The sequence below is a fragment of the Domibacillus sp. DTU_2020_1001157_1_SI_ALB_TIR_016 genome (assembly GCF_032341995.1).
Taxonomy (GTDB): domain Bacteria; phylum Bacillota; class Bacilli; order Bacillales; family Domibacillaceae; genus Domibacillus; species Domibacillus indicus_A.
The window spans coordinates 403,700-461,370 of the sequence record NZ_CP135439.1 but is presented as its reverse complement, the minus strand read 5'-3'; the positions used below and the strand labels follow the sequence as shown (position 1 = coordinate 461,370).

Annotated in this window: 42 protein-coding genes and 1 riboswitch (2 of these 43 running past the window's edge); of the genes, 9 read left to right on the top strand and 33 right to left on the bottom strand. The window is 42.8% G+C overall.

The genetic code is table 11. The annotated features are described in order from the left end of the window. From RRU94_RS10255 to RRU94_RS10185, 15 genes are all read right to left on the bottom strand, one after another. Positions 1–687: the 5' portion of a glycosyltransferase family 1 protein gene (locus RRU94_RS10255; protein ID WP_315694117.1), read on the bottom strand. It extends 408 nt beyond the left edge of the window; 687 of the gene's 1,095 nt are visible here — the first part of the coding sequence; it begins with the start codon at positions 685–687; its stop codon lies off the left edge, out of view. Between the two features lie 135 nt (positions 688–822). Beyond that, positions 823–1,920 (bottom strand): glycosyltransferase family 4 protein, encoded by a 1,098-nt coding sequence (locus tag RRU94_RS10250; RefSeq protein WP_315694115.1) that lies wholly within the window; start codon positions 1,918–1,920, stop codon positions 823–825. Then, complete coding sequence (locus tag RRU94_RS10245) at positions 1,921–3,066, bottom strand: glycosyltransferase family 4 protein (RefSeq protein ID WP_315694114.1); 1,146 nt, start codon at positions 3,064–3,066, stop codon at positions 1,921–1,923. It lies immediately after the preceding gene. Then, positions 3,059–4,198 (bottom strand): glycosyltransferase family 1 protein, encoded by a 1,140-nt coding sequence (locus RRU94_RS10240; protein WP_315694113.1) that lies wholly within the window; start codon positions 4,196–4,198, stop codon positions 3,059–3,061. Before RRU94_RS10240 ends, RRU94_RS10245 begins: the two co-directional genes overlap by 8 nt. Further along, entirely contained in the window at positions 4,198–5,172 is a 975-nt protein-coding gene (locus RRU94_RS10235; protein ID WP_315694112.1) for an SDR family oxidoreductase, read from the bottom strand. The genes RRU94_RS10240 and RRU94_RS10235 overlap by 1 nt, the downstream gene beginning before the upstream one ends. Positions 5,173–5,175: 3 nt before the next feature. Next, positions 5,176–6,558 (bottom strand): nucleotide sugar dehydrogenase, encoded by a 1,383-nt coding sequence (locus tag RRU94_RS10230; protein ID WP_315694111.1) that lies wholly within the window; start codon positions 6,556–6,558, stop codon positions 5,176–5,178. Between the two features lie 16 nt (positions 6,559–6,574). Continuing rightward, positions 6,575–7,684 (bottom strand): glycosyltransferase family 4 protein, encoded by a 1,110-nt coding sequence (locus RRU94_RS10225; protein WP_315694109.1) that lies wholly within the window; start codon positions 7,682–7,684, stop codon positions 6,575–6,577. Between the two features lie 23 nt (positions 7,685–7,707). Continuing rightward, complete coding sequence (locus RRU94_RS10220) at positions 7,708–8,607, bottom strand: SDR family oxidoreductase (protein ID WP_315694107.1); 900 nt, start codon at positions 8,605–8,607, stop codon at positions 7,708–7,710. Between the two features lie 28 nt (positions 8,608–8,635). Further along, positions 8,636–9,265 carry a sugar transferase gene (locus RRU94_RS10215; protein ID WP_315694105.1) on the bottom strand — a complete coding sequence of 210 codons (630 nt, stop codon included), beginning with the start codon at positions 9,263–9,265 and terminating at the stop codon, positions 8,636–8,638. A gap of 453 nt (positions 9,266–9,718) precedes the next feature. Beyond that, positions 9,719–10,600 (bottom strand): UTP--glucose-1-phosphate uridylyltransferase GalU, encoded by an 882-nt coding sequence (galU, locus tag RRU94_RS10210; protein WP_315695905.1) that lies wholly within the window; start codon positions 10,598–10,600, stop codon positions 9,719–9,721. 36 nt (positions 10,601–10,636) lie between these two features. Beyond that, a complete protein-coding gene (locus RRU94_RS10205) occupies positions 10,637–12,472 on the bottom strand; it encodes a polysaccharide biosynthesis protein (RefSeq protein WP_315694104.1) in 1,836 nt (611 codons plus the stop codon). Between the two features lie 280 nt (positions 12,473–12,752). Further along, the gene (locus RRU94_RS10200; RefSeq protein WP_315694103.1) at positions 12,753–13,508 is read right to left on the bottom strand and encodes a tyrosine-protein phosphatase; all 756 of its coding nucleotides are present in this window, start codon (positions 13,506–13,508) and stop codon (positions 12,753–12,755) included. 97 nt (positions 13,509–13,605) lie between these two features. Continuing rightward, positions 13,606–14,313, bottom strand: a complete 708-nt coding sequence (locus RRU94_RS10195) for a CpsD/CapB family tyrosine-protein kinase (protein ID WP_315694102.1) — start codon at positions 14,311–14,313, stop codon at positions 13,606–13,608. Then, a complete protein-coding gene (locus RRU94_RS10190; RefSeq protein ID WP_315694101.1) occupies positions 14,303–15,046 on the bottom strand; it encodes a YveK family protein in 744 nt (247 codons plus the stop codon). Before RRU94_RS10190 ends, RRU94_RS10195 begins: the two co-directional genes overlap by 11 nt. A gap of 336 nt (positions 15,047–15,382) precedes the next feature. After that, a complete protein-coding gene (locus tag RRU94_RS10185) occupies positions 15,383–15,865 on the bottom strand; it encodes a sigma-70 family RNA polymerase sigma factor (protein WP_315694100.1) in 483 nt (160 codons plus the stop codon). 461 nt (positions 15,866–16,326) lie between these two features. Here RRU94_RS10185 and RRU94_RS10180 point away from each other — a divergent pair, with 461 nt between their 5' ends. Next, positions 16,327–16,941 (top strand): TetR/AcrR family transcriptional regulator, encoded by a 615-nt coding sequence (locus RRU94_RS10180; protein WP_315694099.1) that lies wholly within the window; start codon positions 16,327–16,329, stop codon positions 16,939–16,941. A 39-nt stretch (positions 16,942–16,980) separates the two neighbouring features. Here the strand turns inward: RRU94_RS10180 and RRU94_RS10175 are convergent, their stop codons facing one another. Further along, complete coding sequence (locus RRU94_RS10175) at positions 16,981–19,110, bottom strand: S-layer homology domain-containing protein (RefSeq protein WP_315694098.1); 2,130 nt, start codon at positions 19,108–19,110, stop codon at positions 16,981–16,983. A gap of 233 nt (positions 19,111–19,343) precedes the next feature. Here RRU94_RS10175 and RRU94_RS10170 point away from each other — a divergent pair, with 233 nt between their 5' ends. The 3 genes from RRU94_RS10170 to RRU94_RS10160 all read left to right on the top strand — a co-directional run bounded on the left by RRU94_RS10170 (position 19,344) and on the right by RRU94_RS10160 (position 22,330). Next, positions 19,344–20,255: a hypothetical protein gene (locus RRU94_RS10170; protein WP_315694097.1), complete on the top strand. Its 912-nt coding sequence runs from the start codon at positions 19,344–19,346 to the stop codon at positions 20,253–20,255. Positions 20,256–20,521: 266 nt separating this feature from the next. Further along, positions 20,522–21,478, top strand: a complete 957-nt coding sequence (locus RRU94_RS10165) for an S-layer homology domain-containing protein (RefSeq protein WP_315694095.1) — start codon at positions 20,522–20,524, stop codon at positions 21,476–21,478. A gap of 132 nt (positions 21,479–21,610) precedes the next feature. Next, positions 21,611–22,330, top strand: a complete 720-nt coding sequence (locus RRU94_RS10160) for an SH3 domain-containing protein (protein ID WP_315694094.1) — start codon at positions 21,611–21,613, stop codon at positions 22,328–22,330. A gap of 43 nt (positions 22,331–22,373) precedes the next feature. On the opposite strand, the gene RRU94_RS10155 is transcribed toward RRU94_RS10160, so the two are convergent. Continuing rightward, positions 22,374–23,915 carry an S-layer homology domain-containing protein gene (locus RRU94_RS10155; protein ID WP_315694093.1) on the bottom strand — a complete coding sequence of 514 codons (1,542 nt, stop codon included), beginning with the start codon at positions 23,913–23,915 and terminating at the stop codon, positions 22,374–22,376. Between the two features lie 27 nt (positions 23,916–23,942). Beyond that, positions 23,943–24,026, bottom strand: a riboswitch (cyclic di-GMP riboswitch). 143 nt (positions 24,027–24,169) lie between these two features. On the opposite strand from RRU94_RS10155, the gene RRU94_RS10150 reads away from it, so the two are divergent. Beyond that, positions 24,170–25,177 carry an S-layer homology domain-containing protein gene (locus RRU94_RS10150; protein WP_315694092.1) on the top strand — a complete coding sequence of 336 codons (1,008 nt, stop codon included), beginning with the start codon at positions 24,170–24,172 and terminating at the stop codon, positions 25,175–25,177. A gap of 161 nt (positions 25,178–25,338) precedes the next feature. On the opposite strand, the gene RRU94_RS10145 is transcribed toward RRU94_RS10150, so the two are convergent. The 3 genes from RRU94_RS10145 to RRU94_RS10135 all read right to left on the bottom strand — a co-directional run bounded on the left by RRU94_RS10145 (position 25,339) and on the right by RRU94_RS10135 (position 31,206). Further along, positions 25,339–26,079 carry a hypothetical protein gene (locus RRU94_RS10145; RefSeq protein WP_315694090.1) on the bottom strand — a complete coding sequence of 247 codons (741 nt, stop codon included), beginning with the start codon at positions 26,077–26,079 and terminating at the stop codon, positions 25,339–25,341. Positions 26,080–26,084: 5 nt separating this feature from the next. Continuing rightward, positions 26,085–29,861, bottom strand: coding sequence for a DEAD/DEAH box helicase (locus RRU94_RS10140; protein WP_315694089.1), 3,777 nt, complete (start codon positions 29,859–29,861; stop codon positions 26,085–26,087). 283 nt (positions 29,862–30,144) lie between these two features. Next, a complete protein-coding gene (locus RRU94_RS10135) occupies positions 30,145–31,206 on the bottom strand; it encodes an S-layer homology domain-containing protein (RefSeq protein ID WP_315694088.1) in 1,062 nt (353 codons plus the stop codon). 293 nt (positions 31,207–31,499) lie between these two features. Here RRU94_RS10135 and RRU94_RS10130 point away from each other — a divergent pair, with 293 nt between their 5' ends. Further along, positions 31,500–33,908 carry an S-layer homology domain-containing protein gene (locus RRU94_RS10130; RefSeq protein WP_315694087.1) on the top strand — a complete coding sequence of 803 codons (2,409 nt, stop codon included), beginning with the start codon at positions 31,500–31,502 and terminating at the stop codon, positions 33,906–33,908. Between the two features lie 78 nt (positions 33,909–33,986). Here RRU94_RS10130 and RRU94_RS10125 read toward each other — a convergent pair whose 3' ends face one another. From RRU94_RS10125 to RRU94_RS10095, 7 genes are all read right to left on the bottom strand, one after another. Then, a complete protein-coding gene (locus tag RRU94_RS10125) occupies positions 33,987–35,759 on the bottom strand; it encodes a hypothetical protein (protein WP_315694085.1) in 1,773 nt (590 codons plus the stop codon). A gap of 511 nt (positions 35,760–36,270) precedes the next feature. Continuing rightward, entirely contained in the window at positions 36,271–39,033 is a 2,763-nt protein-coding gene (locus RRU94_RS10120; protein ID WP_315694083.1) for an S-layer homology domain-containing protein, read from the bottom strand. A gap of 1,106 nt (positions 39,034–40,139) precedes the next feature. Next, positions 40,140–42,947 (bottom strand): S-layer homology domain-containing protein, encoded by a 2,808-nt coding sequence (locus tag RRU94_RS10115; RefSeq protein WP_315694082.1) that lies wholly within the window; start codon positions 42,945–42,947, stop codon positions 40,140–40,142. A 1,419-nt stretch (positions 42,948–44,366) separates the two neighbouring features. Next, a complete protein-coding gene (locus RRU94_RS10110) occupies positions 44,367–45,461 on the bottom strand; it encodes a glycosyltransferase (RefSeq protein ID WP_315694081.1) in 1,095 nt (364 codons plus the stop codon). Then, positions 45,458–46,333 (bottom strand): UTP--glucose-1-phosphate uridylyltransferase GalU, encoded by an 876-nt coding sequence (galU, locus tag RRU94_RS10105; RefSeq protein ID WP_315694080.1) that lies wholly within the window; start codon positions 46,331–46,333, stop codon positions 45,458–45,460. Before galU (RRU94_RS10105) ends, RRU94_RS10110 begins: the two co-directional genes overlap by 4 nt. A 14-nt stretch (positions 46,334–46,347) precedes the next feature. Continuing rightward, complete coding sequence (locus tag RRU94_RS10100; RefSeq protein WP_315694079.1) at positions 46,348–47,619, bottom strand: nucleotide sugar dehydrogenase; 1,272 nt, start codon at positions 47,617–47,619, stop codon at positions 46,348–46,350. Between the two features lie 3 nt (positions 47,620–47,622). Further along, positions 47,623–48,342: a WecB/TagA/CpsF family glycosyltransferase gene (locus RRU94_RS10095; RefSeq protein WP_315694078.1), complete on the bottom strand. Its 720-nt coding sequence runs from the start codon at positions 48,340–48,342 to the stop codon at positions 47,623–47,625. A 244-nt stretch (positions 48,343–48,586) separates the two neighbouring features. Here RRU94_RS10095 and csaB point away from each other — a divergent pair, with 244 nt between their 5' ends. Further along, entirely contained in the window at positions 48,587–49,708 is a 1,122-nt protein-coding gene (gene csaB, locus RRU94_RS10090) for a polysaccharide pyruvyl transferase CsaB (protein ID WP_315694077.1), read from the top strand. 2 nt (positions 49,709–49,710) lie between these two features. Then, positions 49,711–50,877 (top strand): glycosyltransferase family 4 protein, encoded by a 1,167-nt coding sequence (locus RRU94_RS10085; RefSeq protein ID WP_315694076.1) that lies wholly within the window; start codon positions 49,711–49,713, stop codon positions 50,875–50,877. A 143-nt stretch (positions 50,878–51,020) separates the two neighbouring features. On the opposite strand, the gene RRU94_RS10080 is transcribed toward RRU94_RS10085, so the two are convergent. The 5 genes from RRU94_RS10080 to murJ form a co-directional block, all read right to left on the bottom strand. Continuing rightward, on the bottom strand, positions 51,021–51,341 hold the full coding sequence (locus RRU94_RS10080; protein WP_315694075.1) for a hypothetical protein: 321 nt from the start codon (positions 51,339–51,341) through the stop codon (positions 51,021–51,023). A gap of 68 nt (positions 51,342–51,409) precedes the next feature. Beyond that, a complete protein-coding gene (locus RRU94_RS10075; protein WP_315694074.1) occupies positions 51,410–51,829 on the bottom strand; it encodes a nuclease-related domain-containing protein in 420 nt (139 codons plus the stop codon). Beyond that, complete coding sequence (gene gndA, locus RRU94_RS10070; RefSeq protein ID WP_315694073.1) at positions 51,817–53,232, bottom strand: NADP-dependent phosphogluconate dehydrogenase; 1,416 nt, start codon at positions 53,230–53,232, stop codon at positions 51,817–51,819. Before gndA ends, RRU94_RS10075 begins: the two co-directional genes overlap by 13 nt. 51 nt (positions 53,233–53,283) lie before the next feature. Further along, complete coding sequence (locus tag RRU94_RS10065) at positions 53,284–54,786, bottom strand: hypothetical protein (protein WP_315694072.1); 1,503 nt, start codon at positions 54,784–54,786, stop codon at positions 53,284–53,286. Beyond that, positions 54,783–56,300 (bottom strand): murein biosynthesis integral membrane protein MurJ, encoded by a 1,518-nt coding sequence (murJ, locus tag RRU94_RS10060; RefSeq protein ID WP_315694071.1) that lies wholly within the window; start codon positions 56,298–56,300, stop codon positions 54,783–54,785. The genes RRU94_RS10065 and murJ overlap by 4 nt, the downstream gene beginning before the upstream one ends. Positions 56,301–56,498: 198 nt before the next feature. On the opposite strand from murJ, the gene RRU94_RS10055 reads away from it, so the two are divergent. Then, complete coding sequence (locus RRU94_RS10055) at positions 56,499–56,621, top strand: hypothetical protein (RefSeq protein ID WP_255821829.1); 123 nt, start codon at positions 56,499–56,501, stop codon at positions 56,619–56,621. Between the two features lie 51 nt (positions 56,622–56,672). Here the strand turns inward: RRU94_RS10055 and RRU94_RS10050 are convergent, their stop codons facing one another. Continuing rightward, positions 56,673–57,671 carry the 3' portion of an S-layer homology domain-containing protein gene (locus RRU94_RS10050; RefSeq protein ID WP_315694068.1) on the bottom strand. It continues 954 nt past the right edge of the window, so 999 of the gene's 1,953 nt are visible here — the last part of the coding sequence; its start codon lies off the right edge, out of view; it ends in the stop codon at positions 56,673–56,675.

The following is a 57,671-nucleotide window of genomic DNA, read 5'->3' as shown; positions in this document are numbered from 1 at the left end:
TCCGACTAATAATAATACCGATTCTGGTTTTTTTTGAACTAACTTATGGAATATCTTAATTATAAATTTATGGTTCTTAGCATATAAAAACGCGCCAACATTCCCCACTACTAATTTATCTTCAACTTTCAATTCTTTACGTACTATTTCACGTTTTTCTTTATTAAATTTAAATTTCTCTATATCAATCCCATTATTTAAAGTTTGAAATTCGGAGTTTTTACCGAATAACCATCTTCCGGCTAACTCTGAAACTGCCACCTTTTTAACTTGGTTCTTAGGCAATCTGAAAGAATTAATATAATGAAATGTATTTGTTATAACAGAATTGGAGGCACCAGCACTTCTACTATGCAAAATTACCTTACAATCATTTCTTAATCCTAATTTTATCGGTTCTATATAACTTAAAGTATTTAGATGACAGTGAAGTATATCAAACGTTTCGCTTTTAAATAAATTTTCTAAATCTTTTTTATTCTGCATTATTGATTGATGTCGCGGTGTAATCTTATAAAAGTTACTACCCAGCTTAGAAAACTCATCATAATAACTTGGTGTTTCAATATTGGTATCTATAAAATCAAAATGAAATTTAGACCTATCAACATGCGTCCATATTTTGTGCAGATATGTTTCAATCCCTCCCCTATTGGAGCTAAGACCATAATGTAGTATTTTAATCATAATTCATCACCTACAAAATCTTTTTACTATATAATCAGTACAATTTAAATCATAAAACCACTTTCATGCAAAATAATTTTAATACAAATTCTAAATACATTAACTAGTCACTAATATTATTAAAATATATAACATTTATTTCATATTTATTAATTCTGACCTATATTTTTCAAAGACGACATTCCATTCATACTTAGTAGTTGCATTTTCATATCCATTATTTGCAATGTCTTTCCTAAGTTGAGGATTACTAATTAATTCTTCTATTGCTTCTATTAATGATTCTATTTTACCTGGTTCAATAAGCAATCCATTAATTTTATTGTTAATAATCCCGGAGATAGCACCAACATCACTTACAATAACAGGTAATCTTAATGCCATTGCTTCTAGTATAGTTCTTGGCATGCCTTCACTTATGGAGGGTTGGATATATATATCTGATTGATTTAGAATGGGAACAAACTTTTCTTGTGGGACCCATGTTACAAAGTTGATATTTTTATGGTCTTTAACTAATTTTTTATATTCATCCAAAAGCGGACCTCCACCAATTAATGTTAACTCTAAATCATATTTTTGTTGCAATTCTATAATTGCTTTAATAGCAATGTCATACGCTTTTTCCCAAACAAATCTACCAACACTTACTACTTTAATTCTTTGATTTAACGAATTGTTACATTTAGGCTTATTAAACAATTTACAATTAACTCTATTGGGAATCTCAACTATATTTGCCTCAACATTGCGTTCAATTAACATATCTGTCATCTTCTTACTTAATGAACGTACTTTTTTTGCATTTGCAAAAGAATACCTAATCATTTTTGCAATAATCCTATTGTATACTTTATTACTATCTAATACTCTAAAGTATTCCATTCCGTGTATCTCAACCATTAATGGGATTTTTGTTGCTTTCGATATAAGCGTTGCAATAAATCCACCTACTAGAGGACACTGCGATAATATTGTATTGATATTGTATTTACGAATTATCTTAATCATATATAAGCTTGTAAAAAAGAAAGACCTCGATTTACTAAGATTAGGTACCAAATGTAAGAATATATTTCCTTCTTTATAGGTATGGAATCTATTATCTTTTGACCTGGCTAAAATATGGTATTGATCAAAGTCCTTTGCAAGTTCACACCAAATCTTTTTGGTTGCATGATTAACACTTAATTTTGGAAATTCGTTAGGGCTTATGTGAAGTAACCTCTTCATTTAAAATATCCTTTCTATATACATATCACTTACTGCTTCTGTTGAATACTTTTGAACAGTTCTTAAATTTTCTTTCGATAATTCTGCCAATTTTGCCTCATCACCCATTAAAGTACTAAGCTTATCTCGGAACATTTTTCTATCCTTTTTAGGAACTACATATTGTTTTTGTAAGTTTTCAAAGATATCATTAGTCCCTCCAGCATCTGTAGCTACGATTGGGAGCCCACATGCCATCGCTTCTATTACAACACGTGGAAACCCCTCTGTATAAGAAGGGTTTATGAATATATCCGCAGCTCTATAATATTCTTGAACCTCTCTATTTGGTTTTGAACCTAATAGTTTAATTCTATTATTTGCAGGAGATTTTTTTATTAAATATTCAAGATTTGCTTTTTCCGGCCCTTCACCTATTATTACTAATGTTGCATTATGATCAGTTAATGACTCATCCTCCATAATATAAGGAATATAAAGATCTGTTTTTCTTACCGGTGACAATCTATGGACCATAAGAATAATTTTTTCGGAAGAATTAAATCCTAAGCGTTCTTTAATCTTCTGTTTTTCTTCTACGGAAGGGGTGTTAAACCTTTTTATGTCTATATCATTATACAGTAGTAACATTTTCTCTCTTTTGATTTTCAATTCATTAACATAGTAATCAATCATTGACTCTGGACCAGTAACAAAATAACTTACACTTTTCTTTACAAACCAAAATTTAGAGTATGAAAGCAATAGCCATTTTAACTTTTTAAAAAAATTCTGATCCATATCTACTTCGTGAGTAGTTCCGCTATGCCAATAAAATGTTTCAGCCCCATGTAACCTTGACGAAATAATTGAAATAATTGCTGAGTTTAAAGTAATTCTGACATATATTTTCTTGTATCCATTTTTTATTAAATTAGTCAAAATAGTATATAGTTCAATTACTCTTTTGAATTTATTTTTTTCCTTTTGGCAGATTACTTCGATGTTCTTATGATTTATAGAAGGAATATCATCACACTTTTCGATTATCAGTGCTATTTTCACACCTTTATCCGCCATAGTAATTAGTAGATTTAATACATGATAAAAATGTTGAACAGATTTACTTGAATAATGATTTAGAACATATATCATTTTTTTATCCATTATTTACTCCCATTTCTTGTTTCAATATAATGTTCTTATAGAATTCTTCAAGCCATAATGAATTTTTTTCTATATCATAATTGGCATTTTCGATTTCAGATAAATAATTCTTCCTTTTAATTGAGTATTTACTTTTCAAAATATTATTTGCCCATTCAACTGATGTTGAGTTTAAGGAATAATAATTTATTAAATCAGTAATAGCTGCTTCTTTTGATATAGTATCCGATGCAAATATTTTGATTCCGGAAGCTTGTGCTTCTACTAATGTAACTGGCAATCCTTCAAAAAGGGATGGAAATAAAAATACATCCATTGCCTGAAGAAGTTCTGGTATATCTGGTCTTACACCAGTAAAAATAACTTTATCACTTAACCCTAGGTTATTAACCTTCTTCTCAATTTCTTCTCGTAAAGTTCCTTCTCCAACCAGCAATAGTTTCACTTTGCTGTTTTTCTCACTTATCTCTTTAAAAATATCAACTATAAAAGTATGATTTTTTTGCGGATGGAACCTTCCAATATGACCTACAACGAAAAAATCTTCTAGTTGAAGTTCTTTTCTTTTTTTGTCTCGAATATCCTTATTTAAGACAAACTTTTTTGCTTCTATAGCATTATTTAAAATAAAAAAATTATCATTTTTACATGCCTTTTCTCCAAATAACCATGTTCCAGCATTTTGAGAACACGCAAAAAGGTAATCAGCAATATACCTGATTTGATATTGTAATAAATTTTTCACGAATGCTGATATACCTGATCCCGAGGAAGTGTTATGACTATGTGCTATGGTTGTTAATCCATACTTTTTTGCTGTATTAAGGTAAATTGATGCTGTACTTCTTACATGACCATGAATAACCTTATATTCTGGATGCTCTTTAAAAAAACTCTCCCAAGCTTTTTTATATTCAAAATGATTTCTCCCACTATAGGCGGGAACATTATAAATATTCCCACCCATTGACCTAATCTCATCATCGAAAGCACATTTATTTTTAGTATGGACGACGAAGTCAAACTGAACCTTTGAACGATTAATATTGCGGTACAGATTCATTATCATAGTTTCTGCACCGCCTCTATTCATTTCAGCAAATACCTGCAAAACTCTTAATGGTTCAGACATTATAGGTTCTCCTTATACCACTGTATAGCAGCCTCAATACCTCGCTCAAAACTCCAATCTGGATTATATCCCAACATTTCTTTTGCTTTGCTTATATCAGCATTACTATGCTTAATATCACCTTTTCGATCAGGTCCAAAAATCGGTTGAATATCTTTTCCTAATGCATTCAACAAATGGGTGTAGATATCAATCAAAAACTCTCTTCCACCATAAGCAATATTATAGGCTTGTCCTGCTGCTTCATGAGATGCATTACAAGCTTTCAAGTTAGCCTCTATTACATTCTCGATGTAAGTAAAATCTCTACTCTGCTTTCCATCACCATTAATAGTTGGTTGCTCATCATTAAGTAACTGTTTAATAAATTTTGGAATTACCGCTGCATAAGCACCATTAGGGTCTTGTCTTCTACCAAACACATTAAAATAACGCATACCATAAGTATCAAGCCCATACAATTTTGTATAAAGTTTTCCATATTCTTCATCTACTTTTTTTGTAAGTGCATAAGGGGATAATACGTTACCCTCTCTTCCCTCTGTTTTTGGAAGATTGGGCTCGTCTCCATACACTGATGAACTAGAAGCATAAACAAATTTCTTTACACCTGTTTGCCTTGCGGCTTCCATCATATTTAAAGTACCTTTTATATTTACCTCTTCATAAAACAAAGGCATCTCAATACTTCTTGGAACGCTCCCCCATGCGGCTTGATTTAAAACATAATCGATTCCCTCACAAGCTTTCATACATGTGTCAAGATCCCGGATATCTCCTTCGATAAATTCGTAATCTGGATTATCTAAATATTCTTCTACATTTTCTTTTTTCCCAGTTGAAAAATTATCAAGCCCTCTAACTTTATAGCCTAATTTAAGTATGGCTTCGACTAAATTGGAACCAATAAAACCTGCTGAGCCAGTAACTAAGAATTTACTACCCTCTGGAAAATTTATATTTTTATATCCCATTTTTCATAACCTCCAATATATAAATCCAGCATCGTCTGCTTCTTTTCTATTAAACATTCCTTTGAGATCCATTAGTACGCAATCTTTTCTATCATTGTCTATATCAAACTCTGATGATGCAGCTACTTCATTCACAACTTCTGAATTTACATATCCAGTTGTCCCAAACATCGTTTTTACATCTTCCAGTTGAATAGCTTTAAATTCATCATGTGGAACGGCGAATATTACTGCATCCATCTCTTTAATATCTTCTACTTCACAAAGATTGATTCTATATTCACGCCATAAATCTTCTTTATCCGCTGCAGGATCTACAACTTTGACGTCTACTCCGTACTCTTCTAATTCTTTTATTACGTCGACTACTTTTGTATTTCGAACATCGGGACAGTTCTCTTTAAACGTAACACCAAATATAGCTACTTTCGCACCATTTATATGCTTATTAGCTTTAATCATTTTCTTTACTGTACTTTCAGCAACATATTTGCCCATATCATCATTTATCTTTCTTCCTGAAAGTATGATTTGGGAATGGTAACCCATTTGTTCTGCTTTATACGTGAGGTAATATGGATCAACCCCAATACAGTGACCACCAACTAGTCCTGGAGAGAAATTAAGGAAGTTCCACTTCGTTCCCGCTGCTTCAAGTACAGCTTTTGTATCAATTCCCATTTTATTAAATATGATAGAAAGTTCATTCATAAAGGCAATATTAATATCACGTTGTGAATTCTCTATGACCTTTGCAGCCTCAGCTACTTTAATACTTTGCGCTTTATAAATACCAGCATCAACAACTAACTCATACACTCTCGCAACAATATCTAAAGTTTCTTCATCTTGACCTGATACAACTTTTATAATGGTCTCTAGTCTATGAACTTTATCACCGGGATTAATTCTTTCTGGTGAATAACCAACTTTAAAATCTACACCACACTTTAATCCGGATTCTTTTTCTAATATTGGAACACAGATATCTTCAGTTACACCAGGAAACACAGTAGATTCAAAGACAACTATAGAACCTTTTGTCAGGTTTCTCCCCAACGTGCGGCTCGCAAATTCTATCGGTGTTAAATCAGGTGTATGATCATCTTTTACTGGCGTTGGCACGGCTACAATATGAAACTTCGCCTCCCTGAGACTAGCTTCGTCTGAAGTAAAATGAACAGTAGTATTTTTGATTACATCATTGCCAACCTCTTTAGTGGGATCTATACCATTTTTATATAGATCAACTTTTTGTTTGTTTACGTCAAAACCAATCACATCAGCCTTTTTTGCAAAAGCAACAGCTATCGGCATGCCAACATAGCCAAGTCCAACTAATGAAATTTTTTCTTCTCTATTAACAATCTTTTGATATAAGTTCACATTGAATTCTCCTTTTTCATATTATTCCCATTTCCTTCATAACCGATTGATTAACAATCTTCACGTCATATTTTTCGCTTGCGATCTTCGCGCTTTCTTCCCCCATGTTTTTGCAAATATGTTGGTTAGATATTAAGTACTCCATCTTACTTATGAGCCCCTGGGTATCTTTTACTTTTACCAAATATCCATTTAACCCTTCAATAACAGTCTCTCTACAACCAGGAGAATCAGTCGTAATGATAGGCCTTCCCATGGCCATAGCCTCTAGTACAGTTTTGGGCGTCCCTTCATGATAAGATGGTAATAAATATGTGCTACATTGAGAGATGAATGGTCTCACATCATTTTGTTCCCCAAAATATTCAATAACTCCACTATCTACATAGGCGGTCAGTTCTTCTGGCTTTAAAGCAGAAGGGTTGCTATCAAAAGGTCCTACTAATAAACAGCGAACCTGCGGATGTTTTGTTTTGACCTCTTTACAGGCTTCTAAATATTCCATTATTCCTTTATCTTTAATAAGTCTTCCGATAAAAAGAAAGGCAGGTTCTTGTGGTAATGGAGTTGGTTTGAACTTTTCAAGATTTACTCCGGAACCATTTATAATAACAGTCTTATCGTCCTGTATTAAACCGTTTAAAATAAACTCATTTTTATCATCTTGATTCTGAAAGAATACCTTTTTACTAGATTTACAAGCAGCCCAGTATTCAATTTTCATTATTGTTTTTACTATTTTATTTTTGAAGCCTTTCCCTCTAAATATCGAACCAAGTCCAGCTATTAGAGGGTAGACTTCAGAAATACCATTTATCTTTGCTGCTAAACTTCCATAAACAACTGTTTTAGCTTGGTATGCGAACACTTTGTCAGGTCTTTCCTTTTTCATGAATGTATAAAGAGACCTTAAGGTTTTCAAATCTTTAAGTGGATTCATACCGTTTCGTTCAACATATAGCTGCCTATAATCAATATTGTATTCTTGAAACTTTTTCTTCCATTCCGCTTCAGGCTCAGAGCCTAATGCAATAACAGTATGACCTTTCTTTATAAATTCTTTCATCATATCCATACGAAACCAAAACAATGATGAAGTATGGCTTGAAAGTATAGCTATTTTCATATCAATGCTCCTACTCATATTGGCTAATTTCTATTTTCCTCTAAGTACTCTTGCACTTCTATTTGAATTCCTTTTTCAAAAGTCATGGGAGAATATCCAAAATCATTAGTAGCATTATCGTGAGAATAACTTCTGTTTTCTCCCATTCTTTGTACTTTCTCTATAAAATCAATTCGTCCTAACGTTAGAAATTTAAGAATCTTTGCCATCAGCACTCCTAAGCTCAAAGGTACGCTGATAAATATTGTCTTTTTATTAAGTTCTTTACTTATTAATTTGAAAACATCAATCATTTTAATTGGCCTTTCTCCCGATAGATCATAAGCTTTACCAGCAGTTTCTTGCGGTGAAATTAATACAGTAAAAAATGCTTTGCCTAAGTCTCTAGCATTAACTGGCTGGATTAAACTATTTCCACCACTGATGATAGGCAGGATTCTGATTTTGTCTACCATCTTAATAAACTTACTCATATTTCTATCACAAAGATCTCCATATATCATAGAAGGCCTTAGGATTGTAATATTTGTCAAACACTCAGGATCGTTATTTAGTTCATTGATTTTTTGTTCGATTTTCTTGTACCCTTCAGAAGCATACTTAAATTCCGAGTAAATTCCTGTGGTGTGTACTAATATAGTTCTTTTTACTTTTTTCTTAATAGCAGATTGAACTATCATGGGTGAATGGTGAATATTATAGATATGCATTACAGTATTAACACCATCCATCACTTTATCAATGAATTCGGGATCATTTAAATCCCCAATAATTTTTTCTATATTTAACCCACTCTTTTCTAGGAGTGAAGTATTAGAAGTTTCTCTGACAATACACCGAATAGGGCCTTCATATTTATGATTAATTAGTTCTTGTAAAAAGTATCTGCCCGTATGACCAGTGATTCCTGTGACTAAAAGCATTTCAACACCTCTATTACTCTATTTACTTTCATGAAGATCCCGTCTCCTTAGTACTTGCAACTTCCTTCTTTACACCAGTTCCACCTTCAACAACCCCATCACTCTTCACTACACTCAAGATGGTTCCAAAGAAACACTTAACATCCATCCAGAGACTAATCTTTTCAACATACTCGCCATCTAACTTAGCCTTTACTTCAATTGGAAGCTCATCACGTCCATTAATTTGCGCCCAACCAGTAAGTCCAGGTGGTACATTGTTAGCACCATATTTGTCTCTTTCATCGATCAAATCATACTGGTTCCACAAAGCCGGTCTTGGCCCTATAATACTCATCTTCCCAGTAAAAATATTCCAAATCTGAGGAAGCTCATCAAGTGAGGTCTTTCTTAGAAACTGGCCCACCTTTGTAATGTACTGTTCTGGATTCTCTAATAAATGAGTTGGAGTGTCTTTGGGCGTGTTTATTCTCATAGTACGAAACTTCAAAATATTGAAATGTGTCTTGTTGATACCAATGCGTTTTTGCTTAAATAGAACTGGACCTTTTGATTCAATCTTAATAGTAATAATTAGAATTAAAAAAACCGGTGATAATACTATCATTCCAATTAAAGAAAGAATGATATCTATCAGTCTTTTAACCTTCATGTACATCCAGCTACACTCCTTTAAAATTTGTTCTTTAGTAGATTAGGGCTTAATTAGAATCTGTTACTCTCCCATTCCAACTAACTACTAAACCACTAAGAATGTACCTACGTCTTATATCCACCTCGTCATATCTATTCAATCTATCATGCAAATACAAAATAGATATTCACTATAAAACCACTCTCAACCGAGTTTCTTCCCATTATGTATACCATTCAATCAATCTATAATTCTCACCGAAATCGCTCAAAATCCTTATTCTACAAGGCTTTCAGCATGTTATCTAATCTCGATAGTTAGTTCCCATCAACCATTCAATATAGTCAAACTTCTGACAGATTGAATGGTGAAAAGAAACGTAAATGAGCGTAAATCTTTTGGAATCGATACATATAATCACCTCATAAAAAAACCCCTCTTCTTGCCAAAAAATTCACGGAATAGGGGGGTGCTTTCTTATGCTTGTTGTTTTAGCTTATTCAATACTTGCTCCAGGTAAGCCTGAACGTCTTGTTTTAATTCCTGGTTTTGCATGGCGATGTCGATGGTTGTTTTGATAAAGCCGAGTTTTTCGCCGACGTCGTAGCGCGTCCCTTCGAATTCGTAGGCATATATAGGCTGATGCTGATTCAGCTGCTGGATGGCATCGGTCAGTTGGATCTCGCCGCCGGCACCGCGTTCTTGTTTGTCTAAGAAGGTGAAGATCTCAGGCTTCAGAATATAGCGTCCCATGATCGCTAAGTTCGATGGAGCTGTACCTTGTTTTGGCTTTTCGATGAAATGGTTGACATTATAGCGTCTGCCGGTTTGTGTGCCTGCATCGACGATTCCGTACCGATGTGTTTCGTTGTCAGGTACGGTTTGGACGCCTATGACGGAGCCTTGCGTCGCTTCGTATTCATCCATGAGCTGACGTAAGCATGGTGTGTCGGCTTGGACAATGTCATCACCCAGCAATATGGCAAATGGTTCGTCACCAATAAATTTACGGGCACACCAGACCGCATGGCCGAGACCTTGTGGTTCCTTTTGACGAATGTAGTGAATATCGACTTTCGATGGTTCTTTTACTTTGGCAAGCAAGTCAAACTTCTCTTTTTGAATCAAGTTTTCTTCCAGTTCAAATGCATGGTCAAAATGGTCTTCAATCGCACGCTTTCCTTTGCCGGTTACAATAATGATGTCTTCAATTCCGGAAGCTACAGCTTCTTCGACAATATATTGAATCGTCGGCTTATCTACAATTGGTAGCATTTCTTTTGGCATCGCTTTTGTAGCAGGGAGGAATCTTGTACCTAATCCTGCCGCTGGGATAATCGCTTTTTTTACTTTTTTCATTTTGTGTTTTCCCCCACATGTCAAGTCTCTTCCCATTTATATAACCACTTCCTGCATTACTTCTTTTAAGTTTTCTTTCGTATTGGCAATTTGGATTAAATTATCACGAAGTTCTTTATTCTCTTTTTGTGAAAGGCAGCCGACAAACTTCCAAAGAATTTCTCCTTCAACCACACCGGCTTTTCCAATATGAATTTTCGGAAACACCTGTTCCAGGTGAATTTCATTTTCATTCAAAAGCTCTTCATACATTTTCTCGCCCGGTCGCAGTCCTGAAAATTGGATACCGACTTCCTCTTCAGAGTAGCCGGAGAGCTTAATGAGATTACGGGCCAGGTCGACAATTTTAACCGGTTCACCCATATCAAGCACAAAGATTTCACCGCCACGCGCGAGTGCGCTCGACTGGATGACAAGGCGGGAAGCTTCTGGAATCGTCATAAAGTACCGTGTCATATCTTTATGAGTAACCGTTAAAGGGCCGCCTTCTGCGAGTTGCTTTTTAAACAATGGAATAACCGAGCCGCGTGAACCAAGTACGTTGCCGAATCGAACCGCAGTAAAAGTCGTATAAGGATATTCTCGATCCAGCTGTTGGACAACCATTTCGGCGACACGCTTTGTCGCACCCATCACGTTCGTAGGGTTGACAGCTTTGTCGGTTGAGACGAGCACAAACCGTTTTACTCCTGCACTCGCAGATGCTTCAGCCGTATTTTTTGTACCAAAGATATTATTCTTTACTGCTTCTTTCGGATTGTACTCCATCAGTGGAACATGTTTATGTGCTGCTGCATGATAAACAACATCTGGTGAATGTTCAGCCAGCACATCAAACATACGCTCACGATCCTGTACATCAGCAATGACTGGCACAATGTCGATTAAATCCTTGTAACGCTTGCGCATCTCCATATCAATCTGGTAAATACTGTTTTCACCGTGACCGACCAACACAAGCTTCTTTGGCTGGAATACAGAAATCTGCCGGCAAATTTCCGAGCCGATCGAGCCGCCCGCACCTGTAACCAAAACCGTTTTACCGGTAACGGTTTCAGCGATGGATTCAATATCAAGCTCAATCGGATCACGCCCGAGCAAATCCTCTACCGCTACGTCACGCAACTGGCTGACGGATACTTTGCCGCTAAAAACATCTTCAAGAAGGGGTATGATTTGGACCTTCGCTTTTGTTTTTGTGCACTGCTCGTAAATGTGGTTGATCTGATACCGTTTCAGTGATGGAATCGCGATAATGATATTATCAATCTTATGCTGGTCGACGAGATAAGGAATATTACGTGTAGTGCCAAGCACAGTTACACCGTAAATTTCCAGGCGCAGCTTGTTTAAATCATCATCTACAAATAGCACAGGTTCTAGCTCTGAGTCATTCATTAACAGCTGACGTACCACAGTTGATCCGCCTGCACCGGCTCCAACGATCATCGTCCGCTTGCGCCCGTTATGGTCTTTTTTAATATAACGGTCACGATAGACACGCCACGAAAAGCGCGATCCGCCAATTAGCAACATATGCAGCATCCAGGTAATGAGCAGAACACGGATATAGACATCATGATTAACAATCAGCTGAACGATTGCGGTAGAGGAAACCGAGAACGTCACTGCCTTGGCAATCGCAATCAGCTCGCCAACACTCGCGTATTCCCACGCTTTATGGTATAAGCGGTAAATAGCCGCAAACAAGTGGTGACTCGACAAAAGGGCAATCGAACTAATGATTAACATTTGAGCGCTATAAATGTTTAAATAAGGATGCAGAATAAAATAGCCAATATAAATAGAAAATAGGACAATCACTGAATCAAGGCCAATTAAAAAAGACAGTCTACGTTGATACGCAGCCAATAAACGCCACCTCTTTCTTTATAGGGTAAAATTGCACAACAGAAAACAGCTAATAGAAACGCACTCTTTGAATGCGCTTTTATTAGCTGCTTTTTCTATATATCTATAAAAAGATTGGGCATTTAACCCGCCCTCACGCCACGCGCTTGACGACAGGCGTCTAAGCGTTCCGTTTCCCGGAACACCACCGCGCGGCCGAGTGCCTCCATTGATAAAGGTATGGGAGACATGACCTTAGCAAGACCAGTGACCAAACACGCATTCTTGTTACTCACAAGTATTAAAATAGTCCGAGAAATTTCTTCCGTCGCGTAACGTGCTGCGGCGGTTCCTTCTCTATATATCTGCCAGAAAAAATCGCTTCCGCATTTTCCTGAAAATACGCAGCATAGTCCGGGTGAATTTCATTGTAGGCTTTCGACAGGCCAAAGCCTCTAGATGTCGTGTTGTGGGCGTCTGTTGCAATAAAGTGTGTCAGGTTTGACTCAATAAGCTGTAAGGAGAGGGCTTTTGCTTTTTTCCCGAACAAGCCATTTACCGAAGCAGCCGTTACTTGTGACAGCGCTCCGTTTTGAATGAGCTTGTATAAGCGGTCCGGGTTTTCGGCAATAGCCGCATTGCGCTCTGGGTGCACAATAATTGGGGTAATGCCGTTTAACTGCATGTCAAAAAGCAGCTGTTCCGCAAAGCCAGGAATCGAGCTGGATGGAAATTCAACAAGCATATGTGTTGAGTGGTTTACAGTCAGTAATTTATTTGATTGATAGTCTTCGAGCAGTTCACCGTACAGACGGACTTCCTGCCCCGCAGCAATCTTGACGTCGATGCCCGCACTGACGAGCTGCTTATTCAAAAAGTCAACGTCCTCTTCGATTGATGCTTTTTCATTTTCGTACGATCCATTTTTATGATGAGGGGTCGCCACAATGGTTGTAATGCCTTCTCTTTTGGCCGCTTCGGCCATTTCCAAGCTTTTTACAAGGTCACGGGCACCGTCGTCTACACCCGGCAGTATATGGCAATGAATGTCAATCATGGACGTATACCCCTTTCATCAATTTGATAAACGTAGTATATCATAAAAAACCTGGAATTAGTGATAATTTTTTCCGTTTTTACACTTTTTTAGTAATTTATTCATTTCCGTAATAATAGTAATAAGAAGAATCCGCTATTTTCTGGTTATTCAGTACGGCACCGAGCAGCTTCGCCTGGGCTGCATCGAGTAGTTCTTTCGCTTTTTGGGCGGATTCAATTTCAGTTTTGCCGCTGTTGATCACAAGGACGGTTCCATCGCACTGATTCGCCAGCACCTGGGCATCCGTGACCGCAAGAACCGGTGGTGTATCAAAAAACACATAGTCGAATTCGCTCTCTGCCTGGGCAATAAACTCTTTCATAGATTGAGAGCCAAGCAGCTCTGCCGGGTTCGGCGGAATCGGGCCGGATGGAAGAGCGGACAGGTGTTCAATGGCTGTTGAGACAATGGCTTGTCCAAGTGAAGCCTGTTTGGTTAATACATTGGTGAGTCCCACTGCGTTTTGAAGGCCGAATGTATAATGCATCGTCGGCTTGCGAAGGTCCGCATCGACAAGCAGCACCCGTTTTCCCTGGTTCGCAAATACGACGGCAAGATTGGAAACGGTCGTCGACTTCCCTTCTCCCGGGCTTGTGGACGTCACCAAAATCGAGCGGAGCGTTTCGTCAACGGATGAAAACAGGATATTCGTCCGGATTGTCCGGTACTGCTCTGAGATTGGTGATTTTGGATCGGTGTTTGTAATGAGCTTCCGTTTGGCAGAACCGGGAGCTGTTTTTTCTTTGCTGCGCTTAAGAGCCAATCGTTTCACTCCTTACGGCCTTTGGTGCCGGTGTTTTTTTGGCAGGACGGCCACTGTTGGCGGAAATTGTCGTTACACCGCCGAGTACAGGAAGACCGAGTGTTTTCTCAATATCTTGTTCTGTCTTAATGGTGTTGTCCAAATACTCCAGCAAGAACGCAAGTCCTACACCGGCCATCAGACCAACCACAATCGCAATCGCGATGTTTAGAAGCGGCTGCGGTTTTACCGGTGACGGGTTTTCTCCTATTTCTGCTGCAGCCAGGATGCTGACGTTATCAACGTTCATAATATTAACGATATCTTCCTGGAACACACGCGCTGTTTCGTTCGCAATGTCTGCCGCAAGACCCGGATTCTCATCCTGCACCGTAATATTCACAACCTGTGAATCTTGTTCACTTGCAACCGTAATCTTGGATGAGAGCTGCTCCGGTGTCAGATTCAAGTCCAGATTTTGCGCAACTTTTTCAAGAATTGCCGGCGACTTCATAATGACGTTATATGTACTAATCAATTGAAGATTCGTCTGTACTTCGGCTGGGTTATACAGCTGCTGTTCGGTTTTTGCCTGGTTGACAAGCACCTGCGTAGAAGACTGATAGATAGGGGTAAGGACAAAGTAACTGATAATACCGCTGATAAGTGCTGCTGCAACCGTGATTAACACGATCAATTTCAGCCTCTTTTTTAACGTTTGGGCGAGCTCCTTCAGGCTGATGGTTTCTTCCATGCTTTTCCTCCTGTTAGTAAATATTGTCTTCGCCATTATAGCACAGGGAATTATTTAATTTAATGGCATTTTCGTAAATTTTCGACTAATAATTCCAAATTGAGAAGGAACTATCGATAAAAGGGCTGATTGAAAAAAAGAAGCAGCTTACCCTTTCTGAGATAAGATACTGCCGCTTCTCATGATAAAATGATCAGTACGTCTTTAAGCGAATTTACCCAAGCCTTTTACACGCCATGGGTTCTCTCTTTACAATCTCTTCCCCGCCTGCCTCTGCATTCAGTACTGAGATCGGCTTCGGCTTTTGGCAGCCGGCACTGAAACAATCTATAACGCTCATCTCATGCGGCCAAATTCATCGTGCAGTTTCTTTTCGGCTGCTTGCTGCCACTTTCGGACGGCCGCAGGGGTAACCCCGTGCTTTCTGGCGATGTCCGGATTCGACAAGCCGCCGAGAATGGGGTCGTTAAACCAATCCTTCGCCCGTCCTTCTAGTAAGTCTCCACATAAGTGAACAAGCGTTGCAGCCTCGGGCGTTGGCTCCGGGTCTACTCCTTCAAACAAAGCCGGTTCACCAGTAAGAACGGTTCCGTCACTGAACGCGGCGTCTTTCGTCAGCGCATTCTTCAGGCGTCCCTGAATGGTCGAATACGCAAAAGGCGCAAACTCGCCTTTCGATTCATCAAACCGTGTGTATGCTTCCCATAGGGCGATCATCCCTACCTGATGAAAATCCTCTTTGTTCTTGTAAATATGCAGCTTGTTCATGATGCGGTGGATCATCGGGTTGTATTGCTGCGCGATTTGTTCAAATTGCATGTGTAACATCCAATCCGGCTAGCGCGCCAGCCCCGTTTACTCCTCAAGGGCATGACCATCGTATTGGACCATTTTACGCGTGCAAATACCTAGTATTAGACCAATTATAATCCAATTTTACAAAAAACAAGGATAAATTCCGTTTATCTCGCTTTTCATACGGGCCTTTGTTACAATGCTTGCTGTCGACCTGCGTGAAAGCGCATTTTCTGTCAAATTTATCATTTTTGAAGGAACGATGTAAATTTTTTATCAAGATATTTTAAAGATTTGCGAGGTCTTTTGATTGAGGAATATTTTCTCTGTATAGTGTCTAATAAGCGAGGACTTTATTTGTTGATACTATTTATTCTCCATCCTCTGATTACCTTTTAATACCAATTTGTATTAGAGGTTCCTCTATTGTATGATATTTACGTATATACAAAGAGAGAAAAGAAAGCGGTTAAGGAGAGAAAAAGATGGCGCAACGAGGAAGAAAAAAAGGTTCTGACGGGGAAGCAAGCCGTGCCCTTCTATTGCGAATCGCCGCGGATGAATTTGCAGAACATGGTTACCACGACACAAAAATTAGTACGATTGTCCGAAAAGCGAATGTCACACAGCCGACGTTTTATTTGTACTTTAAAAGCAAGGAAGCGATTTTTGAGGAGCTGGAAGACTTGTTTCGCACGAAACTTGCTCATCTCACAATGGGCAGTCTGGTGGATGAGAAGTTTGATGACTATACAGCTTTCCGCCGAATGGAAGAAAGATTAACGAAAGTCCTTCAGTTTTTTATGGACCATCGCAGTCTGGCGCGGATCGGCTTTTGTATATCCCCATCGGCAGCAGAGGTAAAAACCCAAATGGCTGAGCATATTGAAGCCCAGCTTCGTGAAAAAAGCACGGCTGAGCATTTGTATCCCAATGTGGACGTAGGCATCGTCGCCAGCGGGCTTGTCGGCATGATTGAAAGGCTGGCGCTAACGAAGCTTTGGACAGGAGAAAAAACAGCTCCTGAGCTCGCGAACAATATTGTCACAGTTTTGCTTTACGGTTTACAAAGAAACACACGCGTTTCATCAATAGAATAAAAAAGAGGCAGCCTCCATCAGAGGGCTGCCTCTTTTATCTTATTTAATGTCTTCCATTAAATCGGCTTTCATTAAGAATTCTGCCAGAATGCGTGCCATTTGGTCACGTTTTGTGTACTCGTTCGGGTTAAATTCGCCATTGCTTGCACCGGACATAATGCCAGCCTGATAGACTTTTAATACTTCAGCGCGGGTCGACGCACCGATTTCTTTTACGTCCTTAAAGCTCGATAGCTTTTTCGTGCTATCTAGTTCGCTGTCATCAAAGCTGATGAAGCCCAGTTCCATTGCGCGGCCAATCATCGCTGCTGCTTCTACGCGTGTAACTTTGTCGTTTGGCGCGAATGTACCGTTTGGTTTACCGGCCACAACACCGTATTTAACAGCAGCCATAAATTCACCGTTCGTGTTAAACCATTCGTCACCTTTTACATCCGAAAAGCGTTTGTCATATGCGGTTGTATCCGGCAGGCCAAGTGCACGGCTGAGCAGGAAAACAAATTGTGAACGCGTCATATCCTGATCTGGCTTGTATGTGCCGGCTGTTGTACCGGAAACGATAAATTTAGATGCAAGGGACTCAATGTATTTCTCCGCCCAGTTTGTGCCATTATTCACATCCGGGAACGTCACATTACTTTGAAGAACTGTGTACGTATCGTCAGAATTGAAGAGCGAGCTGACCACTGCTTTTTGCTGGCCATCCTCTGTTTTAAAGGTTGTCGGCAATGCTTTTACCGTACCGTCTGATGTAATCGTTACACCGGTTGTACGGTTTGTATCGATTGTGCCGGACAGCGGGAATTCACGCTGTACGTAAATGTCACCGAATGTTGTGAGCGGAATGGTCTGGCTGCCAACGACCGCTTCCAGTTCTACTGTCACGGCTGGTGCCGGCATGGTTACATTCCCTACAAGCACCGCCGCTTTTGTTTCGGATGAAGCAGCGGATGTTCCTTTTAACTTGGCCGTTACTTTGCTGACCAAAGCACTTCGCTCTGAAGGAGTCGCCGGCTTGATCGTGATTTTCAATGAACCAGCACTGATGCTGCCCAGGTTCATTTTATTAATCGGGATCACATAGTTTACTCCAGCTGGTCCTGTAACGGTAATGGCTGCATTTGGAGCGGCCGATTTAACCGAAGCAGCCAGTGAGCCTGGAATGGACAATGTTGCGGCCTGTCCTTGCGCGACGGCTGGAAGTGTGATTTTCACTTCCGGTGTTTGCACCGTTACGTGACTCATAATCTGCGCTTGAAGCGACTGCGGGATGGTAGCTGTCACAGCGCCTGTATTAGAGGTCACGATCGCTGGTGTTACTTCTACCTGCGCACCTGGAGTTGATGGCGAATCCACTTCTCCATCATCATCTGGAACAGGGTCCGGATCAGGATTTGGTATGCTGCCGCCACCGCCACCGCTGCTGACTTCTTTTCCGTAAAGACTCATCCATGCAAGCCCTGCATTCATTACTGCTAACTTCAACTCATCTACTGTAAAATCCTCTGTCAAAAAAGCAGATTTTAGATTTCCTGCTGTCTCTTTGACTGCCGGGTCTGTCACAACTAATACATCTGCTACGATGTTATCAATCCCTTTATATTCTACTCCTTTAACGGCGTCGATTAATCCTGACACCAATGCATAGGTGGGATCTGAATTAAAAGAAGCTAGATTATCACTTACTTCTTCATAGAGTGCTGCTTCAACAAGCTCCAGGTATTGTAAGTAATCAGCAGCAGACTGGGTGCCAAATACATCACCGTACTCATCAATAAAAGTTTGTAATTCACCCTCATTATAAGAACCGGTATAGATTTTCACTTGAAGTTCTAACAGCTTTATTACTGCATCCTTTTTAGCTTGATCATTCCCTTGTAGAACAGGCGCTAATAAAGTATTCCAATCTGCCGAATCGATTTTAGAAGAAAGCTTCATATAAACCGCTTCATCAGCAGAATCGCTATCTCCCTTCGCTAAATTCTTGATAGATTTAGCGTACTCTTCAAACGCCGGAATATCTTTAAAATGATCTTTAATCTGAACATACGCAGCTTCTGCCTGTTCTGTTCCAAATACGCCTGCAGTTGTCACAATAGGGGTCAATGCAATCGTTGCGGCCATCATCGCTTTTGCTACTCTTGTGCTAAACGGATACTTTTTTATCAATCTTGTCACCTCTTCTTTATCATTTTATATAATTCTACTAAAGTAGAATATTTATGTAATCACAGGTAAAAGAATACAGAAACATCCTACTAAAATCAATAGTTCTACACATAACTGTAATAATCTCAAGACTAAATTCATATATTATCAGATTATTCAAATGATATTATTTTCTAAATTTTGCGTGTTATACTACAAATAAGAAATTATCCAAAAAAGGGAGGCACTTACTTTTGCGAAGGTTTGTTAAAATTGCCCTGGTCGTTGTTCTTTTCCTTGCTCTAGCTGGAGGAGGCGCACTTTACTATTTTACGAAGGTAAAAAAGTATGATGTGGCTGATGAGCAGGTGGACAAGATTGTTGAAGATCCATATTCTATTTCTTTTCCGGAAGGGACACCGCTTCCTGAAGGGGTTCAAAAAGATGAAGAAGGACTGGTCATTGTCGATCAGAAAGGCGACTTTGTGTTAGCAGACGGTTCTACCATGTCTACTGATGAATGGTTCAGCTCACCGGAATATAATAAAGCGATCTCGGCTGGCACAAGCGGCACAGCTGCCACAGCGGGCAATCAAACAGCAGCTGGCAGCACTGCTTCTGGCGGCTCCGGTACTGGAGGAACGGCTGCTTCAACTGGCGGAACGAACAATTCTGGTTCGTCTGGCAGCACAGCCGATTCTAGCAATTCCAGTAATTCAAGTTCTTCCGGCGGTTCAAGCTCAGGTGGATCTGCCTCTAACGGTTCCGGCTCAACAGCTCCGGCTGCCGGAGGAGAAACCGGGTCAACTGGCCGTGTTACAGCAGCAAATATCAAGTCGCGCTACTCTGGTTCATTTGACAGCCTGCAGGGACAGGCACAAAGCCAGCTTGGTGCCCTAGTCGGCCAGGCACAAAGCGAGTACGCAGCGAAAAAAGCGGCCGGTGAAACGATCAACCCCGCTTATTTCTATCAAAAATACAGCGGTGCGGCATCAAGCGTAGAAGCGAAAACCGATTCTGCTTTTAACTCCCTGTACAAGTCGATGACAAGCGAGCTGAAAGCAAACGGCCTGGGCACATCTGCTGCGGATGAATACAAAGCGCAGTATGAAGCAACTAAAGAAGGGCTGCGCAATGAATTAATGAGTAAAGTAACAGGTGGATAAATAATAGGAAAGGATCTGCATCCGCAGGTCCTTTTACTATGCAATGATACACTTAAATCCTGTGTTAAAAAACAAGGAATGTGCTCGTTTTCTCTCATTAAAGTATCCTACCGTATTAAAAAAGAGAATCCTTTTAACCGCTTACTGGAAATGCAGCCCGGCATTCTTTCCTTCACTCTTTGAAGCTTATAAAATAAGAAAAACCTGGGAGTTCTTCCACTGCCATGCTATAATTCTTGTACTATATCTAAAAGGAGAATGTGTTCATGACGTTTAAAAAGAAAGCTGCGGCAGCTGCTCTAACGCCTGTGCTGGCCGCTTCTATTTTTGTTTCTTCTGTTTCCGCTGCCCAGTTTCCGGATGTTAAAACGAGCCACCGTGCTTACGAAGCGGTGGAAGCGATGGTGGAAGCGGGTGTTATTTCAGGCTTCCCGGACGGGACATTTAAGCAGTATCAATCTGTGACACGCGCGGAAAGTGCGATTTTAATTGGACGTGCACTTGGAATTAAAGTAAGCACCTCTACTAAAACTTTTACCGATCTTCCTTCCACTTCGCGTGCTTACCCATATGTAGCAGAGTTAATGAAACGCGGTATTTTCAGCGACAGCAGCCGCTTTTATCCGGGGCGTCCGCTTTCCCGCTCTGAAATGGCGATTATTTTAACACGTGCGTTTGATCTTCCAGCTTCATCCGCGATGCCGTTTACGGATGTATCGCCTACACACGGTGCCGCTTCTTATATTCGTGCACTCGCAGCAGCGGGTATTACAACTGGCGTTGGTGATGGGAAATATGACCCGGCTGGCGTCGTAACACGCGGCCAAATGGCGATCTTTTTAAACAATGCCCGCAAGTTTGAAGCACCTGTCCCAGGAACGCCGGTGCCCGGAACTCAAACAGCAGCCGAGATTAAAGCAGAATATGCAGATGATTTCACAGCTCTGCAAGCCCAAGCAGAAGCCGATTTGGACGTTCTTGCCGGCCAGGCAAAAGCCGAACTTGATGCCGGCGCTGACTTGATGACTGTCTATAACAAGTACTTTCCACTTGCTTCAAAAGTAGAAGCTGAAACAGACGCCGATTTTAATGCACTTTACACACAACTAACGGCAGCTTTAACAAAAGCCGGCTTTAGCGCTTCTGAAGCACAGTCATTTAAAACGGCATATGAAGCAGCGAAAAAGCAAATGAAAGAAGATTTAATGAACGAAATACTATAAAAAACAGCCCAGAGCTATGCTGCTGGGCTGTTTTTATTTTAATAAATAAATTTCTTTATTCTCTATTTTTTCGGAAATTTCTTCTCAGCTGTACAGTATAATATCCCTATCAATTGTAAAGGAGAATAAAGGATGAAAAAGAAAAAACTTGTTTCTTTCGCTTTAGCTTTTATTCTGGCTTTTTCTGCCGTATTCAGCCTGCAGCCTTCCGAGTCAAAAGCAGCCAGCGCCAAAGTCGGCTATGTCAGTATTACCAGCGGCGTCCTGAATGTCCGGAGCGGTCCGGGAACGAACTACAAAATTATTGGTACACTGAAAAACAACGTGTCTGTATCTGTTTATTCGCAGTCGAAGTCCGGCTGGAGCGAAATTGGTTTTAAAGGCAAGCGCGGCTATGTTGCATCGAAATACTTGCGCATGTACAGCTACTTGATGGACAAAACGAAGATATACACGTATAAAACAAATGGTGTGACATTTAAAAGCTCGTATGTGGGCAAGTACAATGGATGGGATGAGTGGCAGGAAACCAACCCTGGCGGCACTTATCTTGTATATGAAAACAATAAAGGACTTTACATTGGCTGGCGGGCGTCTGAATACTACGCAGAAATTGCTTATCCAATTAAAGTAGGAAAAACGTGGAGTGATGGCCTTGAAGGAAGTGGAGTCACGTATAAAATCACTGGCACCGGCGGTATTCTGACAACCGCAGCCGGCAAGTTCAGAGGTGTTGTCACCGTTAAATCAAGCGCAGGCTTTATCAACTACTATGCCCCTAATACAGGAATCATCAAGCAAACCTACAACGGAAAAACGACCTCTGAGTTGATAAAAGTCACAGCAAGATAAATAAAAAGAGCTGTCCTCTCAAGGACAGCTCTTTTGTCGTTCATTAAGAAATCTCAACCACTTCTAAATCTTGTGCAGGCTGATTTTTCGCTCTGTGGAAGAACACCGCAAAGTCGCCGCGTTTAACCGGATCGGTTGTGCCAAAAACGGTCGCTGTTTTGCCGTTTGTAATGTCGTTTGCAACCATCGCTTTTACGGCTGCTTCATAGCGTGCCGGCACATCCTTGAATGCAAGTGTTGTGGAATCGCCCGACAGTTTAAGCGTACGCATTAAAACAATCGCCAGTTCCCCGCGTGTCAATGTTTGATCAGCACCAAACGTTGTCGCTGTTTTGCCGGAAAGAATGCCCGCTTTTACAAGTGCGTTGACCGCTGCCTGCGCACGCTGTGGTACGTCTTTAAAACCTGCATTTGGCGCAGAACCAGTCTCAAGCTTTAATGCTTTTGCCAGCATCACAGCTGCATCGACCCGTTTAATTTGCTGATCGATGCCAAACTTGTCGTTGCCAACACCGGATGTAATCCCCTGGTCGACCATTGCCTGTACCGCTTCCTGGTAGCGGTCTGACACATCAGAGAATCCAGCTGCTTTGATGCTTGCCGCAGCGGTTGTGCCTGTTGTTGTCGTTGTGAAGTCCATTTTCACAGTATGTTTGAGCGGTACGCCGTTTGCGCCTTCAATGCCTTTACCGATGTAAAGCGTGTATGTTACGCCTTTTTGGTATGGCTGAAGCGGAGTCAGCGTAATCGTTTTTGTTTTGTCGGAATACGTGAATGTTGTTTCTACAAGGCTTCCCGCTGCATCCATCACAACAAGGTCCAGTGTAGACAATGTGTCTGCGCCTAAACTTTTGCTAAACTTGATTGTCCAGCTCTTTGTCAGCGTGACGCCTTTTTTCAGTGCTTTTTCCTTTACGGTTTTATCCGCTTTGATTTCCGCTTGAATGTCTTTTTCAATTTGGCCGATAGATGCAAGAACTGCTGCTACGTCCTTCTTTAAGGAATCAATGCGCGCTTGTCTTTCCGCTACTGCTGCTGCATCCACTCCTTTTGAAGAAAGAGATGCGACCTGCCTGGAAACAGCGTTCAAGCGGTTTTCGAGTGCGCCGAACTTCCCACGGTAGCCTGGCTGGCCTTCAAGGTCTTTTTCTACCTGTTCTTCTTCTGTTCCTTCTTCAACCATTGAATCATCATCACTGTCTGTTTCTGTTTCTTCAACAGAATCAGCGCTTGTTGTCACCGTTTCATTTGAAGCTGGTGTTTCAGCCGGTGTCTCAGCTGGCGTTTCTGTCGGTGCTGGCGCTACTGGCTGAACCACCTCTTCTGTTTGATCGCTTTCTTCCTGCTTTTCTTCTTCCTTGATTTTGTTCATTTTCTCTTTGTATTCGAGCAGCTTTTCTTCGATTTTATCAAGCTGCTTATCGATTGATTTAAACTGCTGCGTCTGGCCCTGATTTTCTTTTTTGCTTGCAAGCACGTTGTACGGCATGCTCTCCGCCTGGGCCGCAAACGTGATTTCTTCTCCTGAAAACATAACGCCTGCTGCAAGCACGGCTGCAACGGCTGGTGTCCATTTTTTCTTCATTCCCTGTTCCTCCTTCTGTCTTTAGGGCATGGCAGCTGGCTGGCCTGGCAAATTGCTTTAGCCCCTATAGCTTTGTGGCACCGCATTTCTACGGCTGTACCCTACCAGGTTTATCGGCGGATTTTTTTAAAATTAAATAAAGGATTAAAAAAATAAGTAGAATTTCCCTACTTTACGAACTGGATGAGTTTTACAAATTTATGGAACGAGGTATAGTTTTATAGAATAGGATAAAAAAGAATGGAGGGAATAAAATGAAGAAATTCACCGCTTTGTTGACCAGCCTTCTTTTGACCATCTCTCTCTGGGGCCATTCGGCAGATGCCGCCGCCTTCCCGGACGTACATCCAAATGAAAAAGCGTATGAAGCGGTAGAAGAAATGGCTGACCGCGGACTGATTTCCGGTTTCCCTGATGGGACGTTCCGCCAAAACGAGCCGGTCACCCGCGCTCAGAGTACGATTTTTTTAGGACGTGTTCAAGGGATTACAGGCTACCAAAATGTAAAACTTCCGTATTCTGATGTTGCCCCGAGCCAGGCTGCTTTTCCGTACATCGCCTACTATGCTTATCAGAATGTATTCGAGCTTGGCAATCGTTTTTATCCGGACACAAAAGTAACGCGTGCAGAACTTGCCCGCACCGTTGTCAGAGCGCTTGGGTTAAGTGGAACACTTGATGTGCCGTTTACCGATGTACCCGCTTCTCATCCTTACGCTTCCTATATTAATGCACTTGCAGCCAATGGTCTGACAAACGGTACAGGCAATAACCAGTACAGTCCGGACGGCATTGTCACACGCGGACAGATGGCGATTTTCATGCTGAATATTGATAACTTTTTAGGAACAGATGAAAAACCGGATTACACGATCGATCCTTCCTTTGTGCCGAATGCCACTGAAAAAGCGATTGGACAGCTTGTGAACGAGGAGCGGGCAAAAGTTGGCCTTGCGCCTGTTAAACTGGCAAATGACGTCAGCTTTATCGCGCGGACGAAATCAAAGGATATGCACGACCGGGGTTATTTTGACCACAACTCCCCGACATACGGCAGCCCGTTTGATATGTTAACAGACTTTGGCCTTCGTTACACAACCGCTGGTGAAAACATTGCCGCCGGGTATGCAGATGCAGAAGCCGTGATGGAAGGCTGGATGAACAGTCCCGGACACCGAAGCAATATTTTAAATCCAGTTTTTAAAGAAATCGGCGTCGGGGTTTACAATCGGTACTATACACAGATGTTTATTACAAGATAAGATCCAGAAATTTCTTTGTTTGGGCCGGAAAAGCTTGCTGGATGGCCGGATTCTCGTTTTTCCGGCCATTACGGACAATAATCCGGCCCTAATCCATTTTTTCCGGCCGTACGTGCTATTTTCCGGCCATAAAAAAGAGGGCTGTCTTAAAGACGCCCTCTTTATTCGTTGGCTGAAAGCCACCTTTCGCGCCATTCCAGCCGTTCTTGTTCTTCGATTTGTTTTTCGAGCGCTTCGTCCCAGTGCTCCAGATGTGTGTTCCAGACACGCGCGTAAAAAACGTCCTGCTCCTTGTTGTACAGCCGAAACTCCAGGCAGGAAACGTGTGAAGTAAACTGCTCTTCAAACCCGGTTACTTCTGATACGGGTGTTTGAAATTCTTCGTCTGCCCGTTCATTGTCTTCTTCAGCCAGTGCCTGCAGCAGACGTTCAGCGGTCATTTCCCGTTCGGCTGGGTAGCGGTAGATCGTCTCTCCTGCTTCCTGCTCTTCGGCTGCCGGCCAAAACTCATCGTGAACCGGACTGTAGGTAAGGGATGTTTCTTCTTCATCCATTTCTTCTTCGACAATGCCCTCTGCCAGCTGTGCCTGGCCCCGTTCTGTCAGCTTGTAGCCTTCTCTTTCCATCCGAATGGAGCCGCTCCTGAGCATCTTTTGAATTAAATCTTCAATAAACAGCTCTTCGACAAGCAGCATTTCAGCCAGGTTCGCCGCCCGGCGGATATCGGTCTGGTTGAACGCGAGCAGCAGCATTTTCATTAAAATATCCATCTTCAGCCGCTTTACCCGTTTAAACGTGACGGCATAAGTAATGACCGGCAACTGCCATACGGCTGACTCTTTGATCTCCACTGCCGGGTTTTCGAGCAGGTTTGCGCGCAGCTTTTCGATTGTTTTCTTCATTCTGCTTATCCTCTGCTTTCTTCAAACACGCGCACGCCGTTTTGCCGCTCGGCCGTTTCTAATACGTGCTTGTACATCTTTCTTGTGCCCGCCTGCTTCGTCCGCTCGGTAAACATTTTCGTACTGCCGACTAACACAAGCAGCTCTCTTGCTCTTGAGAGGGCGACGTTCAGGCGGCGATAGTCTCGGGCAAAGCCGATATCGTCATGCTTGTTTTGGTGATTACGCACCATACTTAAGATAATAACGTCCATCTCCATGCCCTGGAACCGGTCCACTGTTCCTGTACGAATCGTCAGGTGTTGCAGCCCTAACTCCTGTTCAATGAGACGGTTCAACTTTTTCACCTGCTCTCCGTAAAAGCTGATTACGCCGACACTTTTCTTTTCCTCTGCGTTCATCCGGCCGGCTTCTATCGCCTGTGCCGTTGCTTCATCCAATTCTTTCAGCAGAGAACCGATTTCCCGCAGCTCCGCCGGGTTGTACAAGCTTTTGCCGCCTTTCATGCGTTCCTCGAAAAATGCCGGCTCATTCGGCATATCGAGCCACAGCAAATGATTGTTCCGGCGGATGAGCGGCGATTCCAGGAGGTGGTCGCGCACTGCATCCGAGTCCGGCAGGCCGCATTGAAGCCGGTCTTTTTCCCCTTCATAAAATGGCGTAATGGTTTCCATAATATTTTCATGCATGCGGTACTGAATGGCGAGCATCGTTTTGTTCGTGTCCGGTACGCTTTTAAACAAGCGCTCAAACAGCGACTCCTCAAGCAATCCTTTCAGCTCCGCTTTTCCGGCAAACTCTTTGTTTTCTTCCGCCAGCTCCTGCAGCGTTTCTTCCAGTGTGTCATTTCCTAAAAGCGGCGGCAGCTGGTGATGGTCACCGACTAAAATGACTTTCTTTCCTTTTAGCATTGGTAAAAGAAGCTCCGGTGGCGTCGCTTTTGATACTTCGTCAATAATAACCACATCAAAAACCGGATAGCTGCCGATAAAGTCCTTGCGCGCGGATGCCACACAGGTGGTGCCGATCACGTTCGCATGCTTTACATACAGCTTGCGGATTTCATCCAAATCGTGATCGCTCGCTTCCTGAAGCAGAGACAGCCATTCTCCTTGGATCGACTGAAAAAGCGGCAGGCGCTGCCGTTCCTGCTTGAGCGATTCCTTTGTAAAAGAAAGACTCGCCATTTGCTTCAGCAGCTCTTCATGTTCTGCTTCTGGGTTCGTATTCAAGATCGCTTCAAGAGGTGCCAGCTCTTCTTCTTTTTCTCGAATCGCATTTTGCATTGTTTCCATTTGCGCTTCTACCTGAGCACGTTCCTGGGCTGCTGCTTCTCTTTCGGTAGATTTTTGCGCTTGTTCACGTTGGTCTTCTTCGATCCGCTGTTCCGTTTCTTCAAGTTTCTGCTTTTTCTTTTCTAAAAGAAGCGCTCTTGTTTCCTGCTGATCGAGTGTTTCTTTCGCATTTGGAATCGGCTCGCCCAGTGACACCATCTGCCGGTACTTTTGTTCAAGTGCTTCAAGCTCTGTCCGCTGTCTGTGGAGTGTTTGGCGCAGTGATTCATAAGCTGTTCTTTCATCCTCCTGCTTCTGGCGCAGCTGCTCGATCACGTTTCTCTTTAAAAAGAGGAAAGCATCCCGTGCTTTTTGCTTGTATTCCTCATAAGATCTCAGTCGTTTCGCTCTTCGCCAGACGAAATGGCGACGGATATAAAGCCCTTCTAAAAACTCCGCACCCCGTCTCGGATCAATATTCGGCCCGCTTTTTAACACGGCTCTTAACCGGTTTAAAAACCCGTCGATTTCCTCTGCGGAGTGGGAAGAAGATGTGCGGCCTGCACGTTGCTGCAGCTCTCCTAAAGGTATGTTATATCTTGCGAGCAGCCCTTCCATATAAGAAACAGCTTTGTTGAGCTGATCATTGTACGCTCTCAGCTTTGTCAGCTGGTTCATCTCCCCGCGAAGATGATCGAGTTCCTCCAGCAGCTGTATAATACGGGGCGACCGTTCAATATTTTGCTCGAGCATCAGCCACTTTAACGCATCGATCCGTTTCACGTCAGATGCTTTTGCATAAACGGCTTCTGCTTGCTGCAAAACTTGGATGTAATGCGCTTCATCGGCCGCTGCCTCTTGAAGCGATCGTCCTTTTCTCTCGATCTCTTCCTGGAGTTCTTCACAGGCCAACGAATGATGAAGAGCTTCGATTTCTTTTTGAAGAGCTTCCCATTCACGCTGGATATCGTCAAGACCCGGCTCACCTGCCAGAAACGCTTCAGCCTTTTCAATCGAAGCTGCTAATAGACGGAGAGCCTGCTCGATTTCTTCCTCGCGCTTTTGCAATGCCAGGAGTTCGGCTTCTGCTTCCTTCAGACGCTGTTGTTCATTTTGGAGAAAGAACTGTCCCTCTTCATATAAGCCCGCTGCTCGTTTTTTTTCGGCAACGGCTGCTTCTGCCTGGGCCAACAGAGGCTTCAGCCGTTCCTGCTCTCGTTCATTTTCCGCCCACTCCGCTTCGATCTCTGCTTCTCTTTTTTTTCTTGCTTCAAATTGAGCGGATACTTCATGAAGCGTATGATCCTTCCAATACTGGCCGACGTTTTCTTCAATAAACTTTTTGCCTTCTTCTTCAATGCTTTCCGTGCGGCCGACCCGGAGAATGCGGATATCTTTATTGGCTAACAGCCGCCCTAGCGCATTATCTACCGCCAAGTTGGATTGGGAAGCGACCAGCGTACGCAGCCCTGCCCGCGCGTTTTGCAGGCAGATTTCCGAAATCACAGTTGTTTTTCCGGTTCCCGGGGGTCCCTGAATCACATACAGGTCTTCCGCCTCCATGGCACCTGTTACCGCACGCTGCTGAAACTCGTTCAGCCGGTTATGAAACTGCAGGTTACCAAGCTTTTTCGGCGGCCGAAGCGGCGGCTTTTTCTCAAATAAAATCCGTTCCAGATCCGGATTAGCTGCCAGCCCTTCCTCTAAATGCTTAAACCCCTGCCGTAGCCGCTTTACCTGGCTTAATGTGGCAAAGTTGCTGAACACTATTTCTTTCTGCGCCGTAGTAAACTGCTGCTTCCGCGCACGTTCCGCCACTGGGCCGCTCAGTTCAATTTCGACCGTCCCGGCGCCGCGGTTTGCCCGCAGCACTTTGCCGGCATCCTGGTCCATTCCTCTAAACTTGACACTTAAGTCTTTGAGCAGCTTCCATTCCTCTTCCTTGAGCCGGCAGCCGGTCAGCGTCACCCGACTGAAGTCGCCGTTAAAGGTCAGTCCCGCATAGCCCGCTGTAATATCCGGAATATCTGCGTCCCGTTCCTGGATCGTCAAATAGCCTTCCCAGCTCGCAATCCGCTTTTTCACGTACTCCGAGCTTTCCTTTGCGACCGGCATATCATGAATGGCGCGAAGCAGATCAAGCGGCATTTCCCGCCGCGTTTCCTGAAAGGCAATCGAAGCCGGGCGGCGCCAGTTTGTCTGCACCGGTGTATGAGAGGCACGCGCCGTCACATTTGTCGCAATAAACCGGTCTTTTTCTGCTACACAGTGCAGCACAATGACCGCATTGCCGCTCGCTGTTGCCAGCCGTTTATTGGCGTTGTTATCAAAAAACAGCGCAACAGACAAAAGCCGGTCCGCAGACGGCGGATACTTTTCTATATAAACCATAAAAGACGCTTCCAACGAAAAAAACGAGCGCTCCTCCAGCCCGAGCTCCCGCATTTTCTCCTTCGCTTTATTCGTCAGCGTCAGTGGACATCTGTATGTTTTTAAGCTCGTTTGCACGATATGTTCACCTGCTTACTATTCCTTTAAGATTCTCTTGCTGCCTTTGAGCAAAAAGAAGCAGAGAGCTGTTGTATGGCTCTCTGCCGTTCTTGCTGTGCCGCTGAATGGATGCAGACTTTTTACAATTACAATCTATTTATGTGTACCTATATGGATATAATCATTCAAAAACAGGGATGATCCCTGCTTTATGTATTCTATCATACTTTCTTGATCTCTTCTTTCTTTTCTTACGATAAAAAAGCGGGTTCCTTGAGCGGAACCCGCTTTCCCAATGGATTTATTGAATTTTGATCAGCTCTACTTTTGTAATTCCTTCAAAAATCACTTTGATGAGGCCGACGTTCGGTGCATAATAATCTACTCCGCCATCATCTGCGGTTACTTCGATCACATTGCGGAACGTTCCGGCCCGTGTTGTGATCGTTTTTGTGGTAGATGTGATTTCATATGTATGCACAAATCCTTGATAACCAATACTCCATTTTTGGCCCACTTTAACCGGATATTTTAACATCATCCACGATTCTGATTCGGGATAGCCGAAGTAATAGCCTTTGCTGTCTTCTTTCTCTACGATGGAATAGGTGTTTTTGCTTCCTTCATATACATCCCACAGATTCCACTCAAAGTATTTCCGGCCTGAGAATTTATAAGAGTAGCTGCCCATGTCATCGGAATTATAATAGTAGGTTTTGCTTTTATCCTTTAAATAGCTTACCGGGGCAGGCGGCAGTTCTACTTTGAAGTCATCGTTTAACGCTCTTGCCAGAAAAGCAGAAAATTGAGCGCGTGTGACTTTCACATTCGGACGAAATGTATTGTCTTCGTAACCGGATGTCAAATTTTCAGCAATAATTCTTTTAATATGCGGATAGCTGGCCATGGAAGAGGACACGTCTGTAAAAGGAGCCGCCGCTTCTTTTGTCAGCCCGAATGCTCTTGATAAAAAGATCGCCATTTGTCCCCGTGTCACCGCTTCGTTCGGATGATAGCGCCCATCCGGATAACCGCTGATAATCCCGCGGGCTGTTGCCGAAGCAATATAGCCGCTCGCTTTTTGATCGGCGCCTACGTCCGAAAACTTTGTCGCTTTCTGGGTTCCATCAAGCCCCAATGCCCGCCCGATCATAATCGCCGCTGCGGCTCTCGTTACCTGTCCATCCGGTTGAAAGGTACCGTCCGGATAGCCTGAAATAATCGCTTTACCTTCTAAATACATCATTTCTTTGTAAAAGCGCTGACTTTCGCCCAAATCGCTGAACGCCGCCGCCTTTACCTGTGAATGGAATCCGCTCACGATGCAAAAGCAGATCGTGAACACCCATAAATATTTTTTCACTTTTTTCTCTCCTTTTAAACTATATGTATAGGATAAACGTCCTCAATCTTATGCCATTCGGCATCTTCCTCCCATTCCCTTCTTTTTTCTTACTTTTCTCAGAAAAATGGTCGGGTATTTCAGAGGGGTTTCACGCTGTCTTTTCACCTTCCACTTAATACCATTTAATAACATTTACCCAGGTCATTCTTCTTGAAATCGTAACATTTTTTTGAATTTAATTATTGTTTAATTTAACCAGTGTATGAGAAAATAGGATTCTATAACATAATTTCGTGGAGGCTTATAAATAAATGGGATACAAGAATCATTCATATCGTAAATTTGTAGCATCTGCAGCGACGGCAACAGTTGTTGCATCAGCTGTAACTCCTGCTTTTGCGGCACTGCCGTTTACAGATGTGTCCGGCCGTTATACAGAAGCGGTAGAATATCTGGTAGATAACCAGATTACTAACGGCATTAGCAAAACTCAGTTTGGAACTAACTTAACAATTAAACGTGTAGATGCAGCCGTGATGATTGCAAAAGCACTTGAGCTTGATACAACAAATGCACCGAACGCCGGCTTCACAGATCTTCCTGACCGTGCTGTACCTTATGTAAATGCCCTTAAAGCAGCAGGTATTGTTAACGGGAAAACAGCGACAACGTTTGGTTCAAACCAGGATATTACACGCGGTGAACTTGCGATCATTCTTTCACGTGCGTACGATTTAAAAGGCGATGTTGATAACTTAAAGTTCACAGATGTATCAGACCGTTATGATGAAGCGGTCGCAGCACTTGTGGACAACGGACTTACAACGGGAAAAACAGCTACTTCATTCGGCACAAACGATCCGGTTAAACGTGGCGAAATGGCCATCTTCTTATATCGTACGCCTATTGATATTGAGGAGCCGGCTGTTAAGTCTGTTAAACCACAAAATGCGAAACAAATCACGGTTACTTTTAATACAGAATTGAATAAAGACACGCTTGCAGCTTCTCTTTTCACATTAAACAACACAGCTGCCTCAAAAGCCGTTCTTTCAGAAGATGGCAAAACCGTTCTTTTAACTTTTGATGGCGGCGCTGAAGTCAAAGACGGCGTATTGGTTGTAAACCCAATTGCTATAAAAGCAGATACAGCAATTAAAACAGCGAAATACACATCTGTGTTTACGTATGAAGATACAGTAAAACCATTTGTCACAGGTACTTCTTATTCAAATGGCGTAATTACGTTAACGTTTTCTGAAGAATTAAGCGAAGCACCAGCTGTTATCCGTGTAGATGGCACACCGGTTGCAGCAGGCGATGTGAAACTAAACACGTCAGACAAAACAAAAGTAGAAATTACAAAAACACTTGACGCAGGCGATTCTGCTTCCCTGTATGTCGCTGGTGCAGCAGATGCTTCAGCAGCAAAACACGAAATGGACTTGTACAATGGTTCTGTTTCAGCACCAACAACTGATACAAACAAACCGCATGTAACGGGTGTAGAGGTTACGGGCCAAAACACAGCGAAAGTAACGGTAAGCGAAGCCATTACACAGGGCACAGTGAAAGCAACCCTTCAGCAAGGCGCTGACCAAACAGCTGTGACCCTTGTAAAAGACACAACAGACGCAAGCGGCAAAACATATAACCTGACTGTAGCAGGTGACCTTTTCAGCGAAGATTCAACAAGCGAAACATTTACACTTTACATTGCGAAAGATGCAATGAGCGATCTTTCTGGTTTAAAAAATGATTTGTTCCAGGCTGCTTTAACATTTGTAAAAGACGCGCAGGCTCCAGTCCTTGCTTCTTCTAAAGTAACAGAAGGAAACAAGGCGCTGTCCTTTACATTTGACGAAGCTGTAACCATGTCTGGCTCGCTGTCAGCCATCGATATCCGTAATGCGGACGGTGTAAAGTTCACAGCGAAAGGCGGCACATTGTCTGAAGACAAAAAAACATACACTGTAAAGATTACAGATGCTGACGCAGCCATTGCTGCCGGTACGTATACGGTGTCTTTCCCATCCAGCTATTTTGCTGATGCTTACGGAAACAAAACGGCTGCAATCAAAGACACGTTTACAATTGGTGAAACAACAAGCACAGATACAGTAAAACCGGAAGCATCTGTCACAACAGCAGGCACAAACACATTTAAAGTTACATTTAACGAAGAAGTGACTTCTTCTGCCCTAACGTTGTCTAACTACCGCCTGGACGGAACAGCGCTGCCAGCTGGAACAGACATCTACTTTACTGATTCAACGAAAAAAGCAGTGATGATCGAGCTTCCTGAAGGTGCGATTAACATCGGCGACCAGTCAACAGGCGCTCCTGCTGTTCTAAACGTAGCCGCTGCAGCGGATAAAGCCGGAAACGTAATGACTGCAGCAAACTTTGTTGTAACGGTTAAGGATAACACGCCAGCAGTTGTAATGGATGTGAAAACAGTCGGAACAGCGGTTGTTGTCACATTCTCAGAGGCAGTAAAAGTCGAAGGAGCAACAGCTGAAAGTGCAATAGATGCCAACGACGTATTCGATATTAAAGTGGGCAGCACGACGGCTGAAGCAGGAACTGTGACAGTCGTGAGCGGAAATGAAAAGCAGGTTCAATTCAACCTTGCCTCTTCTCCAGCTTCTGCACCAACTGTAGCAATCAAAGACGCTCAGACGGCATTAAAAGATGCAAATGGCGTTACAGTAAAATAAACCACACAAAAACGAGGCCCATGATGGCCTCGTTTTTTTACGGCAAATATGAAATTGATCAGCAAAATGGTTACTTGTTTAATTTGTTGAGAATTGAATATCCAATGTATACGTAACGGTATTACCTGAAGTATCTGTAAGTGTGATAGTTTTGCCGTCAAGTAATGAGAATGCAGATCCAACTACTGAGCCGCTGACACCAAATAACTCTGACAGAATTTCTATAAAGTTAGAACCTTGAGGAACGGTTACTTCAACACGACCTAGTTTAACTGTTGCACGTTCACTCAGTGACAGCGTTCCAGTAGTATATTTAGCATTAGGGTTAATGCCAGCCAGCGTAATGGTACCATCCTCTATATCCCCGTATACAGTTTCTAAGCCTTTACCGCCGATTGAAATATTACTTAGTGCAGGAGCTATTGTGTCTGCTACATAAAGACCTTCAGTCACAATTTCATCTTTAAAAATGTTACCAGCCACATCTTTAAGAGTATATGAAGAAACTTTTATAAAATTTTCACCCACTGAAAGGCCTTCTGAGAGATAGATAACTAATTTGTTATCAGAAATAGAAACTTGATCAGCTCCGTTAAGGCTGCTAAATCTTTTTCCATCAGTTGAAATTTTAACGGCTGCTTTTAAAGAAGCAGCACTTTTATTCGCTGCAATATCTTCGTCAAATACAAGCGTTACTGTTTGGTTGTCATCCGAAACGATTGCTTCTGTATACTCAGGTGCTTCAATATCGGCTGCCTTGATCTCAGCTGTAATAGACTCTTCTATTACATTTTCTTCTTTATCGCTTAATATGCCGCCATCAATTTTCAGCTCATTTGTGCCAGTAATTGCATTCGCAAAGCTCACTGTCAATGCGTTATTTCTTATAGAAACTCGATCTCTATCTCCTAAATCCGTATACTCACCGCCATCGCTTGAAAGGTGAATGGCACTTTTTAATGCAGCCGAAGATCTTGTAGTGCTTTCAATATTTTCATCAAAGAACAGTGTTACCGTTTTATTTGAATTCGAAACTGTTGAATCTAGATATTCCGGCGCGTAAATATCGCGTGCTTGTATCGGTTTCGTTACAACAGGCTCGTCTAGAAGATTTCCCGACTCATCTTTTAGCGTATCTTCTTCTACTCGGATCACATTTTTTGATCCTCTTAATCCTTCAGCAAAGCTAATCACAAGTTTATTCCCATCTATTTCAGCACTGTCGGCTTCTTGAAGAGAACCGAATTCTCTGCCGTCCGTTGAGATATGTACCGCCTCTTTTAGCTCCGTATCACCGGAAATATCTTCACTAAAAATAAGTGTAACTTCTTTATTGTCTGAACTAATCGTGCTTCCTTGATACACAGGCGCTGTAATATCTAAAGCCTCAATAGAGTCGGTGATTAACTCAGAATCAATTACATTACCGGATAAGTATTTGAGTGAATTCTTAGCAATCTTTACTTTATTCTTGCTGCCTGTGATTGGCTTTGAAAGATTGATAATAAGTGCGTTATCCTCCACGGAAACGTCATCTCTTGAACTTAAACTTCTAAAAGAAGTTCCGTTAGCAGCCAGTTTAATTTGTTTTCTTAATTCAGAATCATTTCTTTTATTATTCTCAATAGGTTCATTAAAAAGAATAACGATCGTTTCGTTTTCATCAATCACTTCATAAGAAATAGGCTGCTCAATGGCCGCTGCTGTCACTTTACTTACTGGTGCTTGAGCCCATGCAGATGATGTCCCAAAAGCAGTTGCACTCAACACTATAACTCCAGAGATGACCGTCTTTGACAAAACGTTTCTTACATTCATCGCTTTTTTCTTGTTAAAATTATCCATACTCATTTTTATTCCCTCCTGTTTTTAACAAAATAGACAAAATTATCACCATTAGTAATTTTAAACTATTCAAACAAAATTTTCTATATCTCTTTGAAAACTTACAAGATATACATTAATAAATATTATTAAAATATTCATAAAATTTACACATTAGACTATCAGTAGTTCTAATAAAGTGATGTCTCTGCCCATTTTAGTATCCTAATGTTTATCAGTTCTGCATATGTTCTTTATTATGTAGATTCTTTTGCTTCCATTTAATCTCATTGTCCTGACTTGTTTTCTTTAGATACTTCTACTTTGCTTTTCCCTGCAACAGAGATGGACCTGAATTTGGACTTAAGATGATCCTGTACATAACTGTCACTATCTATTTCTATCTTCATTACACTGGAATGAATGATAAAGAGGAGCCATTTTATATATAGATATAAAACAAGACCCCATGAATATTCATGGGGTGTGATTCTTACTTCTTTCGCTAGGTTACTGACTTACAAAGCAATATTTTGGATTATTTATTTGTAGAAGCTGCACTAACTATAAAAGCAGAGGTTGGGTTCAAAATTCCAATAACTGATCCAGAAGCCTGGTGATTTTGTTCCACATCTTGTATTGTATAATTTACGTTATGGGTATAAATTAAATTCGCAGAAGAATAGTCTTTAAATGTAAAAGTCTTATTCGTAAATATAACTTCAAATACATTTTGGGCAGCCCCAGCGGAAGTCGAAACTGTAGAACTAGCCCCGGTTGTATTTCTCTCTACACCGCTAACATTAAATTGTTTTGCCGCCTCTGCACCAGTCCCTGACTTAGCGTACACATCTTCACTGTAAGTAACTTCTAACGCACCGGATAAAACATCCGTTATTTTTGAGCCAATCATGATCGGAGCTGCTTTATCATACAAATTTGTATCATTATCAGTGATGATGTATTCCATATTCTCATTTTCAATTCCATTAGCATCTTTCAGTGTATCTGCACCTATTGACATAATCGTTTCACCGATTTCAACAGCACCTGTTTGGAATTTAACCGAATCAGCAGCAGAAGTGATTGTTAATTTATCTCCGCTTACAGAGAATTCAAGCGAGCTTGATCCTGTTAATGTAGCGGCTTCGTAACGTGCACCTGCGGATTTTATAAATCCTTTAACCTTAATATCAGAATCCTCTAATCCAGAAGCTATAATGTTTTCGTTAAATTGAATAGTAATTTTCTCAGCCGAATGTAATGTTACTTCTTGAATTTTCGGAGCTTCTATATCAATCCCAGCAACAATCGTTTGTAAATCAGCTTGATTAGATTTTTGTTCCTCTTCGATAACAGGCGCAATGGATTTAGCTACATTTCCTTCTACAATTACCCGATAAGATTCCCCATCTTCAGGAACAAACTTCGTCGCAGCCTTTGTGGTGGTATCAGTATAATCCATTGCAAACGCATTAGAAATGTCCTTGATTACTAGCGTTTTACCAGAGGGATCTTCTCCAAAAATTTCCACTTTAGTGTCAGCCGCAATAAAGTATGTTTTCCCATAACTCTCAATCTTAATATCCCCTGCGGCTATGTCTTCAACCTTAACCGCGTGATCAAAAGCCAAATGTAAATCCGCTTTTTCTTTGTCTCTCTTTTCACGTACAAATTCAGCCCTTACTGAGGTTGCTGCTTCATTTTTAACTGCAACTACTTCTATATCACTAACAGTATCACTTACAGCATTACGGAATTGATCGTTTACCGCAATACCAGATGGCAAAGAAATGGTGTAAGCAAATCCTTCATCAAAAGCTTCTTTTTCACTTGTAGTAAGTACTAAATTCTTATCTAAGAAGCTTATTTTGTTTACATCAATGGTCGTGTTATTTAATCTTTTGACTTCCAACATACTTACATTACTCATAACTCTATTAAATAGATCTTGGTCGAAAGTAATGGTTATTTCATTCGTACCTGTTATACGTGCCAATTCTATTCTTGGCTGTGCTTCAATAATTGTTGGCGTTTTGAAAGCTGTAACAAGTTGAGTAAGAGGCAGTTTAGAACCGCTTTCTGATTCTAAATTCGGGCTAATTTTTAGTTTGTAGGTTTTACCTGCTGATAATACACCTGGATTCATTTTAAGTTTAACAGCTGTTTTAGTCGTTACATCTATCCATTCGGCATGTGAAAATGGACCCTGAACTATAACACCATAGTTATCAAACACTTCATAGTTTGCCAAGTTTTTTACTTCCTGGTCCATCCTTTGACTAAATTCCACTATCACATAGTCTTGTTCCTCGCTAACTTCTACTTTAGGTACCTCGAGTCCTTTCAAAAGCACAGCGGGATCAGATTTTGCTTCAACCTGAGCAAAACTTAAATGGTCACCATAGTCACTAACCAAAGCAACTGTATATGCTTTACCTTCAGCTAGCTCTTGATCAGCTTGCGTGGCAGTCCTTGGCTTTAAAATAACCATAGCCGTTTTTCTATCATCACTGAAGCTAATCATTTCAGATATGAAGTTAGCCGATGCCACTGATTCACTAGCAGTATATACAACAATGCGATTTCCAGTCTTTGCAATGTAGGCAGCCTCTTCAACATCAAGTGCAGTGCTAAACGTTAATTCGATTTGTTTTCCATTAACTGCGTTTATACTTTTAATAGCAGGAGCATTGAGTTTGTCTTTAATTTGGCAGGCCTTGTATACAAAGATAGCAAAGTCTCCACGCTTTGCTTTATCGTGTGTTCCAAAAGTCGTTTCTGAAGTTCCCTTAGTAATTTCGTTGTATACCAAAGCTTTAACATCATTTATGTATCGTTCTGCTACATCAGTGAAAACAAGTTCTACATCGACTGACTCAAGCTCAAATGCTTTTGTAAGCCATACAGCAAGTTCACCACGGGTGATCAGGTCACTCGACCCAAAAGTAGTTTTAGTTTTTCCACTTGTAATGCCGGCTGCTTTAAGAGCATTTACTTCTTTAGCTGCGCGTTCCGGCACATCGGTAAAGCCAGAAGTTGGAGCTAATTCAATATCAAGATCCAGTGCTTTCACAACAAATATGGCTGCATCAACACGTTTAATATTTTGATGAGTACCGAAAGTGCCATCTGCTCTTCCATTGATTCCTTTAGATACCAGGAAATCCACTGCTTCTTGATATCTTGGCTCTACATCGGTAAAACTCGCAGCGAGTGTAAATGGAGAAATAGCACTTGCTGTTATCACCACTATCATAAAGACAAAAACTTTACGAAAAAATTTTACATGCGGAATCATATAAGTGACCGTAACCCCCTTCAATACTTTAAATATCCATTTTGCTTTTAAATTAATAGAGTTACAGCTTTGTGTCCAGAAAAGTAAAGAGAAATGTAAATCTATTTTAACAAAGAATTAGTGCCTCCCTATGATATTTATTGTTACTACAATTAATATTTGAAATACATTCACTAAATACATAGGAATAAGAACCTTGGCAATGCTTGCAGATAAATCTGAATGTATTCAAATGCACTATGCCAGCGTTTAAGCTGCTAACATAACAGGTGCGACTAATCTTTAGTATTAAGTGATATAACTAACGATAAAGGCGTCACAATCTAAGCTTCTTTTTATTGATTTCCTTTACGGTTGGCAATTCAATTTGTTTTGTTTTTCCTGTCATAGATTCCTATTTTATATTTCTCCTCAAATAGGAAAAGCCCTAACTCCATAAAGGAATTAGGGCTCGATAATCTGATACATAACTACAATATATATTTATTCTTACATTTATTACTCCATTAATGAGATAAAGAACATACAAAAGGCAGACAACTTAGACAAACAGGTTGTCTGCCTGTGTGTTGAACTTTTTTTGGAAATAAGTTTAATAGAATTTTTCACTTACTGGGTTTCTTCGCTCCCGCATGTTTTCTCCTCTCCACATGTTACCATGCAGATCCATACGGCATGCGATCCTCACTGCTACAAACCCGAAGCCATCTTTACAGCATTACTGATGCTGATCCACCTCATCATTTCGTATGATTGGATGAATACTCAACTCTTAGCGATTCGCACCATTTACTAGCTCACCCTGCCTGCATGGATTCGCCTGCCTAACCATAGCAATCTTTTAAAGAACCTTGCCCCGATTCTTCGGGTACGATTTCACCTGACTTCACTCCTTCGGCTATCAGCGCCTCACCGAATGTAGAAGGATTAGGCACTTATGCATTGGACTGCTCCACAAGGGTAGAAATTACGCCTGCCAAATGACCTGCAACAATTAAGAAAAAATACCCCATGCCCGATTGCTAAGTTATCAACAATGGACATGAGGTATAAATTCCTGCTTAATTCACCAATTTACACTGGCTTATAAAGCAACGTTTTGTTTATTAAACTTCAGGATTCGCTGGAGCTTGCTCATCCGCTGGAGCTTGCTCATCCGCTGGAGCTTGCTCATCCGCTGGAGCTTGCTCATCCGCTGGAGCTTCGGCAGAAGCTACGCCTGAAAGACCCTTAACTGTTTGAGAAGCTTGTCTGATATCTTCAAGATCTTCTAGAGCAGAAGTAGTATTGCTGCGGTATGTTAATGTTGCAGCTGCATATACTTTTCCAGCTTCAAAGACATCTTGGCCGAATGTCAGGGTAACAATGTAATCACTTGTTGCATCTACTTCTGCAGATGTTGCAGCTGCATTGCGTAGAGCACCAGATACTGAATATTGTGCACCAGCAGTTGCAGTGTTAGCATCTTCAAAACGTACAGCTTCAGAGTAAACAACAGCTAGTGAATCTGTACCAGTGATTTGAGTACCAACGATTACTGGAGCTGCTTTATCGTTGAAGTCAGAAGCGTCTAAATCAGCTGAATCGAAAGCAGCATTTTCGATGCCGTTTACATCTGTAAGTGAATCTTCAGCGATTTCTACTGTCAAGTCTGCGCCTGTAGTGAATTTAACAGCATCAGAAGCTGGAGTGATAGTTAATGTATCGCCCGCAGCTGATACTTTGATCAGATTAGACCCTGTCAATAATGCTGGTGCTACAGAACCATTTACTGACTTGATGAAACCTGTTACTTGAATATCTGATTCTTCCAGGTTAGAAACATTGATTGCCTCATTAAATTCTACTGTTACTTTCTCAGCAGAGTTAACTGTTACTGAATCAACCTCAGGAGCGCTGATATCAAGACCGTTTAGTGTAATATCTAGCTCGTCATTTGTGTTAGGTGTAGCTGTAGTTGTAACTGAATTGAATGATCCTTCAGCAAGTGTGATTTTGTAAGTATCACCTGCTTCTGGTACAAATCCATCAAATGCAGTTTCTACGTCACGCACGATAAATGTTTTACCAGTTGAATCGCCTTCGTAAACTTCAATAGAAGCAGGATCTACAAGACTAGATGAACCATCTAGGTTTTCAATTGTAATATCAGCAGCATCTGTAACGTTTGCTGGCTGGTTAAGAGTAATTAGAAGATCTGCTGCATCTTTTTCGCCAGTCTGACGAACGAACTTCGCAGAGAAGTCTGTTACTTCTGCATTGTTAGCAGCTACCACACTCTTATCATTCACTGCATCGCTTGTTGCGTTTGTGAATGTTTCGTTTACAGCAAGACCTGCAGGAAGGCTAACTTTGTATGTTCTGCCATCGCGAAGGTATTGTTCTTCACCATTCACTTCTAATGGAGCTACTGTTAGAGTAACGTCTCTACCGTTGTCTGCAAGAACTACATCTGTTACGTCAAACTCGCGGCCGTCCGCTTGAGTTACAGAGAACTGGTTAAGGTTTAAACCTTGAAGTTCTGCAAGCTCTTTATCAAACGTTACAACGATTGTTTCTTGGTCTACAACACGTGCTACAGATGCTTTTGGTTTTGCTTCAGCAAGTGTTGGTGTTTTAAGTGTTACTGTTCTTTGAGCAGTTGTCAGTTGAGAACCGTCTTTTGCTTCTACAGCTGCATCGATCACAACTTTATAAGTTTGACCCGCTTCCAATACATCAGGGTTAATATCGAATTCAACAGCATCATTAGAAGTTGCATTTACAAATTCGCCGTTTGCAAATACACCTTCAACTTCAACGTTGTTTTTATCGTAAACTGTGTAGTTAGCTTCGTCTAAAGCTTCTTCAGTCATTTCTTCGTCAAAGTTGAATACGAATGTATCTTCGTCTCCAGCAAGCTCGACGTCAGGAACTTCAAGACCTTTTAATAGAACAGTAGAAGCTGATTTTGCTTCAACTTCAGCAAGAGCTGTGTCAGTACCGTATTGGCTTACAAGCGCTACAGTGTATGCACGGCCTTCAACTAGTTCAGTTTCTACTTCATCAGTGCTTTCGTTGTCGCCCAATACAACTGTAGCTGTTTTGTTGTCATCGCTGAAGCTAACAACTGTTGAAACAAGGTTAGCTGTTTGAGCTGTTTCAGAAGAATCGAATACTACGATGCGGTTTCCAGCTTCTTCGATGAAGTCAACTTGCTCGTCAGTAAGAGCCGTTTTGAATGTAACTTCAAGCTGAGTTTCGTTAATCGCTGTTACAGATGAAATTGCTGCATTTGTTACTGGGTCTTCATCTGGAGTATCGATTTGGCTGATTCTATGAAGGAAGATTGCAAACTCACCACGTGTGATTGCATCAGCTGTACCGAATGAAGTAGCTGTTTTACCTTCAGTAACTTTGTTAGCTACCAACGCTTCAACAGCTTCAGCGTAACGTGAAGAAACATCCGTGAATTTCACATCTGCATCACCGCTAAGGTTGTAAGCATTCGCTAGAATCAATGCAATCTCACCACGAGTGATGTTGTCTGCTGCACCGAATGAAGTAGTTGTTTTACCATTGATGATGCCTTCTTCTTTAAGTGCGTTCACGTAAACCGCAGCACGATCAGGAACATCAGAGAAGCCTGAAGCTGGACGGTCTGAAAGATCAAGCTTTAGTGCTTTTGCAATCATAACAGCCGCATCAACGCGTTTGATTGATTGAACTGTACCGTATTGAGTATCAGTGATACCATTTGTGATTTGATTTTCTAAAAGGTAATCAACTGCAGTCAGGTAACGCTCAGGTACATCAGTGAAGTCTGTTGCTGCACCAGTTTCTGCTGCAAAAGCAGGTGTAACTGCAGTTGCTACTAAAGTAGCTGTCGCTGCTGTAGCAACGAATTTACGATAAGACTTTGGTTGGTAAGCCATGTAATTAGTTCCTCCCGTTTTGTGTGGTTGTGGTTTTTTTATGAAATCAAACAGCAGGTAAGCTGATTGTTCCGTATGAAATAAGTTTGAGTTATTTACTGTTTTTCTCATAAAGTGAAACATTATGTACTGCAAGGAGAATTTAACAGCTCTGTAACTCACAAGTAACATTCTATCAAACAAGAAAGTTTTTTCAACCCGTTTTTCGTTATTTCCATAATTTATTCAAAAAGTAATATTTGATATATTCTTGTCAAAACAATGAAAATAAATTGTCGAATAAAACCAATTTGTTTCATAGCTTATTCATTATATACCATATGCTAGGTAAAATTAAAGTTTTTTCCCCTGTAAGATTTGTAATTTTTGTTTCATATCTCCTTTAAAACCAGACGGGGTGCGGGCTGAGAGATTACAGCAAGGTTGCAATTCTCTTGAACTTCTGCATATGGTTCTTTGTTATTATCGGCACGTTTTCATGATTATTTAGTTATATTTTTATAACGTGGAAAAAAGCTTTTTTGTCCAACAAAAGCTTGTCAAATCAGCCTTTTTTTCCATAAATAGGTCTAAAATCTAATACTTACATACATGAAACTCCCATGCCCTGTAACACTGTAATGCAGGCCGTTTGGCAGTCTTCTGGAAAATTCTATTACGTTGGTTCTCTTGTCGACACCTGGCTGCCGAATGTGATTTTTGACGTAATTGTAATCGCATCGCCGGTTGTCTATCCGTCTAACCGCCGCTTCTATATCAAGCAGCTCTCCACCTGTTACCTTCTTAAAAAGCCGGTACTAAGGTAAATATTCACAAAAAAATTAAGGGAAATCGCAAATTTACCGCGTGTGATCTGGTCTTCCGTTCCGAATGAATCCTTATCTTCACTGAATATGATTCCGCTTTCAACAGTAGACTGACAGCCGCTAGCAGCGGTTTAAGACATCGGTAAGCCTCTTTATATTATCTGTGTAGATGTGCTAATCACATACGCTCCCGCCAGCATGAGGGCTGCTTTCCCTCATGTTACGTTTTGCTGTGATGCCAATTGTTTCACCGATTTCCCTTTGTAACAAAACCTCCCTTTTCGAATTTATGAAATAAATTCTAAAGTAAATAAGCTAAATACTACGGAAAAATAACAATTACTTTACAGCATATACCCTGTTATTACAGGTTAAATAAACATAATTAATTAAAATAATCCGTAATTACTAGTTTATAGAATTTATTAGTTTTTACTCCTATACAATTACTTATTTTTCTTTCCATTCTTAATCTATTTGACAATTCATTCAATATATTAGACAGAACGCGTCCCTGCTTTTTTCCTGTTTTCTGAAAACCTTTACTGCCTTTACAGCGAAAAATTTTTCATAAAAAAAAAGCCCTGTCCCGTTAATGGGACAGAGCAAAATATTACAATTGGTTAAAAATTGAAATCAGTTTAGGCTGAACAGCAGATTCTTCGTATTCAAGCGCCGTCTGATACGCAGCTTCGGCGACTCGGTCGCGTTCGGCCTGCTGGAGGTCGTCAAACGCAAGAAGGGCTTCTTTCAGCTCTTCCGGGTTGCCCGGCTCGAACAGCCAGCTGTTTTCGCCTGGCTTCACGTAATCTAGAATGCCGCCGATCGCGCTGGCGATAATCGGCGTGCGGCACGCCATCGCTTCCAGGCCGACAAGGCCGAGGCTTTCGCCTTTACGCGTGGTCGGAAACACAAAGGCTTCCACAGCATTATATACATTGGCAAGGCCGGATTGCTTCATTAATGGATAGTGGATGACCACATCCCCAATGCCAAGCTCGGCCACAAGCTCTTTAAAAGCCGCTTCGTCCTTGCCGGAACCGACTGCGATAAATTTCGTTCCGTGGTCCGGCTTTTCATCCACGTACCGTTTTATGGCATGCAAATAATGGTCCCAGCCTTTGCCGACGTCTAAACGTCCGACATAGCCTATGTAGCGGTAAGACGGATCCAGCTCGAGCTCGGACAGCGCCTGTGCCCGCTCCTTCGGATGAAACACGTCTTTGTTGACGCCGCCGGACGGGAAAACAGCCACAGGTGTCTGCACGCCATACTTTTCTTTTACAAGTGACTCGTAATAGTGAGACGGCGTAATGATCAGCGCGGACTGCTCAAGCAGCTGCTTCACATACGGCTGGTATTTTTCCTGGGACGGCACTTCCGGCACGACGTCGCTTCCGTGAACGTTCGTCACAATGCGGACGGATGGCTTTAACCGCTTTAAAAGCAGCAGCGGCAGCGCGTTGTGCGACGCATAGTGCACATAGATCGCATCATAGCGGCCGGACATGCCTTGACGTACGAGGTTCGCATAATACGAAGCGTAGCCAATAGCTTTCGCCGCTTTTGATGTCTTTTTTTCAAGCACAACCCGGTCGACTTCAAAACCGCCGTTTTTCAGGATGCGCTCGGTGTTTTGCACGAACACGCCGTAGCTTGGAAACTGGGCATTCGGGTACATGTTCGCGGCAAGCAAAATACGCTTCATTTCCGATACTCCCGCAGTTTTTGTTCCATATAATCAAGCAGTCCTTCCCGAAGGTCCGGACGCTGGAGGGCGAATTCAATCGTTGTTTCCACAAAGCCCTGCTTTTCACCGACATCATAGCGATTTCCGTCAATTTCATAGCCGTATACAGACTGGATCGTATTCAGCTTTTCAATCGCATCCGTCAGCTGAATTTCTCCGCCTGCGCCGATTTCAAGCTCACTCAAGTAATTGAAAATTTCCGGCGTAAACACGTAGCGGCCAATAATCGCCATATTAGACGGCGCTGTGCCCTGCTTCGGCTTTTCCACAAACTTGTTTACTTTATAACGGCGGCCAACCTGTTCAGACGGGTCGATAATGCCGTAGCGGTGCGTTTCAGACGGCGGCACTTCCATCACGCCAATCACAGATGAGCCGGTTTCTTCGTACTGCTCGATCATCTGCCCGAGGCACGGTTGGTCCGCCTGGACGATATCATCCCCTAACAGCACAGCAAACGGCTCGTCACCGATAAACTTGCGTGCCGTCCAGACGGCATGGCCAAGGCCAAGCGGCGCTTTTTGGCGGATGTAGTGAATATCGACTTTGCCGGAGTCCTTTACTTCCTGCAGCAGCTCGAACTTTTGCTTTTCTTCCAGCTTGTGCTCGAGAAGCGGCGCGGAGTCGAAATGATCTTCGATGGCACGCTTGTCTTTGCCGGTTACGATAATAATATCTTCAATGCCGGATGCAATTGCTTCATCGACGATATATTGAATCGTCGGCTTGTCGACAATCGGCAGCATTTCTTTCGGCATCGCTTTGGTTGCCGGCAGGAAGCGGGTGCCGAGCCCCGCTGCCGGAATAATGGCTTTGCGTACTTTTTTCATGACGAACTCTCCCTTTAGTTTTTCGAATCGCCGAGCACGTACACGTCAAAGCCAGCCGATTCCCACGTCGCGCGGTCAATGCAGTTTTTCGTGTCGATGACGATTTTGTTTTTCATATTCGAAAGTGTTGTCGGGTAAATCTCTTTAAATTTATTATGGTTGGTCAGGATTAAGATCGCCGATGCATCCTGCAGTGCTTCTTCCTGCGACTGCACCTGTTCTGGAATATTGTTTTCTTTAATATGCGGATCATAGGCGCTCAGCTCGATGCCGCGTTCGCGCATTGCTTCAATCACATCCACTGACGGGCTTTCGCGCATATCGTCAATGTTGCCTTTGAAGGCAAGGCCAAATACCGCTACTTTCGGATCTTTAATACCTTTTGCATCTAAAATGCTCGCTGTCATTTGAGCTGTGTAGCCTGGCATGCCGTCGTTTGTCTTACGCGCAAGGTGAATCATTTGTGCGGTTTCCGGCGCAAGCTCGACTAAGAACCATGGATCAACCGCGATGCAGTGACCGCCGACACCAGGACCTGGCTCATGCACGTTTACACGCGGGTGGTAGTTGGCAAGCTTAATCGCTTCCCAAATGTTCACGCCAAGAGTCTCTGCCAGTTTTGCCAGCTCGTTCGCAAAAGCAATGTTAATATCACGGTATGTGTTTTCCATGACTTTTACAAGCTCTGCCGTTGTAGCATCGGTTTCGTGCATCTGCCCTTTTACAAACGATTTGTACAGCTCTTTTGTCTGGTGAGCCGATTCCGCCGTGTAGCCGCCGATGATCCGGTCATTTGACACAAGCTCTTCAAACACGCGGCCAGGGATAACGCGTTCCGGTGAGTGAGAAACAAACAATTCTGTGCCGATCTCAAGGCCTGACTTCACAAGCTCCGGTATCATCACATCCTGCACCGTACGAGGCGGAACCGTTGATTCCAAAATCACCAGGTTGCCTTTTTCAAGATATGGCACAACAGAAGCGGTCGCTTCGCGTACGTATTCCAGGTTCGCCGTTTTGTCCGGCATAATTGGAGATGGTACGGCAATGATAAACACGTCTGCTTTGCGCGGCTTTGTAGAAGCCGAGAACAAGCCTGCATCGATCGCTTTTTCCAGACGCTCCTGCAAGCCGTTTTCTTCAATATGCAATTGCTTTTCGTTAATCATATTGACTGCTTTTTCATTTACATCTACGCCATAAACCGTATGGCCGTGGTTCGCAAACATAACCGCTGTCGGAAGCCCAATGTAGCCAAGGCCGACAACACAGATTGATTTTTTCATGACTTATCTCCCTTTAGTTATTAACACGCGCACTAAAAAGCGCGGTAAATTCATTTGGCGTTTGATTCGTTTCGGATCAGAGCCGAGACGGTACAGCCATTCAAGCCCTGCTTTGCGGAATGCGGCAGGTGCACGCTTAACCATTCCCGAGAACACGTCAAAGCTTCCGCCAACGCCTTGAAACACAAGAACATTCGGCAGGTTTGGCATATTGCGCTGAATCCACAGCTCCTGCTTCGGGCTGCCAAGTGCCACAAACAGCAGGCGCGCACCGCTTTCGTGAATGCGGCGCACCAGTGCTTCTTCATTCTTTTCATAGCCGTTCGTGTATCCCGCAACGACAAGTCCCGGATTTGTTTTCTTTATATTTTCGATCGCTTTTGTGACAACTTCTTCCTTCGCTCCGTAAAAATAAACCGGATGCCCTTCTTCTGCGGCAAAGCGAAGCAGGCGGGCCATCATGTCCACACCGGTTACCCGCGATGTGATGCGCCCTCCCTTTAATTTAGACGCAAGAAGAATGCCGACGCCGTCCGCAATTTGAAACGTGGACGAATTGATCAGCTGCTTTACCTGGTCGTTTTGATTTGCGGCAATCACTTTTTCCGGATTGACCGCGATAATCGTCGACTGCTGCTGCTTCTCCATACGCTCGCGGAGGGATGCGATAATTTGGTCATATGTTAAAGGCGAGACATCCACGCCAAGATATGTTTCCTTCATTCTCTTACCAGCCTCTATTCCGTTTGCTTTCAATTTTCTTAGTATAGCAGATTTTCGGAAAGGGTGCATCCCGTTGAATGAACCGGTTTTTTGTCGAATAAAGGGCATCCCTTCTTTTTCTGGCAGGGAATTAGGACTTTTCGGTCGATTTTCGATTCAGCCCGCGCCGCTTCAAGAAACATTTTACTCTACACGTTACAAGTGATAGAATTTTACAAGATATATTCTCGAGGAGGAAGAACCTTTGAAAATTGTGATTTCCGGCTTCTACGGTCTTGGCAACACAGGCGATGAAGCGATTTTAAAGTCGATTGTCGATAATCTGCGTACAGAGCTCGACAATCCCGATATTACGGTGTTTTCCCTGTCACCCGACAAAACAGCGAAAGAGCATAACGTAAAGTCCTTTTACCGTGGCTGGCGTCATGACAATAAAGAAAAAGTAAAAGCGCTCCGTAAAGCCGATCTGCTCATTTCCGGCGGCGGCGGTCTGCTTCAGGATTCGTATCCGACGAAGTTTTTATTCGGCCCGCTTCCTTATTATTTGCTGATTGTCTTTTTGGCTAAACTCTGCGGGGCAAAAGTCATGTTTTTCTCCCAGGGTATTGGACCGGTTACCTCAACATGGGGCAAAATTTTAATGAAGGTATTCGCGAACATGGCGGACTTTGTAACGGTGCGTGACCAGTATTCAAAAGATTACCTTCATTCATTAGGCGTTAACCGCCCGGAATCTGTTGTGACGGCTGATATCGTATTTGCATTTCAATCGAAGGAAGAAGATATTGCGTACAACACTCTTCCATTAAAAGGTGACGAGAAAATTGTAGCCGTGACGGTGCGTCCTTGGTTTGACCACCCGGACTACATTGAAAAAATGGCTTATGTGCTCGATGAACTGATTGAACGCCGTGGCGTTACGCCGGTATTCGTGCCGATGGAAGGAAAATACGATGTGCCGGCTTCTGAAGATGTCATGGCTAAAATGAAGCATGCGGATAAAACGATGATGCTTGGTTCTCATTTTTCGCCAGAGGAATTTTTAAACTTTATCCGCCGTTCGGATTTAACGTTCGGCCTGCGTTTGCACGCGCTTATTTTCGCTGCGCTGTCAAACGTGCCGCACCTTGGCCTCAGCTATGATAAAAAAGTGGAAAGCTTCCTGAAGCGCTCCGGCATGTGGGATTACTCATTCCGCCTTGGCGAAATCGATCAGGAAAAAATGCTCGAAAACGCGCTGTACTTGCTTGACCATAAAAAAGAGGCACAGGCGGTTATCGCGCCAAACGTAGTCGAGCTTCGCCGCGAAGCGTTACGGAATTTAGACTTGTTAAAAGAAAAGTTCGGATCTAAAAGGAGATCATAAACGTGAAAATTTTACTTGCTACTTCGTATGATTACCCGCATCTTGGCGGATTGTCGACGCATATGGCGACATTGAAAATTGGTCTTGAAGCACGCGGCCATGAGGTTGATACGCTGTCTTTCAGCGATGTGCCGAAATGGAAGCGTGACTTTATCGCACGCGGCCCATCGTTTCTTTTAAACAAAGCATCTCTTGGTGCCGGTTATGTGTGGACGCTGGAGCGTCGCCAGGCTTTTCTAGAAGAAATGCTGAAGCGCCCGGACTGCCCAAAGTATGATATCGTCAATGCGCAGGATGTATTCGCGACACGCGCTTCTATCAATGCAGGCTTACCGACCGTTACAACCGTTCACGGCTACTTAACGTATGAAGGGATTTCCAAAGGTTCGGTCGCAGAAGGCTCGAAGCATGCGGACAAGCTGATGGAAGTCGAACGCGAAGGCTACCGGAAAACACGCGCAGTCATTACCGTAGATACTCGCATTAAAAATTACGTGAAAAAAGAAGCCGGCATTGATGGAACAGCGATCCGCAACTTCATTAATGTCGATGACTTTAAACCGGATTCTGAGAACAAAGCGACTTACCGCCAGAAGCACGGCGTCGATGCAACAGCGCCTGTTTTCTTCGTACCGCGCCGCTTAACAAAGAAAAACGGTGTAATTTATCCGATTCTTTCGTTCCCGCCGGTACTGGAGAAATACCCGAACGCTCAGCTGATTTTTGCCGGAACCGGTGAAGCGATGGACGAAATGAAGCGCCTGATCGCAGAACGCGGCATTGAGAAAAACGTGCACTTACTCGGTGCCGTCGATCACAGTGTCATTAAAGAATATTACGCACTGGCTGATGTGGTGCTTGTACCGAGCGTATTCTCGGCCGGTGTAGAAGAAGCCACTTCGATTTCCGCTCTTGAAGCGATGGGCTCCGGCTCACCATTGATCGCCTGCGCGGTCGGCGGATTAAAAGAAATCGTGAACCACGGCGTAGACGGACTTCTAGTTGAAGAGAAAAACGTTGAGGAATTATCCGATGCGATGATTGAATTGCTGGATCATCCGGAAAAAGGCGCTCAGTATGCAGCGGCTGCCCGGAAAAAAATTGAAGATGAGTATTCGCATACGGCAGCTGCCGAGAAATACGAGTCGATTTATAAAGCTTCCCTTTAATGGGAGGCTTTTTTTCGTGTTTGGTCCGGAAACTTTTGGTTTGGGCCGGATTTCGGTCTGCCTGGGCCGGTATTTTCTTTTTCCGGCTCAAGCGTGTGATTTTCCGGCCCAAATTTCTTTTTTCCGGCCGAAGACTGTATGGTTTATTCCCATTTCCATTCTTCCGGCAGATGATACACTCTCCCTTTTGTGTCCCCTTTCTTTTCAACCGCCCACTTTCTTAACAATTTTTTGGCGACTGATTCTGATTGGATGCCCGTAAAGGCTCTGATTTTTTTGTTCACCGCTTTTGTGCCGAACAGCCGCACATATTCTTTCAAAGCCGGGAGATGCGGGTTCTTTAAAGAAGTGCTGCACTTTCGGCAAAGCCATCTTTTTTTTACGCGTTCAATCGACCAGCACCGGCAATATGGGCATTGGATGCCGGTGTGAAGGTGTGCAGGCTCAATCCGAAATTGTTTCATGATATCCGGATCATAGGGTTTGTTGTGCCGTTCAAGCTCACTGGCGATTTTGTATACTTGTGTTTTGGCTAAAATGGTTTGTTTGCCCTGAAGAATTCATGAACTTTTGCGGAGATTTCCTGTGCATAGAGGATAAGGGAATGATCAAAGGCATCCGGAGGAGTGATTTCTATGCGGACGTTTGGATGGGTTAGAACGACCGCAGCCATAATAGGGATGGGCTGATCCAGCCACTGTTCCAGCCCGCGCTTGTGGCGAAGCACCTGCGTAATGGGGTCATCATAGGTGACATTTCCTCTTCTCAGCTGCCTCGTTAACCGGTCGAAAACAAGGCGGCCGCTAAAATGCTTGGCGTCTAAAATGAAGATCATCTGCTGCGTAATCACGACGGTATCCATATTTTTATTTTCCGGCCCAAGCCGAGCCGACCCACAAAAAAACAGCCAGGGACTCGTCCCTGGCTGTACGATTATTCTTATTTCATCCACTCAGTGTGGAAGGTACCTTCTTTGTCAATACGCTTGTACGTATGCGCACCGAAGTAGTCACGCTGCGCTTGAATCAAGTTCGCAGGCAGTGTTTCTGTACGGTAGCTGTCATAGTATGCCACAGCACTCGCGAAAGATGGAACCGGAATGCCGGTCTCGATCGCAAGAGATACAACTTTACGAAGCGACGTTTGGTAATTTTGAACGATATCTTTGAAGTATTCGTCCAACAGCAGGTTTGGAAGCTCTGCGTTGCGGTCGAATGCTTCTTTGATTTTTTGAAGGAACTGCGCACGGATGATGCAGCCGCCGCGGAAGATCATCGCGATGTCGCCGTAACGAAGGTTCCAGTCGTACTCTTCTGATGCAGCTTTCATTTGTGCAAAGCCTTGTGCGTATGAACAGATTTTGCTCATGTAAAGCGCCTGGCGGACAGCTTCGATCAATTCTTTCTTTTGATCTGAATCTACTTCTTTCGGAGAAGGGCCGCTTAATTGCTTGCTTGCTTCTACGCGCTCTTCTTTAAGAGCAGAAATAAAGCGTGCGAAAACAGATTCTGTGATGATTGGAAGCGGAACGCCAAGGTCAAGCGCGTTTTGGCTCGTCCATTTGCCTGTTCCTTTTTGGCCGGCTGCGTCTAAAATCACGTCTACAAGCGCCTTGCCTGTTTCGTCATCTTTCTTCGTGAAGATGTCCGCTGTGATTTCGATCAGGTAGCTGTCAAGCTCGCCTTTGTTCCACTCGGCAAATGTGTCAGCAAGCTCTTCTGTTGACAAGCCGATCACATGCTTCAAGATAAAGTATGCTTCTGAGATCAGCTGCATATCGCCGTACTCGATACCGTTGTGCACCATTTTTACATAATGGCCGGCACCGTCTGGACCGATGTATGTAGTACATGCTTCGCCGTCTACTTTTGCTGCGATCGCTTCAAAGATTGGACGAACAAGTTCAAATGCTTCACGCTGTCCGCCTGGCATGATAGAAGGCCCTTTTAGTGCTCCTTCTTCACCGCCGGATACGCCTGTGCCGACAAAGTTAAAGCCAAGGCCGGCAAGCTCTTTGTTGCGGCGTACAGTGTCCTGGAAGAACGTGTTTCCGCCGTCGATGATGATATCTCCTTTGTCCAGGTATGGCTTCAAAGAATCAATCGTTGCATCTGTTGCTGCACCTGCTTTTACCATGAGCAAAATTTTGCGCGGTTTTTCAAGTGAGTTTACAAATTCTTCTACGCTGTATGCGCCTTTGAAGTTTTTGCCTTGTGCTTCTTCCTGAAGGAAAGCGGTCGTTTTATCTGCAGAACGGTTAAATACTGCTACTGAGTAGCCTCTGCTTTCGATATTAAGCGCCAGGTTTTTACCCATTACGGCAAGACCGATTACGCCAATTTGCTGTTTTGTCATAAAGAAATCCATCCTTTCTTTTTTCCCCTTAATTAAGCATTATAACGAAACTTATTTTGAATTTAAATACTGTTCTTTACTTTCAATCAATTTCTGCAAAATCGGACTCGTTTTTCCGCCTAACTCTTTCCAATTCTTCTCGTGGCGGCGCAGGTCGTAAAGCGTCAGCAGTTCATAGTCTCCGCCGTCGAATGTGCCGTCTCTGTTAATCTGATACCAAAGATCGCCATTCGGGCGAATCCATTTCTCGCCGGTTGACTCGACTGCCTGGCGAATATTGCGGGCCGCCAATAAATATTTTTTTTCTTTCGTTTCTTTGTACGCTTTGATAAACATATTGGCTTCGCCGAGTGAGTGGTTGAGCGAAGCATGGATAAACTGTTTACCCTGCTGCGGCGAGTAGTAATCAGCCGGGTAGTAGCCCTTCTCCGCAGGCACTATGTTATCAATACTGATTAATTTGAGCAAATAATCGCTATAATCCGTGAGTGCAGCTTCAAGCTCAGGCACCCCGAGCTCCTTGCCGATCCGGTGCAGATAAAGCGCGATCAGCTCATTATGGCGGGTATCGACATAGGGCGCGGTAATATCATACTTTTGCTTCAGCCACGTACTTGTAAATTCAGTTTTCCATATGACATCATTACGTGATGTCCGGTACGTCCACAGATTCGCCGCAGACTGCACGGTTAAATCATAAAAATAACGGTCCTGGTCTCTAAAAAAACGGTCAATCGCTTCTTTTTCGATCATTGTACCTAAATAAAGTCCGTATCCGTCTTTTGTAAAAGGTTCAACAGACCAGGGCAGTTTTTTCATTGGCCCGTCTACCGCAAACCAGTTGTTTACTTCTTTATAATGTTCTTTTTGAAACGTAATCCAGTCATTTAAATGGCTGCTTTCGTCAAAAAGCGGATGGTCGGCCAGCAAAAACCACTGGTCAGCCATTTGGTCCCGTTCCGACGTTAATTCAAACTGAACCCCTTCTTTGGAATGGGTTACGGTGTTTTTTTCGGCAAGCAGCTCATGCAGCCGGCTTTCCCGTCCGCTCCCGTACAATTCTGTCAGTTCTTTTGATGTAAACGAGTGGCTCATCACAAGCTCGTTCACAAACTCATGATTCTTCGTGTAGCGGAGCAGCCCTACAGGCGGCTTGGTCGGATCGACACCGGTCACTTTATTGTGCTCACGCACCGGCATGTCCTTTGTCCAGTCTATCATATAATAATCGTCCGCACCCGGAATCGAGATTGTTGCTTTTATCGTCCCTTTACCGCTCAGCCGTGTCATCACAAACTGGTCGCCATTATTCAACTTGCGCACCCGAACGGTAATACTTGCGGACTGAGCGTCCAATTTATAAACCGTGTCTTTGTAAAGCGAGTCAAGTCCTTCTGGCTGAAATTTTTGCTCCAGCCGAAGCCCTTCCGCTTCCAATACGAGCATCCGGCTGCCGAGCGGGATTTCCGCTCTGTCTGCCGGCTCTTCTTCCTTCGTTTCTGTACAGCCAGCCATGATAATCACAGCCAGCAAAAGAAGCAGCGCTTTTTTCACGACAGCGCTCCTTTGTTTCGTTTCACCAGGCTAAGCAGCTTCCGGAATCCTTCCTTGTAAAAAAGAAACAGCCCGGCCATATAAAGGGCAGCACCAATCGGGACAAGAATCACCAGCTGCCAGAGAGAGTACAAATCTTCAATAAACGGGCGAACGAAATAAAGCGGCACAGCCATAAATGCCGTTACAACAGCTGTCCGAATTAACAGACCGATCAGGCGGGCAGGCTCTGACTTATCAAAATCTTTATATACAAATACGGTACAGGTTGTTAAGTAATAAAGAGACACAATAGAGGTGGTCAGTGCCAGACCCGGATAGCCGAACGGCCCGATAAACAGCCAATTGAGCAGAGCGTTAATCGCAATGGTAAATACACTGATACGAAAAACGGTTTTTGTTTTCCCCTGTGCATACAACGCTTTGGCCACAATATACTGCATCCCCTGCGTCACAATCGTCGGCAAATAATACACAAGCGCCACGTATGTCTGATGTGTATCTGCTGAGGTGAATTTCCCCCGTTCAAAAATAAAAGACAGCACCGGCTCCCCTACAACCCAAAGACCAGCCGCAATAGGCGCCAGCGTGAGCAATGAAATTTGCATGCCGCTGAAAAACGTGTTTTGAAACCGCGGACGGTCATCAATCTGTTCAGCCAGCAGCGTAAAGATAATCACTGCAATCGTTGTGGCATAAATCGTATGCGGAATCGAGGAAAGCAGCTGGGCATTGTTCAAATACGTAACCGGGCCTTCCCCAATGCCGGAAGCAAAGCTTTTATTCACAAACACGTTGATCTGTCCGACAACCGAGCTGAGAATGGCCGGTGCGAGCAGCACAAGAAAGGAATGCTGAAATTCTTTGTCTCCGGACAGTGCCGGCTTCCACCGATAATCGGTTCGAAATAAATAATAAAATTGAACGAAAATACCCAAAATGGTTCCGGCCATAAAGCCGTATGCAAGGCTGGCAATGCCCCACTGATCGGCAAAAAGAAGTGCGAATGAAACCCCAAAGACGGTCTGCAGCAGCTTTGCCACCTGTGATGGAACAAAAATACGCCGTCCCTGTAAATAGGAATCTAAAATACTCGTCAACGCGATAAAAGACATAAATACAAAGAAAAACCGCGTGATCGAAATGGCTGTTTCCGCTGTTGCTTCGGTCATGTTTCCATAAATAAGCGGCACGAACCAGGGCGCAAACAAGTAGCCCAGAATAGAGATCAATATAAATAGAAGAAACGTGACATTCATAATGGCACTCGCCGTCCGGTCCGTGCGTTCTGGATTGGCCTGCCTGTTTTTCACATACATCGGCAGGAACACATTGTTAAACCCTCCGGCAATCATGGCAATCGCCAGTGTAATAAAAGAGAATGCAAGCAAGTAACCATCGGTTTGGCTGCTGACACCGAATTTGTACGCCATAATACTTTCACGCACAAATCCGGACAGCTTGACAATAAGCGCAAAAAGGGCAAGCCACAGCGCTGTTTTTTTCAAAGACATAGTCGTCGTACACCCCAGTTTTCTATTAAATTTCCTCGTTTATTTTACCCCATTTCCTTGCTTTGTGCGACAATCTGCCAAAACGTCCCAGAAAGAAACTGTGTAAGATAAACTAACAAAAAGCGAGATTGTTCTTTATTCATGCTTTATATTTAAGATACATTCTTCATACATCTTATTTCGAAAGGAGTTTTCTAGATGAAAATGATCACTTTCTTATACGGATTTTTAGCCCATGGAGACGCAGACAAAGAGGTGGCCCATCACTTGACGGATTCCTTTACTGGAATTGAATCTTACTGGATGCCCCCTTCCCAATAACGGATTGATAAGGAAAGCCCGCTTCAGACAATGGCCTGAGCGGGCTTTTTTTCATTTTGCAATCGGCAGTATATTTACTTCGCTTCGCTGAAGGTATCCGGATATGCGAGTTGGAACGTCGGAGATCACCTGCATCCAATCGCCTGTCTGCGTAATCGTAACAGGCATTCTCGTTAAGTTATAAGTGTATACGGCACTTCCTCCCGCACTGACACGTACGTGAACGCCCGCTTTGTTTGTAAAAGCGAGAGTGTAACGGCCAAAGTCTTTGCCGCCCATTTCTTTGTCAACGTTGTACATATGTCCTGCCAGCTTCGCACCCCAGTATGGATCGGACGCATACTTGACGTTTATACCATTTGATTTGTTGCCTGGTGCTGCGCCGTATGCACGCCAGTCATTTGGTGTAAAGTAGCCGCCGCGCCAGTCACCGGCTGTACCTTTAAAGTAGGCGTCAACAAGATGGACCACGCCTTCTTCTACCGTCTGGAATGCTTTTCCGCCGCTCGGATCGGAGTCATACACAGCAATCCCGAAAAGATTGTTTAATTGCTGTGCTTTGTCGCTTATTCCGTAGTCACTTTCATGAATCGCCATGCTGACAATTAAAAGCGCATTTACGTGATACTGGCTTTCTATCTTTTTCGCGATTGTACCAAGGCCAATCAGCTTACTTTTCGTTGTGGCATTCTCGTATTTTGCAAGGCCGGTAGCCTGTCGCTCCGCGAGCGCTTTTTTAATATAGCTGTCCAGCTGTGCGGCCGTGTAGCTCGTTGTAGAGCGGCCGGATAAGAACTGGAAGTATTGATAAGCCCGTCCGACTGACTTGCCGCTGGCATTATAAAACGAAATGCCGTCCCAGCTATAATACTTTGAACCTGCCTGCATAAAAGAAGGCGCCGGCCCGGCCGTGTAAGAAACGGTTTTGTTTGTGTCGACATTATAAATGTTATGAATGAGCATACCGCCGGAAACAGCGTAATAGCCTCTCCCCTTCGCACCTTCATATGGCACAAGGCGGGCATCTGCTTGTTTCATATAATAATATTC

Bases quoted from the DNA above. Each gene is read 5' to 3' on its own strand.
- RRU94_RS10225 (WP_315694109.1), bottom strand. From the start codon at position 7,684: ATGAAAATAGCTATACTTTCAAGCCATACTTCATCATTGTTTTGGTTT.
- RRU94_RS10245 (WP_315694114.1), bottom strand. From the start codon at position 3,066: ATGGATAAAAAAATGATATATGTTCTAAATCATTATTCAAGTAAATCT.
- RRU94_RS10215 (WP_315694105.1), bottom strand. From the start codon at position 9,265: ATGTACATGAAGGTTAAAAGACTGATAGATATCATTCTTTCTTTAATT.
- RRU94_RS10130 (WP_315694087.1), top strand. From the start codon at position 31,500: ATGGGATACAAGAATCATTCATATCGTAAATTTGTAGCATCTGCAGCG.
- RRU94_RS10250 (WP_315694115.1), bottom strand. From the start codon at position 1,920: ATGAAGAGGTTACTTCACATAAGCCCTAACGAATTTCCAAAATTAAGT.
- RRU94_RS10190 (WP_315694101.1), bottom strand. From the start codon at position 15,046: ATGGAAGAAACCATCAGCCTGAAGGAGCTCGCCCAAACGTTAAAAAAG.
- murJ (WP_315694071.1), bottom strand. From the start codon at position 56,300: ATGTCTTTGAAAAAAACAGCGCTGTGGCTTGCCCTTTTTGCGCTTATT.
- RRU94_RS10240 (WP_315694113.1), bottom strand. From the start codon at position 4,198: ATGTCTGAACCATTAAGAGTTTTGCAGGTATTTGCTGAAATGAATAGA.
- RRU94_RS10235 (WP_315694112.1), bottom strand. From the start codon at position 5,172: ATGGGATATAAAAATATAAATTTTCCAGAGGGTAGTAAATTCTTAGTT.
- RRU94_RS10185 (WP_315694100.1), bottom strand. From the start codon at position 15,865: ATGCAATTTGAACAAATCGCGCAGCAATACAACCCGATGATCCACCGC.
- RRU94_RS10100 (WP_315694079.1), bottom strand. From the start codon at position 47,619: ATGAAAAAATCAATCTGTGTTGTCGGCCTTGGCTACATTGGGCTTCCG.
- RRU94_RS10145 (WP_315694090.1), bottom strand. From the start codon at position 26,079: ATGAAGAAAACAATCGAAAAGCTGCGCGCAAACCTGCTCGAAAACCCG.
- RRU94_RS10165 (WP_315694095.1), top strand. From the start codon at position 20,522: ATGACGTTTAAAAAGAAAGCTGCGGCAGCTGCTCTAACGCCTGTGCTG.
- RRU94_RS10055 (WP_255821829.1), top strand. From the start codon at position 56,499: ATGAAAATGATCACTTTCTTATACGGATTTTTAGCCCATGGAGACGCA.
- galU (WP_315695905.1), bottom strand. From the start codon at position 10,600: ATGAAAAAAGTAAAAAAAGCGATTATCCCAGCGGCAGGATTAGGTACA.
- RRU94_RS10095 (WP_315694078.1), bottom strand. From the start codon at position 48,342: ATGAAGGAAACATATCTTGGCGTGGATGTCTCGCCTTTAACATATGAC.
- galU (WP_315694080.1), bottom strand. From the start codon at position 46,333: ATGAAAAAAGTACGCAAAGCCATTATTCCGGCAGCGGGGCTCGGCACC.
- RRU94_RS10160 (WP_315694094.1), top strand. From the start codon at position 21,611: ATGAAAAAGAAAAAACTTGTTTCTTTCGCTTTAGCTTTTATTCTGGCT.
- RRU94_RS10155 (WP_315694093.1), bottom strand. From the start codon at position 23,915: ATGAAGAAAAAATGGACACCAGCCGTTGCAGCCGTGCTTGCAGCAGGC.
- RRU94_RS10120 (WP_315694083.1), bottom strand. From the start codon at position 39,033: ATGATTCCGCATGTAAAATTTTTTCGTAAAGTTTTTGTCTTTATGATA.
- RRU94_RS10125 (WP_315694085.1), bottom strand. From the start codon at position 35,759: ATGAGTATGGATAATTTTAACAAGAAAAAAGCGATGAATGTAAGAAAC.
- RRU94_RS10220 (WP_315694107.1), bottom strand. From the start codon at position 8,607: ATGCTTTTAGTCACAGGAATCACTGGTCATACGGGCAGATACTTTTTA.
- RRU94_RS10110 (WP_315694081.1), bottom strand. From the start codon at position 45,461: ATGAAGCGTATTTTGCTTGCCGCGAACATGTACCCGAATGCCCAGTTT.
- RRU94_RS10115 (WP_315694082.1), bottom strand. From the start codon at position 42,947: ATGGCTTACCAACCAAAGTCTTATCGTAAATTCGTTGCTACAGCAGCG.
- gndA (WP_315694073.1), bottom strand. From the start codon at position 53,232: ATGACAAAACAGCAAATTGGCGTAATCGGTCTTGCCGTAATGGGTAAA.
- RRU94_RS10200 (WP_315694103.1), bottom strand. From the start codon at position 13,508: ATGATTGACATTCATTGCCATATACTGCCGGGTGTAGACGACGGTGCC.
- RRU94_RS10150 (WP_315694092.1), top strand. From the start codon at position 24,170: ATGAAGAAATTCACCGCTTTGTTGACCAGCCTTCTTTTGACCATCTCT.
- RRU94_RS10180 (WP_315694099.1), top strand. From the start codon at position 16,327: ATGGCGCAACGAGGAAGAAAAAAAGGTTCTGACGGGGAAGCAAGCCGT.
- RRU94_RS10080 (WP_315694075.1), bottom strand. From the start codon at position 51,341: ATGAAACAATTTCGGATTGAGCCTGCACACCTTCACACCGGCATCCAA.